The sequence below is a fragment of the Pseudoalteromonas sp. 0802 genome (assembly GCF_013350085.1).
Classification (GTDB): Bacteria; Pseudomonadota; Gammaproteobacteria; order Enterobacterales; family Alteromonadaceae; genus Pseudoalteromonas.
The window spans coordinates 115,344-173,014 of the sequence record NZ_JABVXE010000007.1 but is presented as its reverse complement, the minus strand read 5'-3'; the positions used below and the strand labels follow the sequence as shown (position 1 = coordinate 173,014).

Annotated in this window: 47 protein-coding genes (2 of these 47 cut by a window edge); 24 read left to right on the top strand and 23 right to left on the bottom strand. The window is 43.0% G+C overall.

The window, feature by feature from the left end; translation table 11 throughout:
* Both HUS61_RS13335 and HUS61_RS13330 read right to left on the bottom strand, forming a co-directional pair.
* Positions 1 to 594, bottom strand: partial view of a PAS domain-containing sensor histidine kinase gene (locus HUS61_RS13335; protein WP_175082673.1) — the beginning only. It extends 711 nt beyond the left edge of the window; 594 of the gene's 1,305 nt are visible here — the first part of the coding sequence; its start codon is at positions 592 to 594; the stop codon falls past the left edge of the window.
* A 3-nt stretch (positions 595 to 597) separates the two neighbouring features.
* Positions 598 to 2,001 carry a sigma-54 dependent transcriptional regulator gene (locus HUS61_RS13330; RefSeq protein WP_175082672.1) on the bottom strand — a complete coding sequence of 468 codons (1,404 nt, stop codon included), beginning with the start codon at positions 1,999 to 2,001 and terminating at the stop codon, positions 598 to 600.
* A 230-nt stretch (positions 2,002 to 2,231) separates the two neighbouring features.
* On the opposite strand from HUS61_RS13330, the gene HUS61_RS13325 reads away from it, so the two are divergent.
* From HUS61_RS13325 to HUS61_RS13315, 3 genes are read left to right on the top strand one after another with little or no spacing between them, the layout of a single operon-like run.
* A complete protein-coding gene (locus HUS61_RS13325; protein WP_175082671.1) occupies positions 2,232 to 3,485 on the top strand; it encodes an efflux RND transporter periplasmic adaptor subunit in 1,254 nt (417 codons plus the stop codon).
* Between the two features lie 11 nt (positions 3,486 to 3,496).
* The gene (locus tag HUS61_RS13320; RefSeq protein ID WP_175082670.1) at positions 3,497 to 4,198 is read left to right on the top strand and encodes an ABC transporter ATP-binding protein; all 702 of its coding nucleotides are present in this window, start codon (positions 3,497 to 3,499) and stop codon (positions 4,196 to 4,198) included.
* A 1-nt stretch (position 4,199) separates the two neighbouring features.
* Positions 4,200 to 6,596: an ABC transporter permease gene (locus HUS61_RS13315; RefSeq protein ID WP_175082669.1), complete on the top strand. Its 2,397-nt coding sequence runs from the start codon at positions 4,200 to 4,202 to the stop codon at positions 6,594 to 6,596.
* Between the two features lie 115 nt (positions 6,597 to 6,711).
* Here the strand turns inward: HUS61_RS13315 and HUS61_RS13310 are convergent, their stop codons facing one another.
* Positions 6,712 to 7,239 carry a sugar O-acetyltransferase gene (locus HUS61_RS13310; RefSeq protein ID WP_175082668.1) on the bottom strand — a complete coding sequence of 176 codons (528 nt, stop codon included), beginning with the start codon at positions 7,237 to 7,239 and terminating at the stop codon, positions 6,712 to 6,714.
* 155 nt (positions 7,240 to 7,394) lie between these two features.
* On the opposite strand from HUS61_RS13310, the gene HUS61_RS13305 reads away from it, so the two are divergent.
* The 3 genes from HUS61_RS13305 to HUS61_RS13295 all read left to right on the top strand — a co-directional run bounded on the left by HUS61_RS13305 (position 7,395) and on the right by HUS61_RS13295 (position 11,353).
* Entirely contained in the window at positions 7,395 to 8,165 is a 771-nt protein-coding gene (locus tag HUS61_RS13305) for a DeoR/GlpR family DNA-binding transcription regulator (protein ID WP_175082667.1), read from the top strand.
* Between the two features lie 95 nt (positions 8,166 to 8,260).
* The gene (gene glmS / locus HUS61_RS13300; RefSeq protein ID WP_175082666.1) at positions 8,261 to 10,081 is read left to right on the top strand and encodes a glutamine--fructose-6-phosphate transaminase (isomerizing); all 1,821 of its coding nucleotides are present in this window, start codon (positions 8,261 to 8,263) and stop codon (positions 10,079 to 10,081) included.
* Positions 10,082 to 10,183: 102 nt separating this feature from the next.
* Positions 10,184 to 11,353 (top strand): alpha/beta hydrolase-fold protein, encoded by a 1,170-nt coding sequence (locus HUS61_RS13295; protein WP_371319675.1) that lies wholly within the window; start codon positions 10,184 to 10,186, stop codon positions 11,351 to 11,353.
* A gap of 19 nt (positions 11,354 to 11,372) precedes the next feature.
* Here the strand turns inward: HUS61_RS13295 and HUS61_RS13290 are convergent, their stop codons facing one another.
* Positions 11,373 to 12,521 carry a serine hydrolase gene (locus HUS61_RS13290; protein WP_175082665.1) on the bottom strand — a complete coding sequence of 383 codons (1,149 nt, stop codon included), beginning with the start codon at positions 12,519 to 12,521 and terminating at the stop codon, positions 11,373 to 11,375.
* 404 nt (positions 12,522 to 12,925) lie between these two features.
* Here HUS61_RS13290 and HUS61_RS13285 point away from each other — a divergent pair, with 404 nt between their 5' ends.
* The 5 genes from HUS61_RS13285 (at position 12,926) to HUS61_RS13265 (ending at position 17,089) form a co-directional block, all read left to right on the top strand.
* Positions 12,926 to 14,077 carry an RNA ligase RtcB family protein gene (locus tag HUS61_RS13285; RefSeq protein WP_175082664.1) on the top strand — a complete coding sequence of 384 codons (1,152 nt, stop codon included), beginning with the start codon at positions 12,926 to 12,928 and terminating at the stop codon, positions 14,075 to 14,077.
* Complete coding sequence (prfH, locus tag HUS61_RS13280) at positions 14,074 to 14,736, top strand: peptide chain release factor H (RefSeq protein WP_175082663.1); 663 nt, start codon at positions 14,074 to 14,076, stop codon at positions 14,734 to 14,736. Before HUS61_RS13285 ends, prfH begins: the two co-directional genes overlap by 4 nt.
* Positions 14,711 to 15,043 (top strand): low molecular weight protein tyrosine phosphatase family protein, encoded by a 333-nt coding sequence (locus HUS61_RS13275; protein WP_130167312.1) that lies wholly within the window; start codon positions 14,711 to 14,713, stop codon positions 15,041 to 15,043. The genes prfH and HUS61_RS13275 overlap by 26 nt, the downstream gene beginning before the upstream one ends.
* Positions 15,044 to 15,192: 149 nt before the next feature.
* Positions 15,193 to 15,843 carry an RNA ligase family protein gene (locus tag HUS61_RS13270; protein WP_258536004.1) on the top strand — a complete coding sequence of 217 codons (651 nt, stop codon included), beginning with the start codon at positions 15,193 to 15,195 and terminating at the stop codon, positions 15,841 to 15,843.
* On the top strand, positions 15,830 to 17,089 hold the full coding sequence (locus HUS61_RS13265; protein WP_175082662.1) for an AAA family ATPase: 1,260 nt from the start codon (positions 15,830 to 15,832) through the stop codon (positions 17,087 to 17,089). The genes HUS61_RS13270 and HUS61_RS13265 overlap by 14 nt, the downstream gene beginning before the upstream one ends.
* Before the next feature lie 29 nt (positions 17,090 to 17,118).
* On the opposite strand, the gene HUS61_RS13260 is transcribed toward HUS61_RS13265, so the two are convergent.
* From HUS61_RS13260 to HUS61_RS13240, 5 genes are read right to left on the bottom strand one after another with little or no spacing between them, the layout of a single operon-like run.
* The gene (locus HUS61_RS13260; RefSeq protein WP_130167314.1) at positions 17,119 to 17,379 is read right to left on the bottom strand and encodes a hypothetical protein; all 261 of its coding nucleotides are present in this window, start codon (positions 17,377 to 17,379) and stop codon (positions 17,119 to 17,121) included.
* Positions 17,380 to 17,409: 30 nt separating this feature from the next.
* On the bottom strand, positions 17,410 to 18,225 hold the full coding sequence (locus HUS61_RS13255) for a nucleotidyltransferase domain-containing protein (protein WP_175082661.1): 816 nt from the start codon (positions 18,223 to 18,225) through the stop codon (positions 17,410 to 17,412).
* On the bottom strand, positions 18,222 to 19,478 hold the full coding sequence (locus HUS61_RS13250; protein ID WP_175082660.1) for a multifunctional CCA addition/repair protein: 1,257 nt from the start codon (positions 19,476 to 19,478) through the stop codon (positions 18,222 to 18,224). The genes HUS61_RS13255 and HUS61_RS13250 overlap by 4 nt, the downstream gene beginning before the upstream one ends.
* A 15-nt stretch (positions 19,479 to 19,493) precedes the next feature.
* On the bottom strand, positions 19,494 to 20,522 hold the full coding sequence (gene rtcA, locus HUS61_RS13245; RefSeq protein WP_175082659.1) for an RNA 3'-terminal phosphate cyclase: 1,029 nt from the start codon (positions 20,520 to 20,522) through the stop codon (positions 19,494 to 19,496).
* 2 nt (positions 20,523 to 20,524) lie between these two features.
* On the bottom strand, positions 20,525 to 21,751 hold the full coding sequence (locus tag HUS61_RS13240) for an RtcB family protein (protein ID WP_175082658.1): 1,227 nt from the start codon (positions 21,749 to 21,751) through the stop codon (positions 20,525 to 20,527).
* Between the two features lie 202 nt (positions 21,752 to 21,953).
* Here HUS61_RS13240 and rtcR point away from each other — a divergent pair, with 202 nt between their 5' ends.
* On the top strand, positions 21,954 to 23,546 hold the full coding sequence (gene rtcR / locus HUS61_RS13235; protein ID WP_175082657.1) for an RNA repair transcriptional activator RtcR: 1,593 nt from the start codon (positions 21,954 to 21,956) through the stop codon (positions 23,544 to 23,546).
* 95 nt (positions 23,547 to 23,641) lie between these two features.
* Here the strand turns inward: rtcR and HUS61_RS13230 are convergent, their stop codons facing one another.
* From HUS61_RS13230 to HUS61_RS13220, 3 genes are all read right to left on the bottom strand, one after another.
* Positions 23,642 to 26,857 (bottom strand): S41 family peptidase, encoded by a 3,216-nt coding sequence (locus tag HUS61_RS13230; protein WP_175082656.1) that lies wholly within the window; start codon positions 26,855 to 26,857, stop codon positions 23,642 to 23,644.
* A gap of 157 nt (positions 26,858 to 27,014) precedes the next feature.
* Positions 27,015 to 28,388 carry a 5-methyltetrahydrofolate--homocysteine methyltransferase gene (locus HUS61_RS13225; protein WP_175082655.1) on the bottom strand — a complete coding sequence of 458 codons (1,374 nt, stop codon included), beginning with the start codon at positions 28,386 to 28,388 and terminating at the stop codon, positions 27,015 to 27,017.
* 28 nt (positions 28,389 to 28,416) lie between these two features.
* Entirely contained in the window at positions 28,417 to 30,828 is a 2,412-nt protein-coding gene (locus tag HUS61_RS13220; protein ID WP_175082654.1) for a TonB-dependent receptor domain-containing protein, read from the bottom strand.
* A gap of 138 nt (positions 30,829 to 30,966) precedes the next feature.
* On the opposite strand from HUS61_RS13220, the gene HUS61_RS13215 reads away from it, so the two are divergent.
* The 3 genes from HUS61_RS13215 to HUS61_RS13205 are packed head-to-tail and all read left to right on the top strand — an operon-like array spanning position 30,967 to position 32,381.
* Positions 30,967 to 31,470 carry a DUF2796 domain-containing protein gene (locus tag HUS61_RS13215; protein ID WP_175082653.1) on the top strand — a complete coding sequence of 168 codons (504 nt, stop codon included), beginning with the start codon at positions 30,967 to 30,969 and terminating at the stop codon, positions 31,468 to 31,470.
* The gene (locus tag HUS61_RS13210) at positions 31,467 to 31,934 is read left to right on the top strand and encodes a Fur family transcriptional regulator (RefSeq protein ID WP_175082652.1); all 468 of its coding nucleotides are present in this window, start codon (positions 31,467 to 31,469) and stop codon (positions 31,932 to 31,934) included. The genes HUS61_RS13215 and HUS61_RS13210 overlap by 4 nt, the downstream gene beginning before the upstream one ends.
* Positions 31,935 to 31,979: 45 nt before the next feature.
* On the top strand, positions 31,980 to 32,381 hold the full coding sequence (locus tag HUS61_RS13205) for a MerC domain-containing protein (protein WP_282658905.1): 402 nt from the start codon (positions 31,980 to 31,982) through the stop codon (positions 32,379 to 32,381).
* A 60-nt stretch (positions 32,382 to 32,441) separates the two neighbouring features.
* Here HUS61_RS13205 and HUS61_RS13200 read toward each other — a convergent pair whose 3' ends face one another.
* Together HUS61_RS13200 and HUS61_RS13195 are read right to left on the bottom strand one after the other, a co-directional pair.
* On the bottom strand, positions 32,442 to 32,687 hold the full coding sequence (locus tag HUS61_RS13200) for a DUF3297 family protein (protein ID WP_171037140.1): 246 nt from the start codon (positions 32,685 to 32,687) through the stop codon (positions 32,442 to 32,444).
* Positions 32,688 to 32,772: 85 nt separating this feature from the next.
* A complete protein-coding gene (locus HUS61_RS13195) occupies positions 32,773 to 33,237 on the bottom strand; it encodes an energy transducer TonB (protein ID WP_058586016.1) in 465 nt (154 codons plus the stop codon).
* A gap of 178 nt (positions 33,238 to 33,415) precedes the next feature.
* Between HUS61_RS13195 and HUS61_RS13190 the strand changes: the two genes are divergently transcribed.
* Positions 33,416 to 35,500: a TonB-dependent siderophore receptor gene (locus tag HUS61_RS13190; protein ID WP_175082651.1), complete on the top strand. Its 2,085-nt coding sequence runs from the start codon at positions 33,416 to 33,418 to the stop codon at positions 35,498 to 35,500.
* Complete coding sequence (locus tag HUS61_RS13185) at positions 35,490 to 36,635, top strand: DUF1624 domain-containing protein (RefSeq protein ID WP_175082650.1); 1,146 nt, start codon at positions 35,490 to 35,492, stop codon at positions 36,633 to 36,635. The genes HUS61_RS13190 and HUS61_RS13185 overlap by 11 nt, the downstream gene beginning before the upstream one ends.
* A gap of 63 nt (positions 36,636 to 36,698) precedes the next feature.
* On the opposite strand, the gene HUS61_RS21810 is transcribed toward HUS61_RS13185, so the two are convergent.
* The 5 genes from HUS61_RS21810 to HUS61_RS13160 form a co-directional block, all read right to left on the bottom strand.
* Positions 36,699 to 41,645 (bottom strand): S8 family serine peptidase, encoded by a 4,947-nt coding sequence (locus HUS61_RS21810; RefSeq protein ID WP_175082649.1) that lies wholly within the window; start codon positions 41,643 to 41,645, stop codon positions 36,699 to 36,701.
* A gap of 160 nt (positions 41,646 to 41,805) precedes the next feature.
* Entirely contained in the window at positions 41,806 to 42,990 is a 1,185-nt protein-coding gene (locus HUS61_RS13175; protein ID WP_175082648.1) for an ATP-binding protein, read from the bottom strand.
* A 6-nt stretch (positions 42,991 to 42,996) separates the two neighbouring features.
* The gene (locus HUS61_RS13170; protein WP_175080592.1) at positions 42,997 to 43,707 is read right to left on the bottom strand and encodes a response regulator transcription factor; all 711 of its coding nucleotides are present in this window, start codon (positions 43,705 to 43,707) and stop codon (positions 42,997 to 42,999) included.
* The gene (locus HUS61_RS13165) at positions 43,707 to 44,090 is read right to left on the bottom strand and encodes a DUF3019 domain-containing protein (RefSeq protein ID WP_165385111.1); all 384 of its coding nucleotides are present in this window, start codon (positions 44,088 to 44,090) and stop codon (positions 43,707 to 43,709) included. Before HUS61_RS13165 ends, HUS61_RS13170 begins: the two co-directional genes overlap by 1 nt.
* On the bottom strand, positions 44,090 to 44,977 hold the full coding sequence (locus tag HUS61_RS13160) for a MipA/OmpV family protein (RefSeq protein WP_175080593.1): 888 nt from the start codon (positions 44,975 to 44,977) through the stop codon (positions 44,090 to 44,092). Before HUS61_RS13160 ends, HUS61_RS13165 begins: the two co-directional genes overlap by 1 nt.
* Before the next feature lie 354 nt (positions 44,978 to 45,331).
* Between HUS61_RS13160 and tkt the strand changes: the two genes are divergently transcribed.
* Positions 45,332 to 47,332 carry a transketolase gene (gene tkt, locus HUS61_RS13155; RefSeq protein WP_175082647.1) on the top strand — a complete coding sequence of 667 codons (2,001 nt, stop codon included), beginning with the start codon at positions 45,332 to 45,334 and terminating at the stop codon, positions 47,330 to 47,332.
* A gap of 119 nt (positions 47,333 to 47,451) precedes the next feature.
* Here tkt and tal read toward each other — a convergent pair whose 3' ends face one another.
* Positions 47,452 to 48,405, bottom strand: coding sequence for a transaldolase (gene tal / locus HUS61_RS13150; RefSeq protein ID WP_054562997.1), 954 nt, complete (start codon positions 48,403 to 48,405; stop codon positions 47,452 to 47,454).
* Between the two features lie 231 nt (positions 48,406 to 48,636).
* Between tal and HUS61_RS13145 the strand changes: the two genes are divergently transcribed.
* The 6 genes from HUS61_RS13145 (at position 48,637) to HUS61_RS13120 (ending at position 56,470) form a co-directional block, all read left to right on the top strand.
* Complete coding sequence (locus HUS61_RS13145; protein WP_175082646.1) at positions 48,637 to 50,289, top strand: ribulokinase; 1,653 nt, start codon at positions 48,637 to 48,639, stop codon at positions 50,287 to 50,289.
* The gene (locus tag HUS61_RS13140) at positions 50,286 to 50,981 is read left to right on the top strand and encodes an L-ribulose-5-phosphate 4-epimerase (RefSeq protein WP_063528078.1); all 696 of its coding nucleotides are present in this window, start codon (positions 50,286 to 50,288) and stop codon (positions 50,979 to 50,981) included. The genes HUS61_RS13145 and HUS61_RS13140 overlap by 4 nt, the downstream gene beginning before the upstream one ends.
* Positions 50,982 to 51,004: 23 nt before the next feature.
* Positions 51,005 to 52,504 (top strand): L-arabinose isomerase, encoded by a 1,500-nt coding sequence (gene araA, locus HUS61_RS13135; protein ID WP_055198523.1) that lies wholly within the window; start codon positions 51,005 to 51,007, stop codon positions 52,502 to 52,504.
* 136 nt (positions 52,505 to 52,640) lie between these two features.
* A complete protein-coding gene (locus HUS61_RS13130) occupies positions 52,641 to 53,225 on the top strand; it encodes an HAD family phosphatase (protein ID WP_130167336.1) in 585 nt (194 codons plus the stop codon).
* A gap of 215 nt (positions 53,226 to 53,440) precedes the next feature.
* Positions 53,441 to 54,508 (top strand): aldose epimerase family protein, encoded by a 1,068-nt coding sequence (locus tag HUS61_RS13125; protein ID WP_251602840.1) that lies wholly within the window; start codon positions 53,441 to 53,443, stop codon positions 54,506 to 54,508.
* A gap of 12 nt (positions 54,509 to 54,520) precedes the next feature.
* Positions 54,521 to 56,470 carry a family 43 glycosylhydrolase gene (locus HUS61_RS13120; protein WP_282658906.1) on the top strand — a complete coding sequence of 650 codons (1,950 nt, stop codon included), beginning with the start codon at positions 54,521 to 54,523 and terminating at the stop codon, positions 56,468 to 56,470.
* A gap of 55 nt (positions 56,471 to 56,525) precedes the next feature.
* On the opposite strand, the gene HUS61_RS21915 is transcribed toward HUS61_RS13120, so the two are convergent.
* The 3 genes from HUS61_RS21915 to HUS61_RS13105 form a co-directional block, all read right to left on the bottom strand.
* Positions 56,526 to 56,708 carry a pentapeptide repeat-containing protein gene (locus HUS61_RS21915; protein WP_175082644.1) on the bottom strand — a complete coding sequence of 61 codons (183 nt, stop codon included), beginning with the start codon at positions 56,706 to 56,708 and terminating at the stop codon, positions 56,526 to 56,528.
* A gap of 335 nt (positions 56,709 to 57,043) precedes the next feature.
* Positions 57,044 to 57,439, bottom strand: coding sequence for a DUF4019 domain-containing protein (locus tag HUS61_RS13110; protein ID WP_175082643.1), 396 nt, complete (start codon positions 57,437 to 57,439; stop codon positions 57,044 to 57,046).
* 173 nt (positions 57,440 to 57,612) lie between these two features.
* Positions 57,613 to 57,671, bottom strand: partial view of a DUF4019 domain-containing protein gene (locus HUS61_RS13105; protein WP_175082642.1) — the end only. 376 nt of this gene lie beyond the right edge of the window; 59 of the gene's 435 nt are visible here — the last part of the coding sequence; its start codon lies beyond the right edge, outside the window — the gene reads right to left on this strand; its stop codon occupies positions 57,613 to 57,615.

Genomic DNA, 57,671 nt, shown 5'->3' with positions numbered 1-57,671 from the left:
AATCGATTGCAAACTGATCACTTTACGAACTTTACCTTGGATTTCGGCAATACTGATCTGCACAGATAACGTATCGTGCTGCTCACCATTTTGCCATGGCACGGTATTACGGCTATTTTGTTTTGCGTCTTGGACTAGGTTGGCTATTAAACCTAAATCATCGATGTGCTTTACAGCTTGTCCAAGTAAACGGCTGACCGCCGGATTGCTTTCAATAATAGTGCCTTGTTCATCACATACTAATACTGCTAAATCGATATGAATTAATAGCGCTTGTAAGAACTGGGCTTGTTGCTCTGCATTAAAACGCGCAGCCTGAATTTGTTGTTTAACCTGCTCAAATTGCTGCTGCATAGGGTGTTGGTCGCCAAAGCCTAATGTGCTGTCTCCATTCGCTAAAGCGCGAAACACCATATCTGCACGCCTTGTTTGGCGTTTAAATAAATTAAAAATTTGCGCGGCACATACCAAATTTAAAATAACTAAAAGTGCCGAAATTGCAGAAAACCCGCTTTGCTCTACTTGCCAAAACAAAGCTATTGATAAACCAATTAGCGCAGCTAATAGGCCGGCTAAGCTAATAAAATTTCGCATCGATTAAAGTCCGTATTTTTCTAAACGACGATACATGGCTCCGCGTGTTAGGCCGAGGGCTTTAGCTGCATGACTCACGTTCCCTTGAAAATGCTTTAAAGCTGCACGAACGGTTCTCTGCTCGATGATTTCGAGATCAAAAGTGTCGTAGTCAGTGGCGTTTGAAGAGAGCTCATTTGTACTAACAGCAGTACTTGGTGAGCTTATCACTGAGCTAATATCGAGCTCTGTACCTTCTGATAGGATGACTGCTCGCTCAATTGCATGTGCAAGTTCACGGACATTGCCTGGCCAATGATACTGACTTAAACGTGTCATATCAGATGCCGCAATCGAGAGCTCACGTTTGTATTTATGTGCAAAGTGCTGCAAGTAGTAGTTACACAGTAATGGAATGTCTTCACTGCGCTCGCGCAGAGCTGGCAAACGGATCTCTACGGTATTAACACGGTACAGTAAGTCTTGCCTAAATTTGCCTTCAGTAACTGCTTGTTCGAGGTTTTCATTCGTTGCACAGATCAAACGAATATCAATATCGATGACTTTTGAACCACCAACCGGTGTTATTTGCCTGTTTTGTAGTGCTGCGAGCAGTTTAACTTGTTGGTTAAGCGGTAAATTACCTAGCTCGTCTAAAAATAAACTACCACCATGGGCCAGCTCAAATCGGCCAATGCGATCTTCTTTCGCGCCAGTAAACGCCCCTTTTTTATGGCCAAATAGTTCGCTTTCAAACAGACTTTCGGCTAGTGAGCCCATGTCTAGGCTTATGAAGGGTTGGCTTTGGCGCTGGCTTGCATTGTGGATTGCATGGGCAGTGAGTTCTTTTCCTGTGCCACTTTCGCCACTAATCAATATGTTGGCATCTGTGTTGGCTGCTTTGTCGATAACCGAAAAAACCTGCTGCATGGCATCACTTTGGCCTAAAAACTCAAATGGTTGATTGCCGATTGACTGCTGCAAGGCCTGCTTTTGTTTTGTGAGCTTACCAACTTGCTGCTTGTCTTTAGCGTGTGAAAATGCCGCTGCAACAGCACCGAGTAATTGCTCATTTTGCCAAGGCTTGGCAATAAAGTCAGAGGCACCGGCCTTAATTGCTTCGACCGCTAGCTGAATATCGCTGTAGGCCGTCATAAGCAGTACCGCAATGTTAGCGTCTTGGCTCATGATTTTTTTTAGCCAGTAGAATCCTTCTTTGCCACTAATTGAGTCTTGCGTGAAGTTCATATCGAGTAACACTACATCTATGGCTTGATCCGCCTCATGCTGTGCGTTAATGATAGCTTCGATATCAAAGGGGTTATCTGTGGTTTTTACAACCTGATAATGCTGCTTTAAAAGTAATCGTGCGGCGATAAGTACGTCGGGGTTATCATCGACGATAAGAATTGATCCTGCTTGTTTCATAGCTATTTATTATTATTCCTTTATGGGAACACTAAGACTAATTGAAAATAGTAACAGTGTCCATTTATGGACGATATATGGGCTTTGAAGTGTTCTATAAGCGGACACTTGATTATATGCACTCGTATTGATTTTTGTATAAGTCTTTGTAATTTAATAAAAATAAAAGTTGGCACAAGAGTTGTTTAATCTATAGGTAATTAGCACCTAGATAACTTAAAGGCGTCAACATGGATAAGAAAATTACACGCTCAAATAACAAAGCATTTTTTAAGAAATCAGTAATAGCAGCTGCATGCTTAGCTGTTGCGGCAGCAGCTTATGGTTTCACGCAAACTGAGCAAACAGGTCGTAGTCAGCAAGTAACCGCGACAAGCTTAACGATTAGCACAGTACAACAAGGTGAATTTGTTGATGCTTTAAGTCTTCGTGGTCAGGTTATGCCTCGCACTACTATTTACCTCGACACCATTGCCGGAGGCCAAGTCGAAGAGCGACTTGTTGAGCAGGGTGAGTTTGTTAAAAAAGGCCAACCACTTGTGCGTTTAAGCAATACCAACTTGCAGCTTGATGTAATGAGCCGTGAAGCACAGGTGACTGAGCAGCTTAACTTTTTACGTAACACGCAAATGAATATGGAAACCAGCCGTTTAAACTTACGCCGTGATTTGCTTGAAATCGATCTTAAAATTACGCATTTATCGCGTCGCTTAAAACAGACTCAGCCGCTAGTGAAAACGGGTGTGTTAGCTCAAGAGCAATTATCTGAAATTCAAGAAGACTTAGCGTATTACAAAGCGCGTAAAGAACTAACTCTTGAGCGTCAAAAGCAAGAAAACAGCATTCGTGAAGTTCAGGTTGCTCAGTTAAAAGACAGTGCCGACATGTTAGAGAAAAACCTACAGTTTGCGCGTAAGAACCTTGAAAACTTACTCGTAACAGCACCTGCCGATGGTTATTTAAGTGAGCTTGATGTTGAAATTGGTGAATCAAAAGGCCGTGGTGCTCGCCTAGGGCAGATTGATATTCCTAATGAATACAAGCTAGTTGTGCGACTAGATGAGTTTTACCTAAGCCAAGTTCAAACAGGTATGCAAGTGCTGATTGAACATGAACAAGGCGAAATCGCGGCGACGGTTAGCAAAATTGATAGTCGTGTTCAGCAATCACAGTTTCAGGTTGAAGTCGATTTACCCAATGGCACTAGCAACATAAAACGTGGGCAAAGCCTTGATGTACAGCTGATGCTAGGTGATAGCAAAGGCACTGCTTTATTACTTGAACGCGGCGCATTTTTTACCAGCTCAGGGGGTAACTGGGTTTATGTCATGGATAAAGATGGCAACCGTGCAGTACGAAAAGACATTCGTCTTGGCAAAAAGAATCAAAACTATTATGAAGTGTTAAGTGGCCTAAGCGCCGGAGATCGCGTGATCACCTCTAGCTACAGCAACTTTGATAAAGCACAACAACTACAATTTTAAGGATAAAAACAATGATTAAATTAACTAACTTATCACGCGTGTTCCGTACTCAAGATGTTGAAACAACAGCGCTTAATAACATTAACTTACATGTAAACGAAGGCGAGTTTCTTGCCATTATGGGGCCATCTGGCTGTGGTAAATCAACATTACTCTCTATTTTAGGTATGTTGGATTCGCCATCGGCAGGCAGTTTTGAATTTTTAGGTGAAGACATCGCAGGGTTTGGTGAAAAGCAATTAGCGGCACTTAGAAAAGCGTCGATTGGTTTTGTTTTCCAAAGCTTTAACTTAATTGATGAATTAACAGTATTTGAAAACGTTGAGCTGCCATTACAGTATCAAAATATCTCAAAAAGTGAACGTAAACAGCGAGTAGAAGCAATCTTAAAACGTGTTGCAATCGACCATAGAGCAGATCACTTACCGCAGCAGCTATCGGGCGGTCAGCAGCAACGTGTAGCAGTAGCCCGAGCTCTGGTGATTAATCCAAAGCTAATCTTAGCGGATGAGCCTACGGGTAACCTTGATTCAAAAAATGGTGATGAAGTCATGGCGATGCTGCGTGAGCTAAATCGTGAAGGTACCACGGTAATTGTCGTTACCCACTCAGAAAAAGAAGGCAATTATGCTGACCGTTTAGTGCGCTTACTTGATGGCCAAGTGATGGTTGATAAAGCAAACCGTGCTCAACAAACAGCAGAGGTGGCATAACATGATTTTAAGTTATTTGATCACCGCACTGCGCGCGTTTAAAAACCAAAAACAACACTTTATTTTAAATGTTCTGGGTTTGAGTGTGGGCTTAGCTGCGGCAATTCTAGTTGCTTTATTTGCAAAAAATGAGCTTTCGTACGATAGTCAACAGCCTCATGCTGAGCGTGTTTATCGCGTTGGCCAAGACTTCTCAAAACTCGGTTTATCTGTAGTACCTATTTTTAATTATGTGCAGTCAAAGCAGGCCGAAGATTACAGCCAAGTTGAAGAAGTATTCGGATTAACTATGGTCGAGTTGACTCGTGAAGCCATGGTTGATGTGAGTTACCGCAACCAAGGCTATAAGTTAAATGCCTTATATGGTGCTACAGCAAATATTGAAAATTTCATTGCTCTGAAAACGCTGGCGGGTGACTTAAAAACCGCAATGAGTACACCAGACAGCCTCGCTTTAAGTGAGTCAGAAGCACTGCGTATTTTTGGTCGCACCGATGTGATTGGTGAAACACTTACACATGAACAAGGACAGTACACAGTGCGTGCCGTGTTTGCAGACTTAGCAGATAACACTCACTTTGCCTTTAAAAATCTTGTTTATGTTAAGCATGATCCAAGCGAAATAGATATCAACAGTAGTTATGTTTATATGCGTGTCGCAGAAGGCACCGATACAGATGCATTAGCTAAAACCTTAACAGAGCGATTTTTTAGCGGTTCGATGCTGGAGCAAGTTAGTTTAGAGCTGCATCCATTACTTGATTTGCACCTAACGGCTAAATCACCGTTTGAGATGAAAGCTGGTGGTGCTAAACAAGTGGTGATGATTTGTGTTGGTCTAAGCATATTACTTATTCTTATTGCAGGTTTTAACTTTATTAATATGACAGTCGCTCAATCGACGAAACGTGCAAAAGAAGTGGGAGTGCGTAAAGCGCTTGGCGCAAGTAAAGGCCAGTTAGTAACGCAGTTTTTATCTGAATCTGTGTTGGTATCAATGCTTTCAATGGTGATTGCATGTGCTTTAGTGGAGCTATTTTTACCAAGCTTTAACCAACTAGTAGACCGCGAATTGGTCGTGAATTATGCCTCTGAATTTGGCATTGCAATTATTGTGGTCGCAATTGCTGTCGGCATATTAGCTGGGCTTTATCCTGCATTCTTTATTTCGTCATTCAGTGCAAAACGCGTTTTAAGTGGTGACTTACAGCGTGGTAATACTGCAATATGGGTTCGTAAGAGCTTACTAACCTTACAGGCTTCACTAGCAATAGGTTTAATCATTGCCTCTGTTACCTTGTTAAAGCAATTAACTTACTTACAAAGCTTACCTTTAGGCTATGAAACAACACAAAGATTGGTCATTTCAGAGCTACCTGTAGGCGAAGTATTCAAAAAAGAAAAAAATGCTTTAGTTAACCGTATCAGTGCAATTCAAGGCGTACAGCAAACAACAGTGATTGATACCCGTTTAACCGTTTCAATCAATAATACACTTATGCCAACGTGGCCAAATGGTGAAGCGTCTGGCAGCTTAACGCCTGTAGTAGGTGCAAGCTACGATGTTGTAAAAACGCTAGGATTAAAACTGGTTGCTGGCCGTGACTTTAGCCGTGAATTTGCTGGTGATTGGGCAAGCCGTGCAAATGGAGTAACAAGTACGGGTACTATTGTGACTGAATCTGTCGCAAGGCAAGCGGGTTACACTAACATGAGTGACATTATTGGTAAGGTAATTAAAGACTCAGGTCGCGGCGTAGATATGCGTGTTGTGGGTGTGGTTGAAGATGTAAAAGTAGGTAATGCTAAAGATGCTAACTCAAATATTATGTTCTTATGTGGCTTTAACTTTTTGTCACCTGTATCAGAATTAATTTTAACGATTGATCAGCAAAACTTGCCTTATATTAAAGCTCAGATCGCTGAAGTATTAGCAAGCTCAGCCAATATCTATGAGCCAAAAATTAACTTACTCGCAGACAACTACAAAACCCTGTTAAAAGGTGATGAGCGAATTTCGAATGTAGTTTTAATTTTTACCGGCCTTGCTGTGTTCTTAACTTGTTTAGGTACCTTTGGTTTGGCTTCGTTTGCAACAGTGCGTCGTCAAAAAGAAGTGGCTGTTCGCAAAGTGCTAGGTGCATCTCGTATCAGTATCGTAAATATCATTGCTAAAGAGTTCTTAGTGCTGGTGGCGGTAAGTATTGCTATTGCGTATCCAGTAACTTACTTCTTGGTAGGTGATTGGTTAGCCAACTTTAATGACCGTATTGAACAAGCTGTATGGGTGTATTTAGTCGCTGCCGCCGCGGTGGCAGCGATTACCTGGATTACCGTTGCAAGTTTAGCCTTCAAGGCCGCAAGCACCAGACCATCGCTTATTTTACGATATGAATAACAGTAACTAACTCCCAACTATAAGCCCAGCAATACAGCTGGGCTTTTTTAGCTTTAAATGAGTCGCTATAAATGACGTTCTACGTAGGACGTGCTTTAGTGCGTCGGTATGAGAGTTAAAGGTCTTTAACCTTCACCGCGGGGTTACCTGCTACTAGGGTATTTGCCGCGACATCTTTGGTAACTATTGCCCCTGCGCCAATCACGGCATTATCAGCAACTTTAATACCCGCAAGTATAATAGCGCCTGCACCAACCCATACATTGTTGCCGATGCTAATCGGCGCTGCAAAATTAGCTTTTGCTAAACGCTCAGTTGGGTTTACTGCATGCGATACTGCAAGAATTTGCACATTTGGGCCTATTAAGCAGTCATCACCTATCGTAATTTGCGCATCAGTTAGCGGCGCATCGAGTACAGTACAGTTAATATTTATGAAGGTTCGCTCACCTATTTTAATACCACTGCCATAATCACAATGAAAACCCGCTTCTATAACAACCTGCTCGCCACAGTGATCAAACATGCCTTTTAGTCGTTTTAAATTGCCTTTACTCGGGCTTTTTGCAAATAAACGGCAAATTTCATGGGTATTTTTTCGTTGTTCGAGTAAGGACTTATCGAGGCTATTAAACTCTTTCATGGGGCATATTCATGGTTATTTTTGCCAATAGCTTAGCGTGTTGGTGATGAAGATCAAAATTAAAGCTGTGTAGGTTAACGATCATTCACTTGCCATTTATATTGTTTCGTTTAAAATCTCAAAACTTTCGAAACGAAACTTATGTAATTCACTTTATGACAAAACGAAACACTCAACAACGTCGCCATACAATCTTAAGCCAAGTGAATGAACTTGGTGAAGTTGCTGTTGAAGCGTTAGCGGAGCAGTTTCAAACCTCTGAGGTGACGATACGTAAAGATCTGACAGCCCTTGAAAAAAGTGGCTTGTTGCTACGCCGTTACGGTGGCGCTATTGCATTGCCGCAAGAAATCGTTGCAAATAGCAACGAGAAAAGCGACTCGCTTCGCAAAATGGCAATCGCACAGGCGGCTGCAAAGCTTATTAAAGACCATAACCGCATCATCATTGATAGCGGCCGCACTACAGCAGCGATGATACCTGAGCTTGCCAAAAAGCGCGGTTTAGTGGTGATGACAAATGCTATTAATGTCGCTAACCGACTGCTTTCATTAGAAAATGAGCCAACACTTTTGATGACCGGGGGAACCTGGGATCCGCATTCAGAATCGTTTCAGGGCCAAGTTGCGGAGAATGTTCTTCGCTCTTACGACTTTGACCAACTATTTATTGGTGCCGATGGCATTGATATTGATAGAGGTACTACAACCTTCAATGAATTAGTGGGGCTAAGCCAAGTGATGGCTGAAGCGGCCCGTGAAGTAGTGGTGCTGGTAGAGTCAGAAAAAATTGGCCGAAGAATACCGAATTTAGAACTGCCTTGGCAGCGTGTAACCACTGTTATTACAGACAACAACCTGTGCGCAGATAAGCGTAAGGCGATAACAGCATGTGGTGTACGGCTGATCTGTGCAGAAATTGAATAACCCGTAATAAGATCGACAACACCTTATTACGCATCATTTATGACAACACATACCGCCCAAAGTAGAACGCTTTGGCATGTGCAAAAGGAGAAATTATGTGTGGAATCGTTGGGGCTGTTGCAGAACGCCCAGTAAACAAAATACTTGTTGAAGGCCTAAAGCGTCTTGAATACCGTGGCTATGATTCGGCTGGTGTGGCTTTACTTAAAGGTACTGAGCTTAACACTGTAAAGTCTGTGGGTAAGGTTGCTAATCTTGAAGCGGCACTCAATGACGCAGCAGTTAATGGTACGACAGGTATCGCACATACGCGCTGGGCAACTCATGGTGGCGTAACTGAAGCGAATGCTCATCCACATGTTTCGAATAGCGAAATTGCCCTAGTTCATAACGGTATTATCGAAAACCATGCCAGCCTACGCGATGCGCTTAAAGGCGACGGTTATGAGTTTTTATCAGAAACAGATACTGAAGTCATGGTGCACCTTATTCACCAACTTCGCCAACAGCACGATACGCTTTTAGCAGCTGTGCAAGCTGCTGTTAAGCAGTTTGAAGGTGCATTTGGTACAGTTGTTTTTGATAAAGCGAACGATAACGAAATCATCGTAGCGCGCTCTGGTAGCCCACTGGTGATTGGTTTAGGTCTTGGCGAAAACTTTATTGCCTCTGACCAACTTGCTCTATTACCTGTTACACGAAGCTTTATTTACCTTGAAGAAGGTGATGTGGCTCGTATTACCCGTGACAGTGTTGAAATTTTTGATGCAAACGGTGATGCAGTCGAACGCGAAGTGATTGAATCGAACATTACGCAAGATGCATCAGGTAAAGGCGAATATCGTCATTACATGCTGAAAGAAATTTACGAACAGCCTCTTGCTGTACGTAACACCCTTGAAGGCCGCTTACATAATGACACTGTAGCGATCGATGCCTTTGGCGAAAGCGCTCAGCAAATCTTTAAAGACGTAAAACACGTGCAAATTATTGCCTGTGGTACTTCATATCACTCAGGTATGGTTGCTCGTTACTGGCTTGAACAATTTGCTGGCGTGAGCTGTAACGTAGAGATTGCATCTGAGTTCCGTTACCGCGAATCATTTGTACATGAAAACAGCTTACTTGTGACAATTTCACAATCTGGTGAAACAGCCGATACGCTTGCTGCACTTCGTCTTGCAAAACAGCAAGGTTACATGGCTTCAATGACCATTTGTAACGTACCGGGTTCATCATTAGTACGTGAATCTGATTTAGCCTTTATGACTAAAGCCGGTGCTGAAATTGGTGTTGCATCAACTAAAGCCTTCACCACACAGCTTGTTGGCTTATTAATGCTTACGGCATCTATTGCGCAAGAAAAAGGCCTAGATCAAAGTGCGATTGTGAATGCAATTAAAACACTTCCTAACAAGTTAGAAGAAGCACTACTGCTTGCAGAAGGGATTGAAGATTTAGCTGAAGAGTTTGCTGATAAGCACCACTCACTATTCTTAGGTCGTGGTTCACAATACCCAATCGCGATGGAAGGTGCGCTTAAGCTTAAAGAGATTTCATACATTCACGCCGAGGCATACGCAGCGGGTGAGCTTAAGCATGGCCCTCTTGCGTTGATTGATGCCGACATGCCAATCATTGTTGTGGCACCAAACAACGAGTTACTTGAAAAGCTTAAATCAAACGTAGAAGAAGTACGTGCCCGTGGCGGTATTATCTATGTATTCGCAGACAAAGACTCAGCGTTTGAATCTGACGAAACAATGCGTGTAATCAACGTAAACCATGTAGATGACGTGATTGCTCCAGTTGTATATACAATTCCGTTACAGCTGCTTTCATACTATGTTGCGGTTATTAAAGGCACCGACGTAGACCAACCTCGAAACCTAGCAAAATCGGTAACGGTTGAGTAAGTTTAGAGTTGTATATTTTTTATTAAGGCGCAATATGCGCCTTTTTTTGTACCTGCAATTCTGTTAGCTTAAAAAATTACCAATTTTTCTTAAGGATAAGTCGTGCGATTATTTAAGTTACTCTGTATTAGTGGTTTTTTACTCTGTACTAGTCATGTAATGGCTCAACCAGATGATGCGGTTACAAATTACAGCCAACATACGCATACTATCGAATCAAGTAATCTTAGTGAGCAACGCACTGTCGTTGTGCAATTGCCAAAAAGCTATCAAACACATCCAAACAAAAGGTATCCCGTTATTTACCGTTTGGATGGGGCCGGTAATTTACCATTGATTAATGCTGTGCTTGAACGCTTACAACAAAATGATCAAGCGCCAGAGGTGATTGTAGTTGCGATTGAAAGCACTAATCGACTTAGAGATTTTTATCCTACAGTGAACAAAGAGCCACAAGGGCCTGTTGGCGAAGGCGGTGGTGCAGCAAAGTTTTTAGCTTTTGTAGAGCAAGAACTGATGCCTTTGGTTAATAAACAGTATCGTACTCATGATTATAAAGTTATCGCAGGAGCCTCTGCTGCGGGTGTATTTGCTCTTTACGCAATGCAAGCTGACCCTGAGTTATTTCAAGCGCACATTGCATATAGCCCTGCGGTATGGTGGAACTATGGCGCCCCGGCTAAGAGTCTAAATACCTTTGTTACTAAAGCCAAAAGTATTAACAGCTATGTATATATGAATATCGGCGAAGAAGCCGGCATTATGCGCGAAAGATACGATGATATGCAGCAAACGATGCAAAATAGTAAAGTACCAAATCTGCGATTTAAGAGCGACGCCTTTGCAGGCGTTTCGCATAACCTAACCTCAGCTGCTGGGGCATTTAATGCGTACCATGGCTTATTTTTATCTAAACATATGCCTTTGAGTGCACTAGGCGATGATGTTTCATCAATTGATGCCTATTATCAACGTTTATCTCAGCAATGGGGCGAGCAAATAGCGCCACCAGACCGCGCTGTTAGGATGCTGGGTTACAGCTTAACGGATAACCAGCAATTTGAGCGGGCTATTGAGGTGTTTAAGTACAATATCAAAAACTACCCTAAATCAGCGTATGCACTGTCAGCTTTGTCATATGGCTATGAAATGCAAGGTAATACTCGCCAAGCATTAATACAAATCGAGGCTGCAATCGCTGTTGCCGATGACTCGTATCCCTACCCAGATTACTTAAAAGAGACAAAAACGAGGTTACAAGGGCAGCTATAGTTAAGCTGCCTTAAACAAATCAATGGTCTTGGTGATAATAGCTTAGAGTTTGTAGGGCAAGCGCAAATACATCTGCGCTGTTATCACCATTAACGTTTTTAACCACAGTCACCGCGCGTTGATGATCAACACACATAATGGTCATGGTAATGCCACCCATACTACCGCCAGAGTGCATTACAGCGTGAGGCATGTCGGCCATCAAGGCTTGTAGTTCAGTATTATGTTGGTACTTTTCTCTTTGTTGATAGTTTTTGAAACCTGTCATCCAACCGATACCAAAATCGACCTGTTCACCATTATTGAGAGTGGCTGGGGTAAACATTTCATCCACGCTGGTTGCTTTTAGATAATTGCCCTGCGTGTGAGCTACTGCAAACTTGACGATATCACTTGGTGTTGCAATAAAGCCACCGCCAGCCCATTTATAGCTGTGATCGGTTTGCGGTGAGTTAACTAAATGGCCTTGATCAACGCTATAAGGTCTTGCACGATGTGGGATCAGGGTAAATTGCTCATCAAAGTATGTGTCGTTTAACTTGAGTGGCGCGAAGACTTCTTGTTCGATAATTTGTCGAAAGTTGCGTTTCGGATCAGCGCCTTCCATCGCAGCGCTTACTAATGTCCAAGCGAATGTTGAATACTGCTGTTTGGTGCCCGGCTCAAACAGCAGGGGATCATCTTCAAACATGGCTAAAGCGCTATTTATATCGCCATACCATTTGTTGAGTAAAAACTCATTTGCGCCTTTTTTGTAATGGCGGATCCCTGCGGTATGTGACGCGAGTTGGCGCAGTGTTAAAGTTGCGTGTTTCTCTGGCCAGTTAGTTACATAGTCGGTTACAGGTTTGTCTAAGTTAATCAACCCCTTGTCGTAAAGGCGCATCATAGCGGCAGTGGCAATAAGTTTAGAGACACTGCCAATGCGAACCTTATGCTCGGGACTCATTAAAACTTGGTTTTCGATATCGGCAAAACCATAACCCTTTGCCGCGATTACTCCTGATTTATCGGCCACCGCGACAGTAATGCCCGGCACCGTTTTCGCACTCACCGCCGATTGAAAGGCAGCATTAATCGCTTGTGGTAGTTCAGCTGCGCTAGTGACATGGGCAGCCATCAATAGAGGTAGGCTGATGAGTGAGCGAGCTATTCGGTGTTTGAGCATGGCGGCATCCTTTTTGAGTAACCTTGCAGTCACTCTTGTTATTATTTTTAAGGCATTTTTAGATTGCTCAAATTTTCTCTAGATGACAACCCATAGTCGCTTAATTGCACATTTTTCACGTTGTGATGAACATTTAAAAAGGGCGTAAATAACAACGATTGCTTATTTTTTAGTTGCTTTCACTTTTTAAGGTGTTTACAATCGCCGCGATTTTAACCATTCACACACTGTAGAGGAGTAAACAATATGACTTATACAACTTGTTCCTTTGCAGGTCGTTTTCTTGCCTAGCTCGAAGCTATTTCTTTATTAGCTTTTCAAAGCTAAGCCTGATCAATTAATCAAAGACCTGCCAAATCATTTTTCGTTAGCATTTTTCTATTGCAGAGAAAGGAATTGGTATTATGGGCAAGTCCGTCCAAAAACTTACTGATAACGTTAGCCTTATTGCGTCTAAAGAGTCGTGGATTGAAGGGCTAGCAATACAACAATTAATTAAAACTTCTGAATTACCTGGTATGCACGCTGTAGCGGGTATGCCCGATTTACACCCAGGTCGAGGTTACCCCATTGGGGCAGCCTTTTTTACAGAAGGTAGAATTTACCCCGCTTTAGTGGGGAATGATATTGGCTGCGGTATGTCGCTTTGGCAAACCAATACTAAGTTAGCCAAGTTAAATGTAGATAAGCTCGCAAAACGCTTAAGCGATGTTGAACAGCCGCTAGATGAAAGTTGGCACACATTGATTAGCGAGCGAAAACATGAACTGGCTATCACACAAACTGGTTTTGATAGCGCCCTTGGCACCATAGGTGGTGGCAATCATTTCGCTGAATTTCAGGCGATTGAAGAAGTGTTTGATCAACAAGCTTTGCTTGCTTTAGGCCTACAACCTAAACAATTGCAGCTATTGGTGCACTCTGGCTCTAGAGGGTTAGGGCAAGCTATTTTAGTTAAGCATATTGCAGAGCATAACCATGATGGCCTTGAGGTCGTGAGTGATGCCTTTACAGATTATATGGCTAAACATGACGAAGCACTGCGTTGGGCACAGTTAAACCGAGAACTGATCGCACGGCGTTTTTTACAAGCTATTCGTGCTGGTGGCGAAGAGGTTTTAGATGTAAATCATAACCTTGTAAGTCAATCACAGATTGCAGGACAAGCAGGCTGGTTACATCGAAAAGGTGCTACATCCAGCGATCAAGGGGCTGTTATGATCCCGGGCTCTCGCGGTGATTACAGTTACTTAGTTAAGCCAACGGCTGAGCAAAACGTAAACTTACGCTCCCTTGCACATGGCGCTGGTCGCAAATGGAAGCGTGGAGAATGCCAAGGCCGTTTGAGTCACAAGTTTAAAAAGGAAGATTTATATCGCACTGCGTTTGGTAGCAGGGTGATCTGTAATGATAAAACGCTGCTTTATGATGAAGCACCACAAGCTTACAAAGACTGCCAAACAGTTATTGATGACCTTGTTGATGCTGGGCTGGTTACTGTAATTGCCAAATTAAAGCCTGTGCTTACCTTTAAAACACAAGGAACGTGCGGATGATCTTAGTGCAATTATCGTCAGGGGCGGGTCCTTTAGAGTGCTGTAAAGCGGTGGCTATGGCTGTTAAGCGCCTTGAGTGTGATGCTAAAGCATTAGCTATTAAGGTGAATGCTCTTGCTGTAGAGCAAGCTGAACTTTCAGGCTGCTACAAATCGGTATTACTTGAATTAACCGGTGCTGAGCCGCGAATTTTAAAACAGTTTGCTCAGCAATGGCATGGCTCGATGTTGTGGGTTTGTCAAAGCCCATTCAGAGCAAGGCATAAGCGTAAAAACTGGTACTTTGGCGGTCAACTATTTGAAATAGCAGAGCAAAAATTTGATAGCGAGATCCGCTTTCAGCAATGCCGCGCAAGTGGCGCGGGAGGCCAACATGTAAACACCACTGATTCGGCTGTTCGTGCTACCCATGTTGCGACAGGAACTACTGTTCGCGTAGAGAGTGAAAGAAGTCAGCATGCGAATAAGCGTTTAGCTCGAGTTTTGCTAATGCAAAAACTGGCAGAACAAGCTCAGCAGGCTGCTAGCCAGCAGCAAAAGTCGCGGTGGCAACAACACAATGAGCTGCAACGGGGTAATCCGATTCGTACTTTTAAGGGCCCTGAATTTAGCCAGACTCACAAAGGAAAAGGACATGGAAAACTTACTGTTTATATGTAGCCGTAACCAGTGGCGTAGCCCAACGGCAGAAAAGGTATTCAACCAATACAATGGCATTAAAGCCCGCTCTGCAGGCACAAGCCCACGAGCAAGGCACACGGTAACAACGGCTGATATTAATTGGGCAGATATAATTTTTGTAATGGAACATAAGCATAAACAACGCCTTAAAGCGCAGTTTAGCCGTTTATTACAATACAAGCCGATTCAGGTACTCGATATACCCGATGAGTACCAATATATGGATGAGGCACTCATTGAAACTTTAAAGCAGTCAGTCGATCACTATTTCGACCACACTGCATAATAAATAAAACGAGGATAGAACGATGTAATTCCATCAAGGCACAGCAATCCAAACACTTATAGTGACACTACTATGAGTACGTACTGCTGTGTCTATTTCTTTGAAAGCTAAATGAATTTAGCTACTAATTAGAGTAGATATGGAGAAATATGATGAGAATTAAATATCCTCGTACCCCACACCTTCCATGGTCATTGGGGGCTACGAATGACGACGTAAAGCAACGAGATTTAAGCCATTTTGTTGGCAAACTAGTTGTGGTCACTGAAAAAATGGATGGTGAAAATACCACCTTATACAATGACTACATTCATGCAAGATCGATTGATAGCCGCTTTCATCCATCGCGCGCTTGGGTAAAAGCACTGCAAGCGCAAGTTGGTTATAAAATACCAATCGGATGGCGTATTTGTGGTGAGAACCTTTATGCAAGGCATTCAATCTCATACAACAATTTGCCAAGTTATTTTATGGCTTTTTCTGTGTGGAATGAGCTCAATCAGTGTTTAAGTTGGCAAGACACTAAGCGGTTTCTTGCAAGCTTGGGGCTAACAACACCAAAGGAGCTGTATGTTGGTCTTTGGTGTGAGCAAACAATTAAAGCTATTTCGATAGATACAGTGAACCAAGAAGGCTATGTGGTGCGACTTGCTGAAGATTTTCATTACAAAGATTTTGCAAGTGCGGTAGCTAAGTGGGTTAGAAATAACCATGTAACCACCGAGCAGCATTGGATGTACGCAGACGTTATTGCAAATGGTTTACAAAAATCGGCAGGGGGCAAGCATGGAAAAAGTTGAAAACTGGTTAGCCAGCCTTGAGCTGCAAAATACTCCTAGTTTTGCCGAATGTGTAATGAATCTAGGGCGCTTTTTTCCGTTATTAAATGAATTTGAGCAAACAGAGCAGGATTCAATTTGGCATGCAGAAGGTAATGTCGCAATACATACTGATTTAGTGCTTAAAGCACTTTATGAGTTGCTTGCTGCTGAGGCTTCTCATATCACAGGTAAAAAGCGACAAGCATTGATTTTATCTGCCTTACTGCATGATATAGCCAAGCCATTGACCACCCGAAAAAAGGAGATTCAAGGTCAGTTAAGGGTTGTAGCTCCGTTACACGAAGAAATTGGTGCAAGTTATTTAGCAACGAAGTTGATAGAGCTTCCGCTTGAGCACAGTGTGATCATGGTAATTATGGGCTTGGTGGGTTTTCATCAAGTGCCAAAACGCCTTGTGATTAAAAATCAAGAGTTTAGTGATTATTTCAAGTTGTCACTAAATGCAGATTTAGAACTTCTCTATTGGCTTGAATTAGCCGATATGCGCGGTCGAGTTTGCAATGACTTGGCAGTACAGCTTGATTTGTTAGAGCAGTATCGCATGTTTGCACAAGATTATGAGTTATGGGGGGTAACTAATCCCACAACTACATATTTAGCGCGGATACAGGTTAAGCCTACTAAGTCAGAGCAAACACTGTTGGATGGTTATGCCATAAAACAGTTAGCCGATGGCGACATTAAGCTTGTCGAAGAAGCCATTGCGAAAAACTATACAACCTGTCAGCAGTACAGTCATTGCTACATTATGTGTGGTATCAGCGGCAGTGGGAAATCAACTTGGATCGCAAATAACTTAGTCGATTTTGAAGTCATCTCACTTGATGACATTAGGGCTGAAATTAACGGTAAACGTAGCTGCCAAAAAAGTCGCGGGCAAGTTTTGCAACTTGCTAAGCAACGCTTTAAAAAGGCACTAGCTGAAAAAAGAAACCTAGTGTGGGATGCTACAAACACTCGTAAAGACTTTAGAGAACCATTGATTGAGTTAGCTATTAATTACGGGGCATTAGTCACATTAGTGGTATTTCAATTAAGTGCTAAAAGCTTAAAACAATACAACCACAATAGAACGTTTAGCGTCAGTGATGACGTGCAGCAAAATCAGCTTAAAAAGTTTGAATGGCCTTGGCAAAGCCAAACACATAGACAATTAGTGATTGGCGAAGCAGGGCAGCTACTTTATCAATTTGGTCGTTTTTAATTGTTACAAAATAGGCTCGCATTGCGAGCCTATTCTTTGTTTTTTAAGCGCTTATTTAAAAAATAATCTAGATAGAATAGGCCAACACTAATCGTAGGAACGAGCACCCATACAGGGAGTTTTATCAGGCTTCTTAATATCATTATTGGCATTAAGATAATAAATGAAAACGTACCCAGCCCTCCATCATCATAGGAAGTGCCACTCTCCCATGTTAATGAAATCAATCCCGCTATTAATATCAGGCTTGCTAAAATTGCGGGTAAACGCAAAGTAATGAGCTTTTTCATATAATTCCTTTTAAATTTTAAATAACAAAACTATTCGCTCTCGTATCGCATAAGTGTCGTTTTAAACAACTGATTTAAAGCATCAAAATCGACGACTTTCTTCTTTACGTTAGCTGTGTAGTTTTCATGCCGTGTTAACTCTGCTTCGATAAACTCATTAATTACAGGCACAGCTGGCGCGTATTCTTTTTCTAGGCTTACCCTTTTTCGGGCGAGCAAATCTGAAATCGCAGCATCCAATGCAAGGTTCTCTTTGACAAGCTCCCTTAGTTTATCAAACTCAATTGGGGCTGGTTCATCGTATTTTTCGAGCCACATAATCGCCAGTAGTGGTCGTAATACGTAAAAGTATTTTTTCAGCGGAACACGCTCTTTTTTTAGATACTCTCTAAAGTTACCTTTTGCCATATGCAGGTAATGATAAATGCCTTTATGAGATGACACTATCTGTGGCATTAGCCGCTTTGCATGTGCAGCAAAATAGCCATCATCAACATACACTATGGGTGATTGTATCCACTCAATAAACGCGGGATTTGATTTGCTGAATAGTTTGAGTGCTTTACGAATATCCCAACCATTTATATCGATTTCATCGACGATTGGGTATTCAATTACATCTCTTTGCTCTTCAACATCAATTGCTACATACCAATCTTTAGCATGCGCATAAATAAAGCGCACATCATAATCACTGTTAGGACTTGCAAATCCCCATGCTCGGCTACCCGACTCAATAGCAAATAACACTTTAACGTTATGTTCTGCTTCTGCGGCTTTTATGCGTCGCATTATTTCAGCTCTTACACTATCATCGATTGCTGAGTGTGCTGTTGTGTTATTCATTTTGTTTCCTTACTAATTTGCTCCGTGAAGTAATCACGTAGTTGCTTTATTTCTGCTTCGCGAACTGCTTTTCCGATGGCTATGCCGCTTTTACCTTGGCGTATTGCTTGTTGCACAAGTGCTTTTTTATCTAGCTTGTTTAGTTGTTTTACTAAATCCAGTGCAAGTGTTCGTTGCGCATAAGGACGATGTATAAAACTTGGTCCCCGTCCTTGCGCATCACACTGACACGCATCCAAAAACTGCAAAAAGCGCGCAGGCTTATTTTGCGCATTTAGCTTGTCGACAAGTAATTTATGTAATGTTTTTGGTGTTAGCTTTGCGATTTTGTGACAACGCGTATGATTGTCACTGGTTAATGCTGCCAGCTCATAAAACCGTTTAGGCACTTTTAAACGCTGACAAAACGCCTTGATCACTGCCACGCCGCGTTGTTCATGGCCATGTAAATTGCCGTTTAGCTCAAAGCTCGTCGCTTTGCCAAAATCATGCGTTAATGCGGCAAAGCGAGTTTCTACATCAAAATTTAGCTGAGCCGCTCTTTGCAAAACTAACAGTGTATGGGTGTAAACATCGCCCTCAGGGTGGTGTTCTTTTGGTTGGGGAACACCACTCATTGCATCTATTTCTGGAAACACACCTAAACCATACAACGTCTTGAAGTAAAGCTCAGGGTGGGGCTCAGCAAGTGCTTTTTCTGTTTCTTTCCAAACCCGTTCTGGCGTTAAATAAGCTAATTCACCTTGTTGGTGTATTTGCATCATTAATGCCTTGGTATCAGGATGTATACTAAAGCTTTCACCAAAACGAGCTAAAAATCGAGCCACTCTCAGTACACGTAACGGATCTTCAGCAAATGCTGCTGATGTATGTCTAAGTACCTTGTTATTTAAATCTTGTTGGCCGTTAAATGGGTCTATAAGCTCGCCATCGGCACTCATCGCCATTGCATTGATAGTTAAGTCTCGTCGCGCAAGGTCGTCTTCTAAAGTTACGCTGGTACTGGCATTCACCGTGAACCCTTTGTAGCCACGACCTTGCTTTCGTTCAGTGCGAGCGAGGGCATATTCTTGCTTGGTGGTTGGATGTAAAAATACTGGAAAATCACTACCAACAGTTTCAAAGCCTAGGGCTAACATGGTTTCTGGTGTTTCACCCACAACAACAAAGTCTTGATCAGCTGCCGCCCTGTTTAGCAATTTGTCGCGAACTGCACCGCCGACTAAATAAACATGTTTTAATGTGTTTTCCATTGCCGATCATCCTAATTAGGTATCAGTTAATGATACCTGCCAAAGGTTATCATCAAGCTGAGTAAACGTTATCTCTACATGCAAAAGCGTTTTGATGACCTCTGCATTGGTTAAGCTGTGCAAGCTTGGTTCATTGGTTTTGAACTCGCCTTTACCGGCCAAAGCTAATGGCAAAAGCAGCTGATCTGCCAGATGTTCTTCTACTGCCGCTACTGATTGGGTAAATTGTGTAACCTGCTTTACCGCTTTGAGAGCCACCTTTTGTGCTGCAACACCATGTTGACCAATAACTTCAAAAATACTGTTATGAGTGTCTGATGTTATATGTAGCTGCAAGCTGTTTCCAGCTCCTATACTTTCTACTTGAGTGATCGTGGTTTCAGCGCTTGTCCAATCAAGGTATTGTTTTACAGTGCTAATTTCACGCTTCGCAACATGTCCCGGTAACTTGTTAACAAGTACTTTAATTGACTTTTTGGCATCCTTACTTGGCGGTGCAAAATGCGCAAAGGGCTTTAATGTTTTACACGGGTAAATGGTTAACTGCCATTTGCCACCACCGGCAGGGTAAAAGCCATACTTGGTAACTGTAAGCTCGCAATGTACCCCCATTTTTGCTAAAGCTGGCAAATAACAGTGCTTAAAAAAGCACAGTGAAGGTGACATGCCATTATGTGTGCCACCCTCAAAGGTTATGGTAGAGGGCTGCTTTGCTGTCGCTAATGCCAGTAATACAGTTTGGCATACAAGCGTTGTACTGCCTGCTGTGCCAATCGCAAAGTGATAATCCCCCGCTTTTATTTGTTTAGGCGCAAAGCGAATATGGTTTGAGCCCAGTTCAACTCCTGCTGTTTCGGCATCACAGATTTGTTGTGCTGCTAACACACAGGTTAGGTGCTGGCGTAACAGGCCAGGCTTTTTTCGCTTGGCCCGAATATTAACAACTTCAATGGCTTGCTTGGTTAACATGGATAAGGTGAGGGCGGTGCGAAGTATTTGCCCTCCGCCTTCACCTTGTGCACCATCAATTATTAAATAGTTCATTATCATCCTTTTACGCAGACTATTTGTTTTAGCGTATGCACAACCTCAACCAAGTCTTGCTGTGCTGCCATAACCTTTTCAATATCCTTGTACGCATGCGGAATTTCATCAATCACCGCGGCATCTTTGCGGCATTCTACCCCTTGGGTTGCCGCTATTTGATCTTGAATATTAAAGACCTTTTTAGCTTTTGTACGAGACATGACTCGGCCAGCCCCATGACTACAGCTATTAAAGCTATCTGGGTTTCCTAAGCCGCGAACAATAAAAGAGCGCGCTCCCATACTTCCGGGAATAATCCCCATTTCACCTTTTTGTGCACGTACCGCTCCTTTGCGTGTTACAAAACAATCTTTGCCAAAGTGATGCTCACGCGAGATATAGTTATGATGACAGTTAACAGCAAGCTCCGCGGTTTCAAAAGCGATAGGTATTTGCTTTTTAAGCGCTTTTATAGCGTTAAACATCATGATCTCTCTGTTTTTAGCTGCAAAATCTTGCGCCCATTCTACAGCCTCAACATAGTCATCAAAGTATTCGCTTCCTTCTTTCAGATACGCAAGATCCATATCAGGTAAGTTGATTTGATGACGCTCCATCTCTTTTTTAGCCAGCTCGATAAAGTAAGTGCCTATGCGGTTACCAACTCCTCGGCTACCAGAGTGCAGCATGATCCAAACTGCATTGTTTTCATCTAGGCATAGTTCTAAAAAATGATTGCCTGTGCCCATCGTACCTAGGTGATTTACATGATTGCTGTTTTTAATTGCAGGGTGCTTAGCGCAGATTTTTTCAAACCGCTTCTCAAGCTTTTGCCACTCACCAGCAACAACATCAGGAATATTATGCCAAGCACCTCGGTCGCGAGCCCCTCTACCACGGCCCGTTCGACCATGTGGTACCGCTGCTTCAAACGCATGACGAATTGCCGCCAGATTATCAGGCAGTTGCGAAGCCGTTAACGTTGTTTTCGTTGCAACCATACCGCAACCAATATCAACGCCTACCGCTGCGGGGATCACCGCATCTACAGAGGGAATGACGCTACCTATTGTGGCGCCTTTGCCCATGTGAACATCTGGCATGACCGCGATATGAGAATGAACTAGCGACATTTGCGCAATATTATTTAATTGAGCAATAGCTGCATCTTCAAACGGTACGCCTTTTGTCCATGTCTTTATAGGTACCTGTCCTTGTTGTTCGATTGTGTTGTAGTTATTACACATAATTTGAATCACTCCTAATTAATCACACTTCTTTATTCCAAGAGCTGTGCCACAACTAAAAAAGAGTGTTTTTTTATTTTTTAACACACTGATTTTTATATTTTTTATTCTTTTTTTGTAGTTTGTGTTGGGTGATGAGCTACTTGACGATAGTGTTATTTGGTATTTAAATGGATACAGTTTCTATCTATAAGGATATGTTTTGAAAAGTACGATTGTGGTGAGTATTCTCGGAACTCAATTAGACTATGTGGGTAAGCGCGTAGACCGTTGGGCAAGATGGCGACCCAATGTCAGCTTATGTAGTCAAGAAGAGTTCATCGTTAATAAGCTGTATATGATGCATGATACTCATAGCTCTCGTTTAGCGAATAATGTTGCAGTAGATATTGAGTCAGTTTCCCCAGAAACCACGGTATGCCTTGAAAATATTAACTTTATAGACCCTTGGGATTTTGAAGAGGTTTACGCCAAGCTCTATGATTGGTGTCATCAACAGCGTTTTGATACTGATCAGCACGATTACTTTTTTCATATCACGACTGGCACCCATGTTGTGCAGATATGTATTTTCTTATTAACCGAGAGTGGTCATTTTCCTGGGCGTTTAATTCAAACATCACCCGATAAGCATAATCAAAATAAAGCGACAGGTAAGATTCAAATTATTGATTTGGACTTATCTAAGTATGATCAACTTGCCACTCGTTTTGATAAAGAGCATTTAGAAGGTAATGCATTTTTAAAAGGCGGTATTCAAACTAAAAACAGTGCATTCAATAAGTTGATTGCGCAGATTGAAGTTGTGGCAATTCGTTCAGATGATCCTATGCTTCTGACGGGCCCTACGGGAGCTGGTAAAAGCCAGTTGGCAACGCGAATTTATAAACTGAAAAAGAAGCGCGCCATTTTAAAAGGTGAGCTTGTGTCGGTTAACTGTGCCACGTTACGTGGTGAAAATGCCATGGCTGCTTTGTTTGGCCACACAAAAGGGGCCTTTACTGGTGCTCAAAGAGAGCGAAGCGGTTACTTACTCACTGCAAATAATGGTGTGCTGTTTTTAGATGAAATTGGCGAGCTTGGTTTAGAAGAGCAAGCAATGCTGTTACACGCCATTGAAAATAAGACCTTTCATCCAGTTGGCAGTGATCAAACTGTTGCGAGTGATTTTCAACTCATAGCTGGCACTAATAAAGACTTAAAAGCCGAAGTCGAAAAAGGACTGTTTCGTGAAGATTTATTAGCACGTATCAATTTGTGGAGCTATCAGTTACCGGCATTAAAAGACAGAAAAGAAGATATACCTGCCAATATTGACTATGAAATGGGTTTATTTGAGCAAAAAACTGGGCAGCGAATTCAATTCAATAAAGAAGCAAAGCAGCTGTTTGAGCAGTTTGCTATGTCGAAGCAAGCAGTATGGCGTGGAAACTTTCGTGATTTAAGCTCTGCAATTACTCGTTTATGTACTTTGGCGAGCTCTTCGCGTATCACTGTGACGGATGTCAATGACGAAATCGCACGGTTACATGACTCATGGCAATCTAATGTGCAACCTAAAGCATCTAATCGCCTTGCTCACTATTTGTCAGAAGAGCAAATAGCGAATTTAGATCAGTTTGATATTGCTCAGTTAAATTATGTACTTAGTATCTGTGAGCAGCATTCAAGCATGGCCTCAGCTGGGCGTGAATTATTTGATGTGAGTCGTACCAAAAAAGCACAAGCCAATGACTCTACTCGATTACAAAAATACTTACGTAAATTCAATTTAGCATGGTCTGACTTAGCTTGAACTATTTGTATATACAAGTTTGAATATTAAGCATTTAGCAAAAATAAACCCCGCATTGCTGCGGGGTTTTTTGTTTTTTAACAATCAGTTAAGTATTAAAAGTCAGTCGGTGCTGGTGGCACGGTGAGTGGCCTTTTCGGATTGTCTTTTAGCTCTTTTAAAAGCTCTTTTACGGCACGTTCAATCGATGGATCTTTACCTTGGTAGATTAGCTCTGGGCGATCAACCACCTTGATATCTGGGGTGACACCTTCGTTTTCGATGATCCAGTTGCCATCGTTATCTAAAACGCGGAATGTTGCCGCGATAACTTGGCCGCCATCGACAAGGCTTGGGTTACCTGAAATACCAATTAATCCACCCCAAGTACGGGTACCAATAAGCTTACCTAACCCCGCTTGGCGGAAGTAGTAAGGAATAGCATCACCGCCTGAACTTGAGTAACCATTGATCAGCATGGCTTTTGGACCATCATGAGCAAATTGTGGTGTTTTCGTTGGCTCAACACCGCGGCGCTTCCAATAGTTAAGCGGTTTACGAGCAAGCCAGGTGATCATGTGCTCAGGAATAAAGCCGCCGCCATTGTATCGGTCATCAATAATCATGGCGTCTTTGGTGGTTTGCGGCATGAAGTTTTTGAACATGGCGCGGTTACCTTCGTAGGCTGTATTTGGTAAGTGAACATAACCAATACGGCCATTTGATAGTTTATCAACGTAGGCTGCACGAGAGTTAACCCAGTCTAAATAACGCAAACCTTGCTCGCTCGCTACAGGCTTAACGGTAACTTGCCATGCACCTTTGCTGCGCGGCTTATTGTTAAGGACTAGCTCAACTTGCTCACCTTGAGTGTTCTCTAGTAATTCGTAGAAGTTAGCGACGTCTTTTACTGAGCGGCCATTTACGGCAATGATGTAGTCGCCGTTATGTGCTTTTACCCCTGTTGTGCCAAGCGGTGAGCGGAAGTCTTCATGCCAGTTTTCACCTTGGAAAATTTGCTCAATTTTTACGTATCCAGATGGATCGCTGGCAAGTTTTGCACCCAATAAACCGTGCTTTTTACGCTCTGCTTTTGGCATATCACCCGACTGCACATAAATGTGGCCTGAGTTAATTTCACCTGCGATTTCACTGAGAATGTAATCTAGGTCACTACGGTGTGAGATAGCATCAGCCATAGGTTGATACTTGGCTAAAATAGCGTCCCAATCTTGGCCGTGATGATTTTCATCGTAGAACCAATCACGTAATGTACGCCAGCCTTCAACATACATTTGCTGCCATTCAATTTGTGGCTCAATTTTTAAGGTCATGTTACTAAGATCAAGCTTATTCGCTGCTAGGTCTTGTTTTGCTTTAGGCTCAATTAAGCTGTAATCGTTACCCGCATGTACTAACAGGTGTTCACCGTTGCTCGAAATAGTATAACTACGAACCCCTTTAGCCACAGTTTCAAGCTCGCTGTCATGAGCTGTGCCTATCAATTGAAGGCCACCATTAGCCAGTGTTAGCACGCCACCTTTTACTGCCGTTAAACCGCGATAATCACCAGCGGGGGCATTTAAAGCGGTAACGCGCTGCATAAAGTCGCTGCTTTGCAGGGTATTTTTCGCTTTCTTGTCGTCATCTTTTTGTTTATCGCTGACGATCGCTGTTTCGTCACTTTGTAGTGCGATAAGTGGTTTGATGCTGTCATTTACGGCTGCGGCATAAATACGCGTTGCACGATTAAACATGTAGTCGAACTCGTAGCTGCTGAAGGCTAAGTTAAAGTCGCGCTCAGAACTAAAATACAGGTATTGACCATCAGGAGAGAAAGTTGGGTTTTGCTCATTGGTCATTTCATCCGTTAAGCGAGTTACTTTCTTTTTATCAACATTGTAGTGCCACAACGAGGCATAGCGGTTTTCATTGTTTTTCACATACACAATGTCTTCGCTATTTGGCGACCAAGTATATTGGCGAATGCCTTCTTCATCGTAGATGCTGGTATCAATTTTGTGTTGTTTTCCTGATTTTGCATCTATCCACCAGAGTGTGTGGTTTTTATCTGCAAATAACAGTTTGGAGCTATCAGGTGACCAAATAGGTGTAAAACGCCAAATAGTTCCGTTGCTGGTTAGCTGCTTGGTGGCATTATTTTTACTGCGGTCTTTTAAGTAAATTTCGTATTCGCCACTTTCATCGCTCATATAAGCAATATAACGGCCATTTGGCGACCAACTTGCGTCAATTTCGCGGCCTTTTGCTGTGTAAGATAAGTTACGTGTTGGGCCTTGTTTAACCGGTACGCTAAATAGCTCACCGCGGGCAGTAAAGAGTGCACGCTTACCATCATGAGAAATCGACATTGAGTCGATAAAGTCACTCACATTTTTTGTGTACGGCATTGCGTATTGACGCACACCAGCAATGTTAATACTTAGCTTGCTGCTTTTTTGAGTTTTTGGATCAAAGCGATAAAGGTAACCACCGTTTTCATAAACAACAGCATTTGGGCCAGCTGATGGCCACAGTACGTCAAAGTCTTTATGGTTGGTTAGCTTTTTCGGCTCAGCGCCTTTTTGGTATTGATACAGGTTAAGGGTGTAATCACGGTCAGATACAAAGTAAATGTTGTCGCCAACCCAGGTTGGTTGCTGATCGGTAGCGCGGTTAGTGGTTAGCTGCTCTGAGGTATTGTTTTTTAGATCGTAAACCCAGACATCTTGTGCACGACCGCCACGGGTGCGTTTCCAAGTACGAAATTCACGGTCAATTGGCGTGTAAACATATTTACTACCATCTGGCGAAAGCATCCCGCCGCCTGTTTCTGGAATAGCCAGAGGCTGCTCAAGGCCACCGTCAGCAGGCACCATGTATGGACGACCCATACGTTTACCCCACGGTGTGCGGTTAGCACGAAATACCACATTTTTGCCATCCGCTGTCCAATCGAGAACACGATAATCAAAACCGCCGCGTGGTGGCATAGGGCCAACATCGTTGTAGTAAGTCAGTTGTTTTAAGCCAGAACCATCGCTGTTAATTACATAAATTTGGCGGCTGCCATTGTACTCGGCTGCAAAGGCAATGCGTTTACCGTCAGGTGAAAACTTAGGGAAGGTTTCAAAACCAATATGGTCGGTTAAGCGTTTGCTCTCGCCTGTTTGCGTATTAGCAATGTAAATATCACCACCGTACACAAAGGTAACATTTTGGTTATGAATATCTGGAAAGCGCAGTAAGCGCGTGTCTTTTGTTTCGTAAGCTGATGCCCAAGGTGCCAGTGTCGCAGCCATGGCCAGTGCCAACGTTGTTAGTTTTTTCATGGGATTACATCCTATTTTGGGAACTGTTACATCATAACAATTCAGTTTCAAATAGCGATGCTGATGCGATGAAAGTCTGTTACAAAATATGAATAAAAAAAGGTTGGCATTAAATGCCAACCTTTGCGAGCTATGTCATACCATAAAACATAACTTCTTAGTGGTCGTGATCGTCACTTTCTTCTGCGATACCTAACCAAGTGATGGCGCTTGGTGCAAAAGTCAGTTCAAGATCACCTTCAATTTCAAGATCTTCGATATGTACTTTTAGTATGTGCTGAGCGATAGGGTCAGCAACGTAAGCAAACTCACTATTTTGTGACACAGTCATGCTGAAGTTCATGCCCTCTGGCATCGTTGTTACGTCTTCTTCAGTGATATCTACTTTACCGGCAAGCTCCCAGTGCATGTGGCCGTCGTGCTCATGAGCTTCAAGCACGTTTAAAAAGCCTAAGCTATCAAGCACTAAAAAGTGCTCTCCGCTTGCTGAGAATGAGTAAGATACAGCACTTGCGCCTTCATCAAGTTGCCACTCAAGAACTTCCATTTCAGCTTCGCTTGGATTGATACTTACAAATACACCCGATGCAATTGCAATAAAGCTTTCACTACCTTCATGGCCATATAATGTGCCAATACGTGTATCACCTAGAGCATCAATATTGGCGATTTTTTCTGCATGATATTCATCATCATGCTGGTGGGCTACCAGTACACCGTCACCACAACCAAATGCTACATAATCATGGTTTTGCGCTGCACCGTGTAAATCTGGGCAAGTAACTTCAAATGTTTGTTCAAGCTCATATTCACCGTCATGAAGGTGGAAAACACCCACTTGATCCGGCAGAATTTTAGCGTTTGAAGTGCTTTCGCTATCAGCACGGCGCAATGTTGCAACTAGGTGCTCGCCACGTGGCTCTGCAACACCATGCATATTGATGTCGTACTGAATACCAGCAAGCGTCTCTGTTTCGTTAGCAATGTCGTTATCGGTTAACACTTCTACAGAGGCAACCGTACCTGCATCGGCATTACCATCGTAAAACACGGCCATTTGACCATCATGTTTAACGATGTGAGTAGGGCGGCTGCCCGTTGTTAGCTCGTAGTCACTAAATGCAGGGCCTTGTTTATAATCATGTAAATGCTCGCCATGATCTTCACGCCATAAACCGCCATCGATAAAGCCTAAGTAATCTTGGCTGCGGTTAGCAATAACTGCATAACGGTAGCTTGGTGAAACATTTAGTGAGCTTGAATCATGGATAAGCGAAAACGTTTCTAGTAATGAGTTGTCATCTAAATCAAAGATATTCGCTTCGTTGCTATCAGCTGCTAAAACCGCTAAACGGCCCATTGAGTCAATGGTATAACCGTCATCATGATCGTGATCATGGTCATCACCACTGTCGTCAGGAACCTCGATAGGGTCTTTCTCAACAATATTCGTTTCTGCATCACCACATGCGGTGATCAGGGTGCTACTAATTGCCAGTGCCAATAGTTTTAATCTAAATAAGTGTGTCATGTAGGTTTCCTTTATTTGTAATTTTGTTTTAGAAGTAGCCGCGAACACCAAGCGCAAAACTGCGCCCAGGGCGTGGTGCAATATCTTTTAAGAATGAGCTATGAACGCGGGCTTCTGTGTCCGTTAAATTTGTGCCTTTTAAATAAAGCGATAGGTCTTGGTTCAATACCGATAAGTCATAAGAAATGCTGGCATCAACAAGGGTATAGCCGTCTGTTGTGGTTTCTTGTTGTGCTATGCGGTCTTGTTCTTGGTAGCGCGTAACGTGAATATTTGCCGTTAGATTCTCTGTTTGATAGCTAAACTCAGTACCAAAACGCAGTGGTGGAGTACGTGGTAAATCTCCGCCGTCTTTTAGGCGCGCGCGTACATAATCAGAGAATAAGTCGAATTTAAATTCGTCGGTTAGCTGCCAAGCAACTTGCGCTTCAAAACCATGCAAAATCACATCGTCTGTTTTAAATAAATAAACCGGTAGTTCAGATGAATGATCGTGCTCTTCTTCGTGATTATGTTCGTCGCCATGGTCGTGATCATGACCGCTTTCAGCGTATAGGCCTGTGTTATTCTGGTAATAATAGTTATCTACTTGGTTGTAAAAAGCATTGAAGATAAAGCCAACATCACCCTCTGTTTTACGGAATGTCAGGTCGATATTATTTGCTGTTTCTAAGTCGATAGCCTCTTCTGATAGCTCAAAATGACCATCATGAGTGTCGAATAGCGCACCAACTTCATAAGTTGCAGTACCAATGTGTGGGCCGAAAGATAACAGCTCAGAAGCAGACGGAGCACGCTCAGAACGCGATACCGATAAACCTAGGTTATAACCCGGTGTAAAATCCCATACCACACCTGTTGATAAGCTTACCGGTGTAAACTCTTGGGCAACATCAAATACGCGTGTGTAGTTTGATTCTTCGTGGTCATGATCATGGTCGTGCTCATCACCGTCTTCATCATGTGCATGGGCATCGTTCTCAGGTAACAGCACATTATTAGCATCAATAGTAACTCGCTCAACACGGCCGCCTAATTGCACTAAAAAATCGCCAAAGTGCTTTTCTTCCATAATTGCAAAAGCAATACTTTCGGTAACAGAAGGAGGGGTGAATGCTTCTGAGCCTTGTGCTTCTACATCACTTTTTTTGTAATGAAAGCTAACGCCGCCATTCCACTCATCAAATTGGCTATGCAGAATGTCAACGCGCAGCTCATTGGTTTCATTTTTGAAAGTTGTGCCTACAGCACCGTGCTCGATTTCAGCGTGTTCGTAGTCTGTGTGGCCTGCACGTAAGTTAATTTTGCTTAGCCACTCACTGTCGATATTGTATTCACCAAGTAGCTGGATTTTGGTTTGTTCAAGGTCAGCAAAAACAGCTTCTTCTTCGCTGTGCTCTTCTTCGTGATCATGTTCTTCTTCACCATGAGTATGGCCAGGAATACCGTATTGGCGGTTAAACTGCTCAACCGCAACACCAAGGTAACCTTGCTCAAATAAGTAGCTAGTGCCTACAGTAAAGCCATCTGAGTCTTCATTACTGTTTTCTACTGCGTACTTTGAGCTGTGCTCTGTGTCGTCAATATCGGCGGCAACAGGTACTTCGTAATCGTCTGATTCACGCCAGAATGCATCAGCATAAAAGGCAAATGACTCTGTTCCTGTGGTGGCATTAAACGAAGCAACTTTTTGCTCATCTACAGAGTTATGTTCTAGGTTCCATTCACCACGTGTTGTGCTGTCTGTTGGTACGCGACTATCAACTACGTTGACGACACCACCAATTGCACCGCTGCCATAAAAAAGAGTTGCTGGGCCACGTAATACTTCAATTTGCTGCGCTGTTGATGCTTCCGATGCCACTGAGTGATCAGGGCCAACACGTGACACATCACTCACATCTAAGCCATTTTGCGTAATTAAAACACGTGGGCCGCTCAAACCACGGATCACAGGCGTACTGGCAACCTTGGCATGAAAGTTTGTGTTAACGCCCGGCAGCTTTTCGAGGCTATCGCCAAGCGTTGATGCTTGTTGGCGTCTTAATTGTTCGCCAGATAACACACTAACAGGTGAGGCAGATTCCATTGCCGACATATGAATCGGCGTTGCTTCAACATCAATCACTTCAATCGGTGAGCGTTTTAGATTAAAGGTTGCGCTGTGGTCTTGGTCATTGGCAAGTGTGATATCTCGATGTAAGTGAGCATAACCTGGCGCTGAAATATGTAGCTCTTTTAAGCCGTTATTTAAGCCGCTGATTTCAAACTCACCTTTGTCGTTAGTTATTACTTTTTGATCAGACCCTTCAAGGTCAACTGTGGCATTAGCCACCGCTTTACCTTGGTTATTTAAAACAACGCCTTTGATTGATTGTGCCAAAACACTGGCTGGTAATAACGCTGCTATGACGACAGCCACTCTTGAGATGTTATTCATTATTCACCATTATAGATATGTTATAATGTATCAATTGTGCTTTAATTGTTATAATGTATCAAGTGTGAATCGACGAATGAGTTTTATTCTTTTTTGTAACAGCATGTTTAAAGTGAGGTAAATGGAGTGATTGGGGTTATGAAAGCAGCAAAATTAGCAGTGATATGCTTTATGGTTGGATGTATTTTTTCAGCTCAAGGGCATCAACACTATCATCATTCACATGGTGAGGGAGTGCTTTTTGTGGTTCATGATCAAGACAAGTGGCAGGTTAAGTTCATTTTACCGGCTGGAGATATTTTTGGCTTTGAGCATCAGCCCGAGACAGCTGAGCAAAAGCAAACCATTAAACAAACGTTAGCCCAATTAGCAAATTCACAGCAGCTAGTGACATTTAACGGCGAATGTAAGCTTACTCAAGCAAATTTTGAAAACCCATTTGAGCATCACACTCATCATGCACATCAAGACTTAGAAGTTGAATACTCGTTTAACTGTGATAAGCCCGTTTCTAAAGTCACTGTTACTTTATTTGCATGGGCTGAAGCAATATCTGTTATCGAAGCACAGTGGATCACAGAGCAAGCGCAAGGGATAGCAGAGCTGACAGCAACAAAACCTTATATTGAGTGGCCGCTATGAATAAACAGCGATTAACCAGCACACTTAATAAAGCGAAGCAGGTTTGCCTTGAGCATGGCAGAAAGTTCACCATTCAGCGCAAGCAAATACTGCAAATATTACTAACCACAGACGTGCCGTTATCGGCCTACGAATTGGCCAGTTGCTACAAGCTGCGCACAAGTTCAAGTGTATCTGTTATGTCTGTTTATCGAATCTTGAGCTTTTTGGAGTCGGTAAACCTTGTTCGCAGGCTTAATAGTGCTAACAAATATATCGCTTACGGTACCGACAGTGAGGTTTTTAAGCGTGAGAATTCTTTGTTTTTGATTTGCCGTCACTGCCAAAAAGTTGAGACTTTAGCGGTTTCACACAGTGATGTTGCAAAGCTTTTCCCTCATTTTGATGATGCAGGTTTTACCTCACAAACAAAGCAATTTGAAATGCTGGGAGTATGCAATGAGTGCCAAGCAAAACTTGCTTGATGCACTTTTTATAATTCATGTGTTCAATTTTGTAGGAATTATTCAGTGAAATTACAAGAAATAATGGACAAGTTTGCCATCGGGTTATCAGCTATGTGTGTTATTCACTGTTTAGCTGTGCCTGTGTTTTTGGTTTTATTACCAAGTGCTGCAGCACTGGGTTTAGGTAACGAGCAATTTCATTTTTGGATGTTAGTTGCGGTACTGCCAAGCAGCTTATTAGCACTATTTTTAGGGTGTAAAAAACATAAACGTTATCGATTATTGATGCTAGGTGGTGCAGGGCTGGTGTTGTTGTCTGCAGCGGTGCTGCTTGGCGAAAATGTTATTGGTGAGGCTGGCGAAAAAGTACTTACTTTATTGGGTTCGCTCTTTGTAGTCACCGGGCATTGGTTTAACTTTCGCTTGTGTGGGAAAAAACGAGGGGCTGAGTGTCTAAGCTCGTAAAGATATAAACTTGTTGACCAACCATTGTGTTGGCCAACAAGCTAATTCAGCAAAACTGAATTACTTGTAGAATACTTCTACAGTGCCTTTTACTTTTAATAGTAAAGGTTGGCCGCGGCGATCAAGTGCTTTTGGAGAAGCGACTTTGATCCAGCCTTCGCTGATATTATATTCTTCAACGTCAAAACGCTCTTTGCCGTTAAGTTTTACACCAATTTCATGCTCGAAAACTTCTTCCACATAAAATTTACTACGTGGATTGATAGAAAGTTGGTTTGGTAATTCTGGTTTTTGTGTATCAGTCATAGTTGCGATCTGCATTGAATAAATTGTGCGCCATTGTAGGCAATAGCTGGCATTGGCTCAAGTATCTACACGGCAAATTTATTGTTTACTCGCAGGCTTGTTCTGAATGCTCAACGCACATGGCAACGGCTTCACTCTTTTTATCGAAATCGTGAGTTAAGCAGTAATCAAAACGCATGGTTAACTCAATCACTTGTTCATCCGTGCGCTCTGGCCATTGCCAGTCTCTCACTATTTGCCTTGCTGCCTTTCTAACGTCTTTACTAAAGCGCTTAGGTGCTGAATTTTCAATATTTAAGTTTTTCACATTGCCTTCTGGCGTTACCTGAAAGTTGACAATAGCGCAGCCACTGCCTTGTCGATTTAGCAGCCCTGTCGGGTATTGTACATGGTGCATTGGTGGCAGCCGTTGCCAGCTAGGCTTATCTGTAGTGGTATCGAGTACCTGCGCTTGAATATCAACAAATGGAAATTTACGTGATAAATCAGGGTTTGCGAATGAGCTGATTGATGCGCATACGAGCGTTAATGCTAAAAGTGATTTATACATAGTTTTCCTTAACTTGTTTGTTTTTTAATCTAGTCCAAATTTAGCGTTAAAAATTATCTTTGTAAACTAGAGGCTTGGCTAAAATTAAGGGGTAAATGTATTGTTATACTATAACCTATTCTTTATTTGTGTTATTTTATAACAAATCATTTCTCTTAACTTTTTACAATCAGACCTTATGAAGTACTCAACTCTTTGTTTAGCCTTAGCTGCGGCGTTTGCAGCGAATACACATGCAGCTGATAACAGCGATATCGAAACGATCACCATTGAACATAAACAGGCGTTTCGTGGTGATATTCCAACAAAAGATTTACCGCAATCGATCACCACACTAAGTAAAGATATGATGACTGATAACGGTATTACAAAGTTTCGTGATGCACTGGATTTTTCTGCCAGTATTACTCGTAAGAATAATGGTGGAGCACTGTGGGATAGCTATTCAATTCGTGGTTTGTCAGGTAACGAAAATATGCCGTCTGGGTACTTAGTTAACGGTTTTAGTGGTGGTCGCGGCTTTGCAGGCCCGCGTGATGTATCAAACATTGAATACATCGAAGTATTAAAAGGACCTGGCTCAGCACTCTATGGCCGTTCGGAGCCGGGTGGTACAGTAAACATTATTACTAAAAAGCCACAGTTTTATCAGCAAGGGCAACTTCAAGCTGAGTTCGGTAGCGATGATCACAAGCGTATTCAAGGTGATTACACTAACGGTTTAAGTGATGATTTAGCGTTTCGCATCAATGGCGCATGGCAAGATAGTGACAGCTTCAGAGACTATGTACACCACGACAAATTCGTGATTACGCCTTCGCTTTATTATCAAATCAACGATAACTCATCGCTGACTTATGAGTTTGAGTATGTTGATCAACAGCAAATGTATGACCGCGGTATTGTGGTGTTAAATGGTGATTTTGATACCGTGCCTGAGTCACGCTTTTTAGGTAACCCAAATGATGCACCAACCAAAGTGCACTCACGCGGCCATCAATTAAATTACAGCAACGATCTAAACCAAGATTGGAGCTTGTTATTAGGTGCTAGTTACCGTACTGCAACGTTAACGGGTTATTCGTCAGATGCTGAGCTTTCACCATCACGTCAGTCATTATTTGATGATGGTAGAACTTTAACTCGCCAGCACAGATACCGTGACTATGAGTCTGATGATTTATCGCTGCGTTTTGAATTAAGCGGTCACTTTGATGTTGCCGGTATCACCAACCATGTATTGATTGGTGTTGACGGTTACGACTATGAGCTGCGCACTGGGCTTTATCGCTACCGTGGTGGTAATGGCACTTACACCATTGATATTTATGAGCCAGAGTACAGCACTACTGAAGGCCCTGAAGTGGGCATGCAGTACGAAAATAACGAACAGCAAAATGCGTACGGTATTTACCTGCAAGACCAACTAGATCTAACCGATAACTTAAAAGTGATGTTAGGTCTGCGTTTTGATGAAATTGAACAAGATATTTTTGAGACTAAGTCTGGTGTGGCATCAAACAGCAAAGAAAACCGCATTAGTCCACGTTTTGGTGTGGTTTACGCACTTAATGACGACATTAACCTTTACTCAAGCTATTCAGAAGGCTTTTTACCACTGAGCGGCACCGATGCTGAAGGTAATCCATTCGGTTTTGAAGAAAGTGACTCGTTTGAAGTGGGTGTTAAATTTAGCTACGCCAATATCAGCGGAACGCTTGCTTATTTTGATGCGGGTAAGAGCAACATGCTGGTGGCAGACCCAGTAAATGTGGGTTATTCAACACCTGTAGGTAAAGCAAATAGCACAGGTTTTGAGTTAGATTTAACAGGGTCATTGGGTGACAATACCGAGTACAACCTATCTTATGCCTATGTTGATGCCGAGACTGCGACAGACAGTCTAAATGTTGATTGGTTAGTGCCAATTCCTAAGGGCAGCCCACTTGTGAACGTACCAAAGAATAACCTTTCGATCGGCTTAAACCATGACCTAAATCTATTCGCACAAGAAATAAAGATTGGTGGTCATTATCAATATGTGTCTGACCGCTTAGGCGACCCAGCTGATCTCACTTTTCGTTTACCGAGTTACCAAACTGTTGGTTTATTTGCTAAATGGCGAGCGACTGAAGGTACGACGGTATCATTGAATGTCGATAACGTGTTTGATGAACAGTATATTGCCAGTTCTTACAATGCATTGTGGGCCTACCCAGGTGCGCCGACGCAATTTAAACTTGGCGTAAGTTATGACTTCTGAGCAAGTTAAAAGCCGTATTCACAGTATCGACATCATGCGTGGTGTCGTTATTCTGCTGATGTTACTTGATCATGTGCGAGAGCGGTTTTTCTTGCACATGCAGGTGGCCGATCCCATGGTGGTTGATACAACTTCGCCAGGGCTTTTTTGGAGCCGCTTTGCTGCGCACTTTTGTGCACCAACCTTTATCTTTTTAACCGGTTTGTCGGCGTGGCTTTATAGTCACCCAGCAAGTGGCGTGGCGCGCTCAGCACGAAGCTTTTTAATCAAGCGAGGGCTGTTTTTAATCGCCCTCGAAGTGACCCTGATTTGTTTTTCGTGGATGGGTTACTACCACACCATTTGGCTACAAGTGATGTGGGCGATTGGCCTTTGTATGCTGGTGTTAGCAGCATTGATTAAGCTGCCACGCAACCTATTGCTGGTGCTTGGTTTAGTTATTGTATTTGGCCATAATTTACTGACCCCAATCAGCTTTACGCCCGATGAGTTTGGTTACTCGCTGTGGACGATTTTGCATGACCGAGGCTATCTATCACAAGGTGGTTTAATCGATGTAAAAATTAGCTACCCAGTGCTGCCTTGGATTGGTGTTATCTTATTGGGTTACTGTGCAGGTCCTTTATATGCGCACACTCAATCGGCGGATTCACGTAAACGAGCATTGCTGCTGTTAGCCCTGATATGTGTGGGGTTATTTGCGCTGCTGCGTGGTTTTAATATTTATGGTGAAACTATGCCGTGGCAAACGTTTAGCACTACAACCGAAACCATGATGTCGGTGTTTAACGTGACTAAGTACCCACCGTCACTGAGCTTTTTGTTGATCACGTTAGCAGGCATGTTTGTAGGCTTGTGGTTATTTGAAAGACCACTCAACCGCTTTACTAATGCGTTACGTGTATATGGCTCTGTGCCTATGTTCTTTTATATTTTCCACCTCTATGTACTGCTATTTATGTATCAAATAGGCATGCTGATCTGGGGGGCAAATCAAGGGCAATATTTAGGAGTCAGTGATATATCAGGTATTTGGTTTATTACTTTGTTGTTGGCAGTAGGGCTTTATTGGCCAACCAAGAAGTTTAGTGAATACAAGCGTAAGGCTAACAAGCCTTGGTTAAAGTATTTATAACGAAAAATGCCGATATGCTAAGCATATCGGCATTACCTACTTACTATCCTAATTAACTAATCCTTAGTTAATTCGAGATTTTTTACGACGAAGTGCCATCAGTGGTGCAACTGCTAGTAGTAACCAGCCGAATGAACCGCTTGATGATTTCTTGTCTTTTTCAATCTCTGCTTCTGGAATCACTGCCTCAGGGAAAGTACAGCTACCATCGTCAGTATTGGCGCTTTCATCATAGTTAGTTGCTGAGCTGTCAGTACAGCCAAGCTCTTCACCATCAGACATCACCGATAATACAAATGAACTCATTGCTGCATCAGTTGGGTTAACGCTGTCGCTAACTTTTACTGTTACATCAATATCACCATGGAAGTGCGCCGCTGGCGTGATAGTCACAGTGCTACCTGATGTGTGACCAGATACTTCATAAGTGAAGTTTTCGCCTAACACTTCGATTTGGTTGCTCACTTGGTTTTCGTCAGCATAAAGCACGTCAAAACTAATCGTTTCGTTCTCTGCCACCGACATATCAGTTAAGGCTGCCATTTCTAGGTTACCGATAACTTCTAGGTCAAGGGTGATGGTTTCATCATCTGCGCCAACTAAACCATTTGTAAGTGATAGTTGATGCGTTTGATTCGCCGCTTGTTCTCCAATGTACGCTTGGAATTTCACGTCAAACTTAGAAATCTCAGGACCTGTGTAGTCAAGACACACAACCAGTTTGTCGTGTAGTACTTCGTCCATATTGTCGAAGCCGTACTTGTTACCGATGTTTAAATCGATTGGAATATCACCACTGATAAAGCCACGACCATCAGCAGCTTTCAAGCCGATAGAACCTTGTGCATCAACTAAGCTTAGGTTGTCATAAGCAAATAGTAGCTCGTATTCACCTGGCTCATAGTCAATGCCCATACGCATGAACATTTCAACATCAACAGATTGGCCTTCAGTTCTTGAACGCTGGATATTATCCCACTCAAGTACTAACCACTCACGAGATACCGTGTAAGTTGGTGTGATACCGGCGTTGGCGTCATAGTTACCGTAACCACCGTCAACACGCTCTGGGATCATGTTGTCACCAACCCAGAAAGGTGCGATTAGGTAAGGCGGCGGTGGCGGCTGAGTGTAACCCTCAGGCAGTTCAACGTGGAATGGCGTTGTACGGCCTTGCGAACCAAATGTGACTAAGCCTGCTGGGTTAAGTTTAATTGAGTCAAAGTGGTACTTGTTAAAGAATGGGAATGACACATCAAGGTTAGTGTTCATGATTTCTTTAAATGTGTACTCAAACTCGTTGTAGTAACGACCTTCAACACCTTCTAGTGTACGCCAGCCAAGCTCACGTAGTTCTAGGTAGTGAGGATCTGGTGAATGCGCCGATGTTAATGAACACATTTCGTCTGTGATGTTGGTGGTAATGTTATAATTACGCTCAACATTTTTAGTCGTCTCTTGAACACCAACTAGTGCTAGAGCGTTGCTATCTAACATTGGTGTTACTGGCGTTGAGTTAGATGCGACAATGCTGTCAGGAACAATGTCTACGCCCACAGGGAACTCAGTGTTTAGAGCAAACTGACGCGCTTCATCTTCGTTATTAGCAATGACGCTGATTTCGAAGTCTACTAAATCACCCACAAATGCTTTGTCTTTGTTAGCTGTAAAGGTCACGTCTTTATCAACTTGCTCGATGATCACTGGAACAAAACCAAGATTACCCGCATCTTCTGGGTTGCTACCAATATCAAAGCCACCAAAGTAGATATCGCCCACTTCCATATCAGGTAGGTTATAGGCAAGGTCAAGCTCAAGCTGGTCATAACCAGGTACGCTGCTTGGGCCTGTTACAGTGAGTGAACCATTGTCTTCTGTGGTCACAGCTGTTGCAAACGATACTTCGATACCTTCATCAACTTCACCATACGATAGAGTCTGTAGGCTCATGTATAACGTAAAGTATTCACCCGCTTCAGGATCAACAATATTACAGAAGTTAGTTAGGGTGTAGCTCGTTGACATACATAGCGTTTCTTCATAAGACGCAATGCCATCACCGTTACTATCTTTACCCATGAACACAAGTACACGTGACGTGTCGTTCATGACGCTTGCGCTTAGCATTTTTGCGCCTTCTGGCACTGTCGTCCACTGAATGTGGTTGTTGTTCACAGCTTCGCCTTCACCTTCGACCTCAACGCTATCGAATGGGTCGCCTGGTGTGGTGTCGTTGAATAGGTGCACTGTTTCAACTTGGCCTTTTACTAAGCCGTACGATTGTGTGGTTAGGTTGCTGATTTCATCAGTATTAAATGGACCCACTTTCATCGTTGCAGAACGGCGGTGTGCATCAATTTGAATATACTCAGGTAAACCGGTATCACCAGCGAAAGTCCATACAGGCATTTCTAAAATTGGTGATTCAGGGTTGCTTGAGGTCATTACGATTTGACCTTGGTTACCTGTGTAATCAACAATTTCTTGTGGTGTTGCTTGTTGGCTTGCTTCAACCGTAACAACAATGCTTTGTGTCTCACCTGCTTTAATATCAAAGTTGCTTGGCTCAACACTAATTTTGCTATTACCAATCCAGTTTTCTGTATGAAGTGTCCAGCTTGCGTCTTCTGTCGCAGTAAAGGTTCTGATAAACGTACACTTAAAGCCACAGTCATTATCAACCATGTAAGCTGTGTTTAGTGCTTTTTCACGGCCACCTAGGCTTGGGTTAGCTGCATTCATGTTAGCAATGGTTTCATCAAGCAATAGGCCTGCTTTATCAGCACGCTCAACTTGCATTTTACCCGAACCCATTTCAGCAAGGGCAGCATCAAAACCATCATCGGTGTAGTTGTTTAAGTACTGTGCTAAAGCAACTTGATTGTTTGCAGTTAACATCAATGCTGATTGAATTTGCATTGGTGTCCAATCAGGATGAGATTGTTTTAACAATGCTGCCGCACCCGCAACGTGTGGGCTTGCCATTGATGTACCAGACATAGATTGCCAGTCTGAAGTGGCAGGGTTGCTAGTAAATGGTTGATCGTCTGATGATGGCGCATAGATATCAACACCCGGAGCCGCAATGTCTACAAGTAAGGTGTCAAAGCCAAAGTATGATGGACCACGGCCAGAGAAGTAAGCAATGCGGTCTTTATCTACAGCATCTACAGTACCTTCGGTTGCTTCAATGGTACCCATGTGGCTGTCGCCTGTGCTTAGCCAGTCAAGTAAGCTCGTACCATCGACGTTTTTAATGTGAATGGTAGGGATAGGGTAAGTGACTGAAGGAATCGTGTAGCGATCGTAGAATGATACATGGTTATAAATAATTAAACCTTCAGCACCACCTGCCTCTACGTTTAGCGATTTAGAGTACAGCGGGTAAGAACTACGTTTACATACGACAATCACATCTTGCGCACTTTCGTCGATAGCGGTTGCTGGGTCATCAACTAAATCAAATGTCCCTTCAGGGAATGGCTTGTCACAGTTGGCAAGTGCATAGCTTGAGCTTTCATTTGGATTTTCAAAATCAGTTGCGGCAACGATTAAACCTGTTAGCTCGTTAAAGTTTACACCTGCACCAGCAAATGGTCCTGGCGCTGCAGTATCGCCACCAGTTAGGTTTTTAAGTTGTTTGTTACCAAAATTGACTTTAGTTGAAGGCGTATGAGCTGCAACTGTGGTTACCCAAGGTGAAGAGTGGTCAGCCGTTGAATATTCAGGGCCGCTGTTACCTGCCGCTACCGCCACAAATACACCGGTTTCAGCTGCATTCATGAACGCTTGCTCAATTGGGTCGCTCCATGGGTCTTCTTCAAGGCCACCTAATGAAGCATTCAGTACGTCAACATTATCTATAGCAGCTTGTTCAACAGCAGCTAAGATTGCGCTTGTTGGACAGCCTGCATAAGGGTCACCTGAACCACCCGGCCAACATACTTGGTATGAAATGATATTGGCATGAGGTGCCATACCTGATACTTGCGGGAAAGTTACATTGGTTTCTAAACCAGATGATTGGCTTTCATACTCTGTCAGTTTGTAAGGAATATCGTAAAGGATATTACCTGCCGCTGTACCTGCAACGTGTGAACCATGGCTATTATAGTCTTCACCATTTTCTGGGCGAGTCTCTTCAAACACAGTATCAACGTAGGCTGCGGTGATCTCAGGGTATGAGTACACACCAATTAGCTTGTCGTTACACAGATCAGCAAATTCAGCGGTTGCACAGTCACCTAGGTACTTGTCGCCTAGAGGGTTGGTGTGAGTGTAGCCATCGCCGCCTACTGCTGCGAATGATGGGTGATCGGTATTGATACCCGTATCGATGATACCGACAACCGTGCCTTCACCTTTGTTGCTGCTCGGGTTGCTAGCACTTGTGCTCCACAGTGCAGAAGCACCGGTTTGCTCAATGGTATTAAACGTATTTAGGCTGTAGATTTTTGAGCGAGTGATCTTCTTAACACCAGCCACTTTAGCAAGGCGCTTCGCTTCATCTTGTGTCATTTGGGTGGTGAAACCGTTTAATGTCACATTGAATGTGCGCTCAACATTTAGCTGTAAGCCTTGCTGACTCATCGCAGTACTCAGTACTGATTGGCGCTTACTTGCTAGGTGGTTAGCGTAAGTTGCGATAGCAGGCTGCGCCATATTAAGCGTTGAGCGCGTTGCTGCTTGTTGCGTCTGCATTACCACATCTTTAGTGCTCGCAAGCCCTTTAACACCACCTTGGTAAGTTGAAATTGGTGCATCGTCCAGTTGCACGATATAAGTTTGAATACCACTAATATCTTTCTCTGGTGTGAAAACGCGGCTTTGTTTTTTAACTGTGTTATTAACCTTGTCTTCCCATACAAATTCATTGGTAACGGTTTGCTTTGGCGCATAGCCTGCTGGCTGTTCTGGCCATGCTTGGTCATTTAGCGCAGCAGCAGACGTACCTACACCTAAGTAAAGTGCAGATGCGACCATCACTGATACTTTCTTCATATTGAACATGTGATCTAACTTCCCTCGAAGGATTATAATTATGAGCTCGCGCTAGCGGCGAACGGTTGTAATCAGTAGGGATAGTGTTGAGTTGTGGCTATAACATCAATGAAATGTAAACAATTGGCACACACTGTTACAGCTTGGTACATTTTTACCGAAAAACTGTTTATCGAAACAAGATGCTTGCTCTTGCTCCGCTTAAGGTTTGTGCGTTATCTAAGCTAAATTTTGCGTTATTCCATAGGCACAGTTGCTTTACGATTGATAAGCCAAGGCCAACACCTTGGTAGCCTGTTTGGTGCACCGAAGCGGTTTTTGAAAATGGCTGCATGAGGCTGGCGCGCATGTGTTCTGGGATCCCTGGGCCATCATCTTCAATCACTAACAAAGTGCCGTTTTCGCATTGTGAAAGCCTGATATGAATTTGCGTTTTAGCAAAGCGAACCGCGTTGCCGAGTAAGTTTTGCAATAAGCGTTGAAAGCTTTGTTTATCAACGCAAATGGCTGTTAATTCGCAGTCAAGGCGAATAGCCAAAGGGCTATAGCTTTGAAACTTAGTAATGCAGGGCTGTAATAGCTCGTCTGGGCAGTAGTCTTTCACTAACAAGGTGGGCTCGCATTGTTCAAGCTCGGCATAGGTTAAAAACTCTTCGACTAAAAGCTCAAGTTCAATAATGTCTTGCAACACACTGTGCCGATAAGCGTTGTTATCAACGACTGCTTCGAGGGCGAATTTAGCCCGTGAAATAGGCGTTAAAAAGTCATGAGAAACAGCATTGATCAATTCGCGTTGGCTTTGATTACGGTTATGAAGCGCTAATGCCATGTTATCGAAGGTATCGCCAATGCTCTTTAGCAAGCTAAAACGTGTGAAGTGCACTTGTGCTGTAAAGTCGGCATTTGAAATTTTACTACTGGCTTTGCGTAGCTTAGTTAAGTCAAACAGCAGTGGGCCTGTAAAAATCACCACAGCTAAGGCAAGGCTAGAGTAAAACAGAAGGCTTACTAAAGACTGATAACCCTGATCAGCAGGCTGGCTGTAGGGGCCAATGCTTAATAAGGTCTCTCTATCATCGGCAAGTTTATGAAAGTAAAGGTTGTTATTGGCATCGTTAACGCTAATTACCTGACCTGCTAAAAGTGATGCCTGTAATTGTTCACCAAGGTAAAAGTTCGCCAGAGGTGTTTGTTTAATATCAGGGTTATTGGGGGCAAGACTTAAGATGCTTTCTGCTAATTGCTGCTCTGTACTGTAACTCGGTGGGCTTGGAAAATAGGTTTCTAGTAACCAAGCGGCGCTCCCCAGACAAACTGCTAGGGTTAAATACAAATAGCAAAACAGGCGTAGCAAACTGCATTAACCCCACGCTTGTGGAGAAAAAATATATCCTTTACCCCAAACCGTGACGATTTTTTGTGCCGGCACCGCTTCGTCACCGAGTTTTTTGCGTAAGCGACTAATGCGGCCATCTATAGTGCGGCTTTGACCATCATATTTACGGCCTATAGTGCCATCAAATAACTGATCTCGACTGACCAACTGACCCGCTGATTGAGCTAGTTGGATCAGTATTTCGAACTCTGCACTGGTCAATTCAAGTGGCTGGCTATGCAAATAAGCCTCGCGCTGAATAGTATTAATACTTAAAGAGCCAAAGCGAATATTATGCGCATTATGGGTAGTACTTGTTGGCTTAACAGCTTGGCTGCGGCGAATAGTATTGTTAATTCGCGCTAATAAAATAGACGGGGAAACAGGTTTGGTTAGGTAATCATCGGCGCCTAGCTCAAGGCCAGTGATATGATCGACTTGGCTCTGCCTTGCGGTCATAAAAATAATTGGCGTATCTTGATATTGTTTTAGCTCTTTAAATACCTCAAAACCATCTTCCGAGCCTAATCCGATATCGAGCAAAATTAAGTCGTATTTCTTACTACTTGCTTGGTAACAGGCATGGCAACCACTATCAAAGTGTTCAATGATATAACCATGATTGCTTAAATAATTAGAAACTAGCTGGGCAAGTTTTAAATCATCTTCAATATATAAAATAGTATGCTGGCTCATCAAAAAATACTCCATGCGATATCACGTCGGCGTTTTTTAACATGCTGGTGGAATAAACTAATTTCAGTGCTTTCTAATGGCTCTAGCTGTTCGCTAAGCAGCTCTAACACAATGTTACGATTGTTTTGCACTGTGATTGCAAAGTTTTGCCCTTGATTTGGCTTTTGGCAGAACAGCCTAATTTGTTGATCAGTAACACGAATGCACACCGTTTCGCTGACTTCGGTATACCAATTAATCGATACATCCATCACGCAGTCTTGCTCTATCGTTACACAGTTTTCTGGTGTTGCCTCGATATAACCGGCTTGTGCGAATGTACTGCCAACAAACGCGAGGCTACAAATGAATAAGAGTGAAAAAAGCTTCGTACGCAACATCATCAGTAATTCCATGCAAAGCCAGCATAAAAAGACAGTAAGTTGCTGTCATCGATAAGGGGGCTATCGGCAATACCCGATGATAAACGTTGGTATTTTATATCGCTGATAAATTGCCATTGTTGATTAAACTGATATTGGTAACTGGCTTTTAGATTGTACTTTTGACTAGAGTGACCTAAAAAAGGGCTAAATCCGGCTCGTATCTCTTGTTGTGCGCTGCCATAGTAGTAATCCACTAAACCAGCACTTAGATGTTGTATTTCTGCGCCGAGCAAAACTAGATGCTGATCAAACAAAAACAAGCGCTGCGCAGATAATGCGCCTTGTAACCCTTTGTGATAGTTGGTGAGCTCCATTGACCAATACGCGCTAAAACGCCAGCTTTGCCAGTCAACAATAGCTTCAATACCGCTCATGGCAGACAGTTTACGTTTTGATATTTCAGTAATATCACCGCGGCGCTTTGTCACCGCTGGTGTTTCGATACCTGAACCAGGTGGTGGCGGTGTCATTGAGGGGCGGCCGCCGGTTGTTCTAATCGCGGTCAGTGCTGCTGAGTGTTTAGCAAAATACAGCCCATCTTCATTAAGTTGGGTGAATAACGACACTTGATAGTTATCGCCCCACACGGGTGTCCAAGCAAACTGAGTATTTGCAAATGAAAAGTCACCGGCAAATACCTCAATGCGCGGTAGGGCATAAAGAGGAATGTCGTCTTTTTTATAAACCGGGTTGTCGAGTTGACCATAACCTAAGCTTAAACCAAGGCTTACTCCTTCATCTGCTAAATACGCAGAGTTAGTGCTGCTTGCCATTGGTGAAAGGCAAAATGCACTAATTAGAAATAAAACTCGTAGCCCAAGTGAGCAACTACCCAGAACAGTCACAAATAAACAACCTTAATGAAAAATCCTGTTAACATTAAGTTGTTATTAATGGCTTGAACAATGAAATAATGTACCAAATTGTAGCAAGGTCTGGTTTTTGTAACCTAAATTAGTTAAGTAAATTGCTTGATAAATAAGTATATTTCACCAATTTGGTTTGGTTATTTTGAGTGGTGTCGTCATTTCTTTAGTTAGAAAAAATTATTAACAATAAAATGTTGTTAAAACCTGCGCTTAGCGGTACAAAATGGCCCTAAATACACGTCATTACTGGCATGGCGGTTTATTAAGTTGCTATTTGGGTGAGTTTTTGCGATATTATTTATATTATAATATTAACAGGAAGCTAATAAGATGACTCTGCCTAGTTCTCAATCTGCAAATGCTATTCGCATACTTGCTGTCGATGCCGTTCAACAAGCTAACTCAGGCCATCCAGGTGCGCCTATGGGTATGGCTGATATTGCAGCGGTATTGTGGCAAAACTTTCACCGCCATAACCCATTAAACCCAGACTGGTCTAACCGTGACCGCTTTGTGTTATCAAATGGCCATGGTTCAATGCTTCAATATGCATTGTTACACCTAAGCGGTTATGACGTAAGCATCGAAGATATTAAGCAATTCCGTCAGCTTCACTCTAAAACACCGGGTCACCCAGAATACGGTTACACACCGGGTGTTGAAACAACTACGGGCCCATTAGGTTCAGGTATTGCTAACGCAGTTGGTATGGCAATCGCTGAAAAAACCTTAGCAGCGCAATTCAATAAGCCAAAGTTTGATATTGTTGATCACTTCACTTACTGCTTTATGGGTGATGGCTGTTTAATGGAAGGTATCTCGCACGAAGCATGTTCGCTGGCAGGTACGTTAGGTCTAGGCAAGCTAATCGCATTTTGGGATGACAATGGCATCTCTATCGATGGTGAAGTAGAAGGTTGGTTCACCGACGATACGCCTGCACGTTTTGAATCTTACGGTTGGCAAGTTATTCGTGATGTTGATGGTCACGATATGAATGCAATTGCGGGTGCAATCGAAGCGGCACAAAGCAACACTACTCAACCAACACTAATCTGTTGTAAAACAGTGATTGGTTTTGGCTCACCAAACAAATCAGGTAGCCACGACTGTCACGGTGCACCACTGGGTCACGACGAAATCGCAGCAGTACGTGAGCAGCTAAACTGGCCGCACCCTGCATTTGAAGTTCCACAAGAAGTTTATAACGAGTGGAATAATCAAGCGAAAGGGCAAGAGCTTGAAGGTGCATGGCAGCAAAAGTTTGCAGCTTATAGCAAAGCACATCCTGAACTTGCAAAAGAATATACACGTCGTGTTCTTGAAAAAGCATTACCAGCTAACTTCGCCGAATTAGCTGATGAGTACATTGCTAAATGCCAAGCCGACATGCAAAACATTGCGACACGTAAAGCATCACAAAATGCGATCACTTTCTTTGCTAACCAGCTTCCAGAATTAATGGGTGGCTCAGCTGACCTTGCCGGTTCTAACTTAACCTTATGGCCAGAAGCAAAAGGTTTACAAGATGCAGCTGATGGTAACTACGTATTCTATGGCGTACGTGAGTTTGGTATGAGCGCAATCATGAATGGTATTGCATTACATGGTGGCTTCATTCCATTTGGCGCAACTTTCTTAATGTTTATGGAATACGCACGTAATGCAGTACGTATGGCAGCATTAATGAAAGCGCAAAGCATTTTTGTGTATACCCATGACTCAATCGGTCAAGGTGAAGATGGTCCTACTCACCAACCAATCGAGCAAATCGCTAACCTTCGTATGACACCAAATATGACTGCATGGCGTCCGTGTGATGAAACTGAAACAGCAGTAGCTTGGCGTCAATCGTTATTAAAAGAGACAGGCCCAAGTTCACTTATCTTCAGCCGTCAGGGTACCAAAGCAATGGCACGTGATGCACAGCAAGTTGCTGACATTGCAAAAGGGGGTTATGTACTTGTTGATAGCGAACAAACTGCAGAGCTTATCCTTATTGCAACGGGTTCTGAGGTAGAGTTAGTTGTAAATGCTGCTGCTGAGCTAAAAGCACAAGGCAAGCAAGTTCGCGTGGTATCTATGCCATCAACGAATCAGTTTGATAGCCAAGATAAAGCATATCGTCAAAGCGTGCTACCAGCGGGTACACCTAAGATTGCTGTTGAAGCTGCACACCGTGACTTCTGGTTCAAGTATGTTGGCCAAGATGGTGATGTACTAGGCATGGACACATTTGGTGAGTCAGCGCCAGGCGCGGTATTGCTTGAGCACTTTGGTTTCACAGTGGCAAACCTAGTTGCAAAAGCAAATGCATTACTTGCTGAATAATGTGACTGGTAAAAAATTATCGTAATCGCAACACGATAAGCCTGCTTTTACTAAAAGGCAGGCAATAAAAAAGCCCGCAAACTTTGGTTTGCGGGCTTTTTGCTGCTTAAACAATCGGTTTAAACTAATTCGCTTAAGATTGACTCTAGTTTTTCTTGGTCAATTGCGAACTGACGAATACCTTGGCTTAGCTTTTCAGTAGCCATGGCATCTTCATTCATTTCCCAGCGGAAAGCTTGCTCAGTCATTGCAGCTGGCGCTTCTGCTTTTTCTGTTGCTGGTAATAGTTTTTGAGTTAATGGTGCGTCAGTTGCAGCTAGTTCAGCAAGTAACTTAGGGCTGATAGTTAAACGGTCACAACCTGCTAATTCTTGGATTTCACCGATGTTACGGAAGCTTGCGCCCATTACAATCGTTTCGTAGCCGTGCTTTTTGAAGTAGTTGTAGATATGCGTTACTGACTTAACGCCCGGATCGTTAGCACCGTCGAAATCAGCGCTTGCATCTTGTGCTTTGTACCAGTCAAGAATACGACCAACGAATGGTGAAATTAGGTAAGCACCTACTTCGGCACAAGCGCGTGCTTGAGCAAATGCAAACACCAGCGTTAGGTTACAACGGATACCTTGCGCTTCAAGTACCTTAGCTGCTTGAATACCTTCCCATGTTGAAGCAATTTTGATTAACACGCGCGATGTGTCGATACCTTGCTCTTTATATAAAGCAACAAGCTCAAGTGCTTTATCAACAGTTGCTTGAGTATCAAATGATAAACGCGCATCCACTTCTGTTGAAACTAAACCTGGCACTTGCTCCATTAATTTAGAGCCAATTAATACCGCTAGTTTATCAGCTGCTTTTGTTACAACTTCAGCTGTGTCACTGCTTTGTGCTTTTGCCCATGATACGGCTTCGGCAGCTAGTGGGCGATATTTCTCAATTTGAATCGCGTTTAAGATTAGTGATGGGTTTGTTGTTGCATCTTGCGGTTTATATTCGTTGATTGCTTCAAAATCACCCGTGTCAGCAACAACGGTTGTTACTGCTTTAAGTTGTTCTAATTGACTAGACATAGTTATCCCATTCTTATCATACAAAAGTTAATGTAGTGGCTTTAACCTATTATTTGTGCTGAAAAAACAATCTAATCTACCAGAGAAACTGCGCAATAAATCGCCCGCCAGCAGCAAATAATCCTGTTAATAATATTTTTATAATACCTTTACAATCTGGTATTGTTGATATTATCATACAAATAAAGATAATGACTAACAATGTTAGTAAGCAATTAGTGAAAGGTAATTATGTCTCGTTATACGTTGGGATTAGACTACGGGTCGGACTCGGTAAGAGCATTACTCGTTGATGTTGCGACTGGTGAAGAACTTGCCAGCCATTTAGTAAACTACCCGCGCTGGGCACAAGGTTTATATTGTGACCCAAGTAAAGATCAGTTTCGTCAGCATCCACAAGACTATATTGATAGCCTTGTAGAAGTAGTTAATGGTCTTTGGTCACAAGTTCCAGCAGGTACTGCAGACAAAGTAGTGGGTATGAGCTTTGATACGACAGGCTCAACACCTGTTGCAATTAATAGGCAAGGTACACCACTGGCATTAACTGAAGAATTTGCAGAAAACCCAAATGCAATGTTCATTTTGTGGAAAGACCATACGTCTATTAAAGAAGCAAATGAAATCACTGAAGCTGCAACTAACAACGATGTGAACTACCTTTCACATATGGGCGGTATCTACTCTTCTGAGTGGTACTGGGCCAAAGCATTACATATTTTCCGCGTTGATAGCAGTGTTAAAGCAGCTACTTATTCATGGGTTGAGCACTGCGATTGGATGACCGCGCTAATGTGCGGCACAACACACCCTGAAGCATTAAAGCTAGGTCGTTGTGCAACGGGCCACAAACAAATGTGGAACGAGCAGTGGGGCGGTTTCCCACCAAACAGTTTCTTCAGCAATATCGATCCACTATTAGATGGTGTTGTTGATACGTTAAATGCAACGACAGAGCCAAGCGACCAAGTTGCTGGCAACTTAACTGCTGAGTGGGCCGAGAAGCTAGGTTTACCACAAGGTATCGTGATTGGTTACGGTGCATTTGACTGTCACATGGGCGCAGTAGCAGCCAATGTTCGCCCTGGTGTTCTAACCAAAGTAATGGGTACTTCAACCTGTGACATCACAGTAACGTCTAAAGAACAACTAGGTGATACTTGCGTTAAAGGTATTTGTGGTCAAGTTGATGGCTCAGTAATCCCTGGGTTAATTGGCTTAGAAGCCGGTCAATCTGCATTCGGTGACTTATACGCATGGTTCAAAAACCTAGTACTTTGGCCAACTCGCCAACTTACAAATCTATCTGACGCTGAACAAGCGTTAGTTAACAAGCTAGAAGATTCAATCTTAGTTGATCTATCAAAAGCAGCGGCAGCACTGCCTGTAACAAGCAACGATGTAACTGCGCTTGATTGGGTAAATGGTCGTCGTACGCCAGATGCTGACCAAAGCGTTGCCATGGCATTAACAGGCTTAAAGATGGGCACTGATGCACCTAAGTTCTTCAAAGCACTTGTTGAAGCAACTGCCTTTGGCGCACGTGCTATCACTGAACGTTTCCGTAGCGAAGGCGTACCAATCGAGTCAGTGGTTGTTATCGGCGGTATCTCTAAAAAATCAGACTACGTAATGCAAACTTGTGCTGATGTTTGGAACTGCCCAATCGACGTTTTAGAAAGTGAGCAAAGCTGTGCATTGGGTGCGGCAATTATGGCTGCGGTTGCTGCGGGTGAGCACGCAACAGTGGCAGATGCTCAAAAAGTAATGGCGTCGTCTGTATGTCATCAGTATTTACCAAACCCTGAGCGCGTTGCTGTGTATGACGAGCTTTATGCCAACTACCAAGCACTTGCAAGCTATGTAAACGGAGACAAAGCATGAGTTTTACTGAACTAAAACGTGAAGTCTATGAAGCGAACATGGAGCTGCAACGTCGTGGCTTAGTAATTTATACCTTTGGTAACGTATCGCAAATCGACCGCGACAAAGGCGTGATTGCGATTAAACCAAGTGGTGTTTCGTACGACCAAATGAAAGCCGACGACATGGTTATCGTTGACCTTGAAAACAACATTGTTGAAGGTTCTATGCGTCCGTCTTCTGACACAAAAACACATGTTCATTTATATCGCCACTTTGATTCAATTGGCGGTGTAACACACACGCATTCGACCTATGCAACTGCATGGGCGCAAGCAAAACAAAGCATTCCTTGTCTTGGCACAACTCACGCTGACTATGTACACGGTGACATCACCTGTACTCGTGAGTTAACCGATGAGCAAGTGAATGGCGATTATGAATTAGAAACCGGTATTCAAATTACTGATGCGTATCAAGACCGCGATCCGAAAGCTGCACCTATGGTGATTGTTGCGGGTCATGCGCCTTTCACGTGGGGTAAAGATGCCGCTCAGTCTGTATACCATGCCGCGCTACTCGAAGAGATTGCACGCATGGCGTATTTAACACGCACTTTAGATCCACACGCAGCTGAACTTAAAAAAGCAGTGATGGATAAACATTATCTACGTAAGCACGGTAAAAACGCGTATTACGGTCAGAGCAAATAGCAAGAATTTAGAGGATTATTAACATGACGACGATGACGAAAGAAGTCTGGTTTGTTACCGGCTCACAACATCTTTATGGTCCTAAGGTGTTAGAAACGGTTGCCAAAGACAGCGAAGCAATTGTAGCGGGCTTAAACAGCGAAGCTAATCTACCAGTAAACTTGGTATGTAAGCCTACCGTTAAGTCACCTGAAGAAATTCACGCTGTTTGCCAAGCGGCAAATACGGATCCTAACTGTGTTGGTTTAGTTTTATGGATGCACACTTTCTCACCTGCGAAAATGTGGATTGCTGGCCTAAGCGAATTACGTAAGCCTTGGTTACACCTTCATACTCAGTTCAATGCAGCCCTTCCTTGGTCTGATATCAACATGAACTACATGAATACGCACCAAAGTGCACACGGTGACCGTGAGTTTGGTTTCATCGGTACTGTAATGCGTAAAGAGCGTAAAGTTGTTGCAGGTCACTGGCAACGTGCTGACGTACAACAGCAGTTAGATGACTGGTGTCGTGCGGCAAAAGGTTGGGCAGAAAGCCAAACACTTAAAGTTGCGCGTTTTGGCGACAACATGCGTCAAGTTGCAGTTACTGAAGGTAACAAAGTTTCAGCGCAAATTACTTTTGGTTATGAAGTACACGCGTTTGGTGTCGCTGAGCTTGTAAAAGTGGTTGATACTATCACTGAAGAAGAAGTTGATGCACAGTTAGAGCTTTATAAGCAAGACTACGTAATTGCTGACGAAACTCTACAAGACGATTACGCAGTGAAAATGCTACGCAACGAAGCACGTTTAGAGCTTGGTATGGAGCGTTTCTTAGAGAAAGGCGGCTTTAAAGCATTCACAAACTGTTTTGAAGACTTATCAGGTCTTTCTGGTCTTCCAGGTCTTGCTACACAGCGCCTAATGTCGAAAGGCTATGGTTACGGTGGTGAGGGTGACTGGAAAACAGCTGCTATGGTTCGCATCATGAAAGTAATGGGTGAAGGCCGTGACGGCGGTTGTTCATTCATGGAAGATTACACTTACAACATGGGTGAGACTGACCAAGTACTTGGCGCGCACATGTTAGAAGTGTGTCCTTCAATTGCAGCACAAAAACCACGTCTTGAAGTTCACCAGCACACTATCGGTGTGAAATGTGATGTAGGTCGTTTATTGTTTACTGCAAAACCGGGTGCTGCAATCAACGTATCACCAATTGATATGGGTAACCGTTTCCGTATTCTAATCAACGAAGTAGATACAGTGGCTCCGCCAGCTGATTTACCTCACTTACCTGTTGCTTCAGCGCTTTGGGAACCAAAACCAAATCTATCTGTAGCATCAGCTGCATGGATCCACGCCGGTGGTGCACACCACACTGCATACAGCCAAGCAGTAACAACCGATATGATTATCGATTTTGCTGAAATGGCTGGCGTTGAAACTATGATCATCGATAACGATACGACGATCCGTGGTTTCAAAACAGAGCTTCGTCATAACGCAGCTTACTACATGCTAAAACGTGGCCTGTAAGAATTAGTACTTTATGTACTAGAACGTGCTGTGTGTGAGCACGTTCACCCCAAATTTTGTTGTCGATTAAGCCAGTGATGAGCCTCGCTCTTCGCTGGCTTATGCTATTGTGAAGCGAAACATTTTAGGAGTAGATATGATCGATTTAAGCGCCTACCAAGGCATTATTTTTGATATGGATGGCACCTTAATTGACTCAATGGGCAGTCACTTACAGGCATGGCAAAAAGCTTGCGAAGCCTATGGCTACCCATTCGATTACGACTACATGTACAGCTTAGGTGGCATTCCGACCGTTAAAACAATTGAAATGCTTAACGAAAAATTTGGTTTAGAACACGACCCTCTGGTTGTGGCAAAAGATAAACACCAGTTTTGGGTTGATTTACAGCACCAACCGCTAGTAATTGACGAAACCGTCGCAGTACTTGAAAAGTACCATGGTGTATTGCCTATGGGCGTTGGCACAGGCGCTGACCGCGAACATGCAATTGATCATCTAACTGATACCAATTTAATAAATAAAATTGGTGCGTTAGTGACTGCAAGTGATGTAAGTAAAGGTAAGCCAAACCCAGAAACATTCTTAAAAGTAGCAGAGCAGTTAGGTGTTGAGCCAAGCCAATGCGTGGTGTTTGAAGACACGCAAATTGGTTATCAAGCTGCCAAAAGTGCGGGAATGGATTGCATTATGGTGAAAGACGGAAAAATTCAACTTTAGCGATTAAAGTTGCAATGACACCCTTATTTGTATTATAAAACTATAAATACAATTACAAAAAGGTTATTCATATGTCATTGCAATGTGTTTTCCAAGGTTTAAAAACAACTCATCAAACAGCCAGTTCGAACACGAAAAAGTCGCGCGGGCTTTATGCATTGTTGGTGACATGTGGGATTGCCCTTACACCAGCTTGTGCTCATCAAGGAGACAATATGACTACTTCCCCTACAGCATCAATGACGGCCTATGGCGTACTGGCTGATCAAACGCCGGTTAATCAAGTAACGCTGACTAACAGCAATGGTATTAGCGTTGATGTAATCAACTACGGCGGCATTATCACGCGTATTGAAACACCAGATGCAAAAGGCGAAATGGGTAATATTGTACTGGGTTTAGATAACCTAGAAGCATACACAAAAGCGACAACTTACTATGGTGCAATCATCGGTCGTTTTGGTAACCGTATCGCAAACGGTAAATTCACGCTAAATGGCACTGAATACCAATTAGCAACCAACGATGGTGACAACCACTTACATGGTGGTGTGCAAGGTTTCGATAAAAAAGTGTGGAACATGACACCGTTCACTACGCAAAACAGTGCTGGTGTTACCTTAAGCTTAGTGAGCCCTGATGGTGACCAAGGTTACCCGGGTGAAGTAACCACAGAAGTAACTTACACGCTAACGAACAACAACACGTTAGATATGCAGTTTATTGCTACAACAAGCAAGCCTACCATTATCAATATGACGCAACACAGCTACTTTAACCTAGCGGGTAAAGGCGACATTCTTGATCACCAAATGCAAATTAACTCAAAAGCAATTACCCCTGTGGATGGTGGTTTGATCCCAACGGGTGAGTTGATGGATGTTGCAGGCACACCGTTTGACTTCCGTACTGCTAAAGCAATCGGCCAAGACATCAAAGCTAGCAACGAACAACTGAAACTTGGTAAAGGTTATGACCATAACTTTGTGCTTAAAGACACGCCAAGCAATGAACTTATTGAAGCTGCTACGGTTTACGAAGCAAACTCTGGCCGTACGTTAACAGTTTACACAGAAGAGCCTGCAGTACAGTTTTATTCAGGTAACTTCTTAGACGGTAGTACTCAGCAAGCGTCTGGCTTAGTGCATAATTTCAGAAGTGGTTTTTGTTTAGAGCCACAGCATTTCCCTGATGCACCAAATCAGCCAACGTTCCCAAGCACAACATTATTACCGGGTGACGTGTATTCAACACGCATCGTGTACGAATTTGGTACAAAATAAAGGAACACAATCGTGAAAACAACAAAGCTTAAAAGCGCAATGCAAAAGGCTGGTTTAGCCAGCGTATTTGCCTTGTCGTTTGGTGCACTGACTGGTTGTCAGACTACAGCTGAAGACAACACAGCTAAGAAAGCTGACGTGGCAGCCACAGAAAAAGCGCCAATCCAAGATAATGGTATTTTTACCAACCCACTTTTTCCTAATGGCGCCGATCCATGGCTTGAGTACTGGGATGGTAACTATTACCTAACCACAACAACATGGACATCTGAGTTAGTGATGCGTAAATCACCAACACTAGCTGGCCTTGCTGATGCAACACCAGTCAATGTTTGGTCTGATTCAAATCCTGAGCGCTGTTGTAACTTTTGGGCGTTTGAGTTCCACCGCCTAAAAGGACCAAACGGCTACCGTTGGTACATGATGTACACAGCCGGTACTGATGGCACTTTAGATAACCAACACTTAAATGTATTAGAAAGTGCTGGTGACGACCCAATGGGCCCATACGAATACAAGGGCGCATTAATGCCTAACGTATGGAACATCGACGGTAACTACTTAACATACAAAGACAAGCTATATGTGATCTACTCACAATGGCAAGGCGATCAGCAATTAAACATTATTGCTGAAATGGAAGATCCGTGGACACTGAAAGAGAACTCACCGCATACGGTGATCACGCGTCCTGAGCTAGATTGGGAAATCAGTGGTCGTAAAGTAACTGAAGGTGCTGAAATTTTACAGCACAATGGTCGTACGTTTATGACGTACTCAGCAAGCTTCTGTAATACTCCTGATTACAAACTAGGTATGCTTGAGCTTGTTGGTGACGACCCACTTAAAGCGAGTAGCTGGAAAAAATACGACAAGCCAGTATTTGAGCGTACAGAAGAAGTGTTTGGCCCAGGCCACAACGGCTTTTTCACATCGCCAGACGGTACAGAAGACTGGTTAGTTTATCACGGTAATGATTCGGTAGAGCACGGTTGTAGTGCGACTCGTTCATTACGTGCGCAAAAATTTACTTGGAACGACGATGGCACGCCAAGCTTTGGTAAACCATTAACACCAGGCGTTGAAGTAGCTCCGCCATCAGGTGAATACGGTCCACTGGTAACGCGAGTACAAGGTCAGCGCTATCAATTAGTGAATGCAACAAGTGGCTTATGTTTAGACATCGCAGCTGATCCACAAGATGCACGTGCTGTGCAACGTCAGTGTGCAAGCACCAATGGTCAATGGGTTATTGATGCAACAACAGATGGTTTTGTTCGTTTAGCTAACCGTGAAGACAGCAAGTTCTTAGAGCTTGAAAGCTGTAATGACGCAGATAACGCTAAGGTACAATCTGCAGCATGGCGCAATAACTTCTGCCAGCAATGGAAAGTAGCACCAAGCACAGATGGTAATGTCTCTATTACTAACCGTTACACAGGCAAGCCATTAGCGGTTGCAGGTTGTTCTGCTGCACAAAACCAAGCGGTTTTACAGAAAAGCGACGCAACAGCGTGTGGCGACTGGCAATTACGCCCTATGGGCAGTGTTGTAGTATTAAGCCAACAAAGTGGTAAAGCACTTAGCGTGGCGGATACAGTTAAAGCAGGTACCAATGTTGAGCAACAAGCTTACACGCATAAAGATGCACAACAATGGTTCTTCACACCAACAGATACTGGCTATGTAAGCCTTAAACAAAGCGCTGACAGCGAGTTCTGTGCTGCGGTAGCTGATAACGCCTTAGTACCAGGTGCCAACGTAGAGATGGCTTCTTGTGCGGCGAAAACAGCACAGTGGCGCATTGCTCCAGTAGAAGGTGGTGGTGTTATGCTTATCAACCGCTACACAAAACAAGCGCTTGGCTTAAGTAACTGTGGTTTAGCTGAAAACACTAACTTCGCACAACAACCTGATTTAGGGAATAAGTGCCAAGTGTTCCATCTGCGTGAACCAAATTAAGTTATAAGTAAAAAATCGACTCAACCAAAGCCACTTCATTTATGAGTGGCTTTTTTTATAGCTGATGGCTCAAGTTAGCGAGAGTAAAGTTAGCGAGGGTAAAGTTAGCGAGGGTAAAGTTAGCGAGGGTAAAGTTAGCGAGAGTAAAGTTAGCGAGAGTAAAGTTAGCGAGAGTAAAGTTCCAAGCTGAGCGGTGCGGTTGTTTTGAGCGAAGCGAAACCCAACATAATCCATCCACACCTTATCATGCCCTACATTGCATACAAAACCCCACGTGTTGTTGTAGGCGTGAAATTTATTTCGCGCGTTGTTTAGGAGCTGTCAGCCTTCAGCTGTCAGTTTTTAGCCGAGCGGTGGGGTATGTGGGTGATATGTCTGTCTGATCGTAGGGTGTTTTGAGCGAAGCGAAACCCAACATAATCCATCAAAACCTTCTCATGCCTCTGCATTGCATATAAAACCCCACGTAGGAGGTACTTTAGTGCCGAATTTTGTCCATCACATAATCTTCACGGCTAAAGCCTTTCTACAATGCAATCCTAGAACCTAGAGCCTAAAACCTAAATATAACCCCTAATTAATAAAATAACCGATAGGTTGCCACTGGCCACTACTTTTGCTGAGGCTAATTGTTTCAATGGCCTGCTCTTTATTCATAAATTGGCTTTGAAACTGAATGATCACGTATTCACCATCAGGTGTTCCGGGTAAAGAGTCATAATTCATCAGGCTTAAATTCTTACGTAAAATCACCTTGCCAAGCGGTACCCGAACTTGTTTTAACGCTTTGCTCCAGTGGCTTTGAGGCATTTTTTGTTTAAATAATGAGTCTGCTTGCTGCCAACTTTGCTGATACTGACCGTTGTCGATTAACGTAAGCCAGCTTTTAGCGCGATGAATAACTTCGAGCTCTTCAGCATTTGCACAAAAGCAGCTTAAAAAAATGATTAGTAAGAGCGTTTTTCTCATAGCAATTCCATTTACTTGTTGTTTATTGAATTCGTCTTGAAGTGTTTTTATGTTACGGCGACGAACAATAAATACTATTCATCAATTGTGCGGTTTATTTTCCCGCAGATAAGCATTTTGACTGCCGATAAATTTTACAGCACATAGCTCAAGGCGCTTTGTGCTGCTCTAAATTAATCGATAAGATAACCTAATGGGTGCCAGCCATCGGCGGCTTTGCTAAGGCTGAGCG

What these genes read in the sequence shown, in the direction of transcription:
- HUS61_RS13330 (WP_175082672.1), bottom strand. Translation starts at nt 2,001, where the DNA reads ATGAAACAAGCAGGATCAATTCTTATCGTCGATGATAACCCCGACGTA.
- HUS61_RS13325 (WP_175082671.1), top strand. Translation starts at nt 2,232, where the DNA reads ATGGATAAGAAAATTACACGCTCAAATAACAAAGCATTTTTTAAGAAA.
- HUS61_RS13320 (WP_175082670.1), top strand. Translation starts at nt 3,497, where the DNA reads ATGATTAAATTAACTAACTTATCACGCGTGTTCCGTACTCAAGATGTT.
- HUS61_RS13315 (WP_175082669.1), top strand. Translation starts at nt 4,200, where the DNA reads ATGATTTTAAGTTATTTGATCACCGCACTGCGCGCGTTTAAAAACCAA.
- HUS61_RS13310 (WP_175082668.1), bottom strand. Translation starts at nt 7,239, where the DNA reads ATGAAAGAGTTTAATAGCCTCGATAAGTCCTTACTCGAACAACGAAAA.
- HUS61_RS13305 (WP_175082667.1), top strand. Translation starts at nt 7,395, where the DNA reads ATGACAAAACGAAACACTCAACAACGTCGCCATACAATCTTAAGCCAA.
- glmS (WP_175082666.1), top strand. Translation starts at nt 8,261, where the DNA reads ATGTGTGGAATCGTTGGGGCTGTTGCAGAACGCCCAGTAAACAAAATA.
- HUS61_RS13290 (WP_175082665.1), bottom strand. Translation starts at nt 12,521, where the DNA reads ATGCTCAAACACCGAATAGCTCGCTCACTCATCAGCCTACCTCTATTG.
- HUS61_RS13285 (WP_175082664.1), top strand. Translation starts at nt 12,926, where the DNA reads ATGGGCAAGTCCGTCCAAAAACTTACTGATAACGTTAGCCTTATTGCG.
- prfH (WP_175082663.1), top strand. Translation starts at nt 14,074, where the DNA reads ATGATCTTAGTGCAATTATCGTCAGGGGCGGGTCCTTTAGAGTGCTGT.
- HUS61_RS13275 (WP_130167312.1), top strand. Translation starts at nt 14,711, where the DNA reads ATGGAAAACTTACTGTTTATATGTAGCCGTAACCAGTGGCGTAGCCCA.
- HUS61_RS13270 (WP_258536004.1), top strand. Translation starts at nt 15,193, where the DNA reads ATGATGAGAATTAAATATCCTCGTACCCCACACCTTCCATGGTCATTG.
- HUS61_RS13265 (WP_175082662.1), top strand. Translation starts at nt 15,830, where the DNA reads ATGGAAAAAGTTGAAAACTGGTTAGCCAGCCTTGAGCTGCAAAATACT.
- HUS61_RS13260 (WP_130167314.1), bottom strand. Translation starts at nt 17,379, where the DNA reads ATGAAAAAGCTCATTACTTTGCGTTTACCCGCAATTTTAGCAAGCCTG.
- HUS61_RS13255 (WP_175082661.1), bottom strand. Translation starts at nt 18,225, where the DNA reads ATGAATAACACAACAGCACACTCAGCAATCGATGATAGTGTAAGAGCT.
- HUS61_RS13250 (WP_175082660.1), bottom strand. Translation starts at nt 19,478, where the DNA reads ATGGAAAACACATTAAAACATGTTTATTTAGTCGGCGGTGCAGTTCGC.
- rtcA (WP_175082659.1), bottom strand. Translation starts at nt 20,522, where the DNA reads ATGAACTATTTAATAATTGATGGTGCACAAGGTGAAGGCGGAGGGCAA.
- HUS61_RS13240 (WP_175082658.1), bottom strand. Translation starts at nt 21,751, where the DNA reads ATGTGTAATAACTACAACACAATCGAACAACAAGGACAGGTACCTATA.
- HUS61_RS13230 (WP_175082656.1), bottom strand. Translation starts at nt 26,857, where the DNA reads ATGAAAAAACTAACAACGTTGGCACTGGCCATGGCTGCGACACTGGCA.
- HUS61_RS13225 (WP_175082655.1), bottom strand. Translation starts at nt 28,388, where the DNA reads ATGACACACTTATTTAGATTAAAACTATTGGCACTGGCAATTAGTAGC.
- HUS61_RS13220 (WP_175082654.1), bottom strand. Translation starts at nt 30,828, where the DNA reads ATGAATAACATCTCAAGAGTGGCTGTCGTCATAGCAGCGTTATTACCA.
- HUS61_RS13215 (WP_175082653.1), top strand. Translation starts at nt 30,967, where the DNA reads ATGAAAGCAGCAAAATTAGCAGTGATATGCTTTATGGTTGGATGTATT.
- HUS61_RS13210 (WP_175082652.1), top strand. Translation starts at nt 31,467, where the DNA reads ATGAATAAACAGCGATTAACCAGCACACTTAATAAAGCGAAGCAGGTT.
- HUS61_RS13200 (WP_171037140.1), bottom strand. Translation starts at nt 32,687, where the DNA reads ATGACTGATACACAAAAACCAGAATTACCAAACCAACTTTCTATCAAT.
- HUS61_RS13195 (WP_058586016.1), bottom strand. Translation starts at nt 33,237, where the DNA reads ATGTATAAATCACTTTTAGCATTAACGCTCGTATGCGCATCAATCAGC.
- HUS61_RS13190 (WP_175082651.1), top strand. Translation starts at nt 33,416, where the DNA reads ATGAAGTACTCAACTCTTTGTTTAGCCTTAGCTGCGGCGTTTGCAGCG.
- HUS61_RS13185 (WP_175082650.1), top strand. Translation starts at nt 35,490, where the DNA reads ATGACTTCTGAGCAAGTTAAAAGCCGTATTCACAGTATCGACATCATG.
- HUS61_RS21810 (WP_175082649.1), bottom strand. Translation starts at nt 41,645, where the DNA reads ATGTTCAATATGAAGAAAGTATCAGTGATGGTCGCATCTGCACTTTAC.
- HUS61_RS13170 (WP_175080592.1), bottom strand. Translation starts at nt 43,707, where the DNA reads ATGAGCCAGCATACTATTTTATATATTGAAGATGATTTAAAACTTGCC.
- HUS61_RS13165 (WP_165385111.1), bottom strand. Translation starts at nt 44,090, where the DNA reads ATGATGTTGCGTACGAAGCTTTTTTCACTCTTATTCATTTGTAGCCTC.
- tkt (WP_175082647.1), top strand. Translation starts at nt 45,332, where the DNA reads ATGACTCTGCCTAGTTCTCAATCTGCAAATGCTATTCGCATACTTGCT.
- tal (WP_054562997.1), bottom strand. Translation starts at nt 48,405, where the DNA reads ATGTCTAGTCAATTAGAACAACTTAAAGCAGTAACAACCGTTGTTGCT.
- HUS61_RS13145 (WP_175082646.1), top strand. Translation starts at nt 48,637, where the DNA reads ATGTCTCGTTATACGTTGGGATTAGACTACGGGTCGGACTCGGTAAGA.
- HUS61_RS13140 (WP_063528078.1), top strand. Translation starts at nt 50,286, where the DNA reads ATGAGTTTTACTGAACTAAAACGTGAAGTCTATGAAGCGAACATGGAG.
- araA (WP_055198523.1), top strand. Translation starts at nt 51,005, where the DNA reads ATGACGACGATGACGAAAGAAGTCTGGTTTGTTACCGGCTCACAACAT.
- HUS61_RS13130 (WP_130167336.1), top strand. Translation starts at nt 52,641, where the DNA reads ATGATCGATTTAAGCGCCTACCAAGGCATTATTTTTGATATGGATGGC.
- HUS61_RS13125 (WP_251602840.1), top strand. Translation starts at nt 53,441, where the DNA reads ATGACTACTTCCCCTACAGCATCAATGACGGCCTATGGCGTACTGGCT.
- HUS61_RS13110 (WP_175082643.1), bottom strand. Translation starts at nt 57,439, where the DNA reads ATGAGAAAAACGCTCTTACTAATCATTTTTTTAAGCTGCTTTTGTGCA.